The sequence below is a fragment of the Streptomyces sp. NPDC096136 genome (assembly GCF_044763325.1).
Taxonomy (GTDB): Bacteria; Actinomycetota; Actinomycetes; order Streptomycetales; family Streptomycetaceae; genus Streptomyces.
This window is the reverse complement of record NZ_JBIWFZ010000003.1, coordinates 558337-614212: the sequence shown is the minus strand read 5'-3', so window position 1 is coordinate 614212 and position 55876 is coordinate 558337. Positions and strand designations below refer to the sequence as shown.

General features: G+C 73.9%; 49 protein-coding genes (2 of these 49 running past the window's edge). 21 read left to right on the top strand and 28 right to left on the bottom strand.

Annotated features, from left to right (window positions below):
* From lon to ACIRBY_RS09120, 4 genes are all read right to left on the bottom strand, one after another.
* Window positions 1-2381, bottom strand: the 5' portion of a protein-coding gene (gene lon / locus ACIRBY_RS09135; RefSeq protein ID WP_403898166.1) for an endopeptidase La. It extends 16 nt beyond the left edge of the window; 2381 of the gene's 2397 nt are visible here — the first part of the coding sequence; it begins with the start codon at window positions 2379-2381; its stop codon lies off the left edge, out of view.
* A 174-nt stretch (window positions 2382-2555) separates the two neighbouring features.
* Window positions 2556-3302: a DUF4097 family beta strand repeat-containing protein gene (locus ACIRBY_RS09130; RefSeq protein ID WP_403898163.1), complete on the bottom strand. Its 747-nt coding sequence runs from the start codon at window positions 3300-3302 to the stop codon at window positions 2556-2558.
* Between the two features lie 114 nt (window positions 3303-3416).
* On the bottom strand, window positions 3417-4250 hold the full coding sequence (locus ACIRBY_RS09125; RefSeq protein WP_403898160.1) for a sulfurtransferase: 834 nt from the start codon (window positions 4248-4250) through the stop codon (window positions 3417-3419).
* 85 nt (window positions 4251-4335) lie between these two features.
* A complete protein-coding gene (locus tag ACIRBY_RS09120) occupies window positions 4336-5721 on the bottom strand; it encodes a hypothetical protein (RefSeq protein ID WP_403898157.1) in 1386 nt (461 codons plus the stop codon).
* A gap of 90 nt (window positions 5722-5811) precedes the next feature.
* Here ACIRBY_RS09120 and ACIRBY_RS09115 point away from each other — a divergent pair, with 90 nt between their 5' ends.
* From ACIRBY_RS09115 to ACIRBY_RS09100, 4 genes are all read left to right on the top strand, one after another.
* Entirely contained in the window at window positions 5812-6381 is a 570-nt protein-coding gene (locus ACIRBY_RS09115) for a hypothetical protein (protein ID WP_403898154.1), read from the top strand.
* A gap of 123 nt (window positions 6382-6504) precedes the next feature.
* Window positions 6505-7242 (top strand): response regulator transcription factor, encoded by a 738-nt coding sequence (locus tag ACIRBY_RS09110; protein WP_042820756.1) that lies wholly within the window; start codon window positions 6505-6507, stop codon window positions 7240-7242.
* Window positions 7239-8318 carry an ATP-binding protein gene (locus ACIRBY_RS09105; RefSeq protein ID WP_403898151.1) on the top strand — a complete coding sequence of 360 codons (1080 nt, stop codon included), beginning with the start codon at window positions 7239-7241 and terminating at the stop codon, window positions 8316-8318. Before ACIRBY_RS09110 ends, ACIRBY_RS09105 begins: the two co-directional genes overlap by 4 nt.
* 258 nt (window positions 8319-8576) lie before the next feature.
* Complete coding sequence (locus ACIRBY_RS09100) at window positions 8577-12455, top strand: multifunctional oxoglutarate decarboxylase/oxoglutarate dehydrogenase thiamine pyrophosphate-binding subunit/dihydrolipoyllysine-residue succinyltransferase subunit (RefSeq protein WP_403898148.1); 3879 nt, start codon at window positions 8577-8579, stop codon at window positions 12453-12455.
* A gap of 102 nt (window positions 12456-12557) precedes the next feature.
* Here ACIRBY_RS09100 and fxsT read toward each other — a convergent pair whose 3' ends face one another.
* The 7 genes from fxsT to ACIRBY_RS09065 form a co-directional block, all read right to left on the bottom strand.
* The gene (fxsT, locus tag ACIRBY_RS09095; protein ID WP_403898145.1) at window positions 12558-15560 is read right to left on the bottom strand and encodes an FxSxx-COOH system tetratricopeptide repeat protein; all 3003 of its coding nucleotides are present in this window, start codon (window positions 15558-15560) and stop codon (window positions 12558-12560) included.
* Window positions 15561-15697: 137 nt separating this feature from the next.
* Window positions 15698-17242: an aKG-HExxH-type peptide beta-hydroxylase gene (locus ACIRBY_RS09090; protein ID WP_403898142.1), complete on the bottom strand. Its 1545-nt coding sequence runs from the start codon at window positions 17240-17242 to the stop codon at window positions 15698-15700.
* The gene (locus tag ACIRBY_RS09085) at window positions 17239-18519 is read right to left on the bottom strand and encodes an FxsB family cyclophane-forming radical SAM/SPASM peptide maturase (protein ID WP_403898139.1); all 1281 of its coding nucleotides are present in this window, start codon (window positions 18517-18519) and stop codon (window positions 17239-17241) included. Before ACIRBY_RS09085 ends, ACIRBY_RS09090 begins: the two co-directional genes overlap by 4 nt.
* 147 nt (window positions 18520-18666) lie before the next feature.
* Complete coding sequence (gene fxsA, locus ACIRBY_RS09080) at window positions 18667-18867, bottom strand: FxSxx-COOH cyclophane-containing RiPP peptide (protein ID WP_366452523.1); 201 nt, start codon at window positions 18865-18867, stop codon at window positions 18667-18669.
* Between the two features lie 95 nt (window positions 18868-18962).
* Window positions 18963-23162, bottom strand: a complete 4200-nt coding sequence (locus ACIRBY_RS09075; protein ID WP_403898134.1) for an SAV_2336 N-terminal domain-related protein — start codon at window positions 23160-23162, stop codon at window positions 18963-18965.
* 6 nt (window positions 23163-23168) lie between these two features.
* Window positions 23169-24179, bottom strand: coding sequence for an AAA family ATPase (locus ACIRBY_RS09070; protein WP_403898131.1), 1011 nt, complete (start codon window positions 24177-24179; stop codon window positions 23169-23171).
* 46 nt (window positions 24180-24225) lie between these two features.
* Window positions 24226-26289 carry a trypsin-like peptidase domain-containing protein gene (locus tag ACIRBY_RS09065; RefSeq protein ID WP_403898128.1) on the bottom strand — a complete coding sequence of 688 codons (2064 nt, stop codon included), beginning with the start codon at window positions 26287-26289 and terminating at the stop codon, window positions 24226-24228.
* A gap of 137 nt (window positions 26290-26426) precedes the next feature.
* On the opposite strand from ACIRBY_RS09065, the gene ACIRBY_RS09060 reads away from it, so the two are divergent.
* Window positions 26427-26612 (top strand): DUF6104 family protein, encoded by a 186-nt coding sequence (locus ACIRBY_RS09060; protein WP_018102711.1) that lies wholly within the window; start codon window positions 26427-26429, stop codon window positions 26610-26612.
* Window positions 26613-26732: 120 nt separating this feature from the next.
* On the opposite strand, the gene sodN is transcribed toward ACIRBY_RS09060, so the two are convergent.
* The gene (sodN, locus tag ACIRBY_RS09055) at window positions 26733-27128 is read right to left on the bottom strand and encodes a superoxide dismutase, Ni (protein ID WP_007266490.1); all 396 of its coding nucleotides are present in this window, start codon (window positions 27126-27128) and stop codon (window positions 26733-26735) included.
* 174 nt (window positions 27129-27302) lie between these two features.
* Here sodN and sodX point away from each other — a divergent pair, with 174 nt between their 5' ends.
* Window positions 27303-27722 carry a nickel-type superoxide dismutase maturation protease gene (gene sodX / locus ACIRBY_RS09050; RefSeq protein ID WP_403898123.1) on the top strand — a complete coding sequence of 140 codons (420 nt, stop codon included), beginning with the start codon at window positions 27303-27305 and terminating at the stop codon, window positions 27720-27722.
* Here sodX and ACIRBY_RS09045 read toward each other — a convergent pair.
* Complete coding sequence (locus ACIRBY_RS09045; protein ID WP_403898120.1) at window positions 27626-28255, bottom strand: CGNR zinc finger domain-containing protein; 630 nt, start codon at window positions 28253-28255, stop codon at window positions 27626-27628. The genes sodX and ACIRBY_RS09045 overlap by 97 nt on opposite strands.
* Window positions 28256-28359: 104 nt before the next feature.
* On the opposite strand from ACIRBY_RS09045, the gene ACIRBY_RS09040 reads away from it, so the two are divergent.
* Entirely contained in the window at window positions 28360-29118 is a 759-nt protein-coding gene (locus ACIRBY_RS09040; protein ID WP_403898117.1) for a class I SAM-dependent methyltransferase, read from the top strand.
* 82 nt (window positions 29119-29200) lie between these two features.
* On the opposite strand, the gene ACIRBY_RS09035 is transcribed toward ACIRBY_RS09040, so the two are convergent.
* Genes ACIRBY_RS09035 through ACIRBY_RS09025 form a run of 3 tightly spaced genes read right to left on the bottom strand, consistent with a single transcriptional unit; the run spans window position 29201 to window position 31899 of the window.
* Complete coding sequence (locus ACIRBY_RS09035; protein WP_366452656.1) at window positions 29201-29953, bottom strand: amino acid ABC transporter ATP-binding protein; 753 nt, start codon at window positions 29951-29953, stop codon at window positions 29201-29203.
* Between the two features lie 11 nt (window positions 29954-29964).
* Entirely contained in the window at window positions 29965-30918 is a 954-nt protein-coding gene (locus ACIRBY_RS09030) for an amino acid ABC transporter permease (protein WP_403898114.1), read from the bottom strand.
* A gap of 30 nt (window positions 30919-30948) precedes the next feature.
* Window positions 30949-31899, bottom strand: coding sequence for an ABC transporter substrate-binding protein (locus ACIRBY_RS09025; RefSeq protein WP_366452530.1), 951 nt, complete (start codon window positions 31897-31899; stop codon window positions 30949-30951).
* Between the two features lie 526 nt (window positions 31900-32425).
* Here ACIRBY_RS09025 and ACIRBY_RS09020 point away from each other — a divergent pair.
* The 4 genes from ACIRBY_RS09020 to ACIRBY_RS09005 all read left to right on the top strand — a co-directional run bounded on the left by ACIRBY_RS09020 (window position 32426) and on the right by ACIRBY_RS09005 (window position 35893).
* Entirely contained in the window at window positions 32426-33628 is a 1203-nt protein-coding gene (locus ACIRBY_RS09020) for an NADP-dependent malic enzyme (protein WP_403898110.1), read from the top strand.
* A 466-nt stretch (window positions 33629-34094) separates the two neighbouring features.
* Window positions 34095-35057: a zinc-binding dehydrogenase gene (locus ACIRBY_RS09015; RefSeq protein WP_403898107.1), complete on the top strand. Its 963-nt coding sequence runs from the start codon at window positions 34095-34097 to the stop codon at window positions 35055-35057.
* A gap of 66 nt (window positions 35058-35123) precedes the next feature.
* Window positions 35124-35333 carry a helix-turn-helix domain-containing protein gene (locus ACIRBY_RS09010; RefSeq protein WP_042818984.1) on the top strand — a complete coding sequence of 70 codons (210 nt, stop codon included), beginning with the start codon at window positions 35124-35126 and terminating at the stop codon, window positions 35331-35333.
* The gene (locus tag ACIRBY_RS09005) at window positions 35333-35893 is read left to right on the top strand and encodes a Clp protease N-terminal domain-containing protein (RefSeq protein WP_403898104.1); all 561 of its coding nucleotides are present in this window, start codon (window positions 35333-35335) and stop codon (window positions 35891-35893) included. Before ACIRBY_RS09010 ends, ACIRBY_RS09005 begins: the two co-directional genes overlap by 1 nt.
* 29 nt (window positions 35894-35922) lie before the next feature.
* On the opposite strand, the gene ACIRBY_RS09000 is transcribed toward ACIRBY_RS09005, so the two are convergent.
* From ACIRBY_RS09000 to ACIRBY_RS08990, 3 genes are all read right to left on the bottom strand, one after another.
* Window positions 35923-36810 carry a helix-turn-helix transcriptional regulator gene (locus ACIRBY_RS09000; RefSeq protein WP_403898101.1) on the bottom strand — a complete coding sequence of 296 codons (888 nt, stop codon included), beginning with the start codon at window positions 36808-36810 and terminating at the stop codon, window positions 35923-35925.
* Between the two features lies 1 nt (window position 36811).
* Window positions 36812-37735: a DUF4097 family beta strand repeat-containing protein gene (locus ACIRBY_RS08995; protein WP_403898098.1), complete on the bottom strand. Its 924-nt coding sequence runs from the start codon at window positions 37733-37735 to the stop codon at window positions 36812-36814.
* A gap of 226 nt (window positions 37736-37961) precedes the next feature.
* Complete coding sequence (locus ACIRBY_RS08990) at window positions 37962-38894, bottom strand: LysR family transcriptional regulator (RefSeq protein ID WP_403898095.1); 933 nt, start codon at window positions 38892-38894, stop codon at window positions 37962-37964.
* Between the two features lie 222 nt (window positions 38895-39116).
* Here ACIRBY_RS08990 and snpA point away from each other — a divergent pair, with 222 nt between their 5' ends.
* On the top strand, window positions 39117-39782 hold the full coding sequence (gene snpA / locus ACIRBY_RS08985) for a snapalysin (protein ID WP_403898092.1): 666 nt from the start codon (window positions 39117-39119) through the stop codon (window positions 39780-39782).
* 57 nt (window positions 39783-39839) lie between these two features.
* On the opposite strand, the gene ACIRBY_RS08980 is transcribed toward snpA, so the two are convergent.
* The 5 genes from ACIRBY_RS08980 to ACIRBY_RS08960 all read right to left on the bottom strand — a co-directional run bounded on the left by ACIRBY_RS08980 (window position 39840) and on the right by ACIRBY_RS08960 (window position 43937).
* Window positions 39840-40040 (bottom strand): hypothetical protein, encoded by a 201-nt coding sequence (locus tag ACIRBY_RS08980; protein ID WP_403898089.1) that lies wholly within the window; start codon window positions 40038-40040, stop codon window positions 39840-39842.
* 36 nt (window positions 40041-40076) lie between these two features.
* A complete protein-coding gene (locus ACIRBY_RS08975; protein ID WP_403898086.1) occupies window positions 40077-40661 on the bottom strand; it encodes a dihydrofolate reductase family protein in 585 nt (194 codons plus the stop codon).
* 93 nt (window positions 40662-40754) lie between these two features.
* Entirely contained in the window at window positions 40755-41360 is a 606-nt protein-coding gene (locus tag ACIRBY_RS08970) for a GNAT family N-acetyltransferase (protein WP_403898083.1), read from the bottom strand.
* 121 nt (window positions 41361-41481) lie between these two features.
* Complete coding sequence (locus ACIRBY_RS08965; RefSeq protein ID WP_403898080.1) at window positions 41482-42531, bottom strand: family 2 encapsulin nanocompartment cargo protein polyprenyl transferase; 1050 nt, start codon at window positions 42529-42531, stop codon at window positions 41482-41484.
* Entirely contained in the window at window positions 42531-43937 is a 1407-nt protein-coding gene (locus tag ACIRBY_RS08960) for a family 2B encapsulin nanocompartment shell protein (protein WP_403898077.1), read from the bottom strand. Before ACIRBY_RS08960 ends, ACIRBY_RS08965 begins: the two co-directional genes overlap by 1 nt.
* Before the next feature lie 172 nt (window positions 43938-44109).
* On the opposite strand from ACIRBY_RS08960, the gene ACIRBY_RS08955 reads away from it, so the two are divergent.
* From ACIRBY_RS08955 to ACIRBY_RS08940, 4 genes are all read left to right on the top strand, one after another.
* Window positions 44110-44571: an RrF2 family transcriptional regulator gene (locus ACIRBY_RS08955; RefSeq protein WP_403898074.1), complete on the top strand. Its 462-nt coding sequence runs from the start codon at window positions 44110-44112 to the stop codon at window positions 44569-44571.
* A gap of 98 nt (window positions 44572-44669) precedes the next feature.
* Window positions 44670-45860, top strand: coding sequence for a globin domain-containing protein (locus ACIRBY_RS08950; RefSeq protein WP_403898071.1), 1191 nt, complete (start codon window positions 44670-44672; stop codon window positions 45858-45860).
* A 91-nt stretch (window positions 45861-45951) separates the two neighbouring features.
* Window positions 45952-46542, top strand: a complete 591-nt coding sequence (locus tag ACIRBY_RS08945) for an N-acetylmuramoyl-L-alanine amidase (RefSeq protein WP_366452545.1) — start codon at window positions 45952-45954, stop codon at window positions 46540-46542.
* Between the two features lie 86 nt (window positions 46543-46628).
* Window positions 46629-47540 carry a 1-aminocyclopropane-1-carboxylate deaminase/D-cysteine desulfhydrase gene (locus tag ACIRBY_RS08940; RefSeq protein ID WP_403898067.1) on the top strand — a complete coding sequence of 304 codons (912 nt, stop codon included), beginning with the start codon at window positions 46629-46631 and terminating at the stop codon, window positions 47538-47540.
* Between the two features lie 26 nt (window positions 47541-47566).
* Here the strand turns inward: ACIRBY_RS08940 and ACIRBY_RS08935 are convergent, their stop codons facing one another.
* Window positions 47567-49150 carry a Na+/H+ antiporter gene (locus tag ACIRBY_RS08935; protein WP_403898064.1) on the bottom strand — a complete coding sequence of 528 codons (1584 nt, stop codon included), beginning with the start codon at window positions 49148-49150 and terminating at the stop codon, window positions 47567-47569.
* A 65-nt stretch (window positions 49151-49215) separates the two neighbouring features.
* Between ACIRBY_RS08935 and ACIRBY_RS08930 the strand changes: the two genes are divergently transcribed.
* The 3 genes from ACIRBY_RS08930 to ACIRBY_RS08920 all read left to right on the top strand — a co-directional run bounded on the left by ACIRBY_RS08930 (window position 49216) and on the right by ACIRBY_RS08920 (window position 51093).
* Window positions 49216-49476, top strand: coding sequence for a UBP-type zinc finger domain-containing protein (locus tag ACIRBY_RS08930; protein ID WP_362064399.1), 261 nt, complete (start codon window positions 49216-49218; stop codon window positions 49474-49476).
* Between the two features lie 214 nt (window positions 49477-49690).
* Entirely contained in the window at window positions 49691-50104 is a 414-nt protein-coding gene (locus ACIRBY_RS08925; RefSeq protein ID WP_042816094.1) for an anti-sigma regulatory factor, read from the top strand.
* Window positions 50105-50115: 11 nt separating this feature from the next.
* Entirely contained in the window at window positions 50116-51093 is a 978-nt protein-coding gene (locus ACIRBY_RS08920) for an RNA polymerase sigma factor SigF (protein WP_403898273.1), read from the top strand.
* 31 nt (window positions 51094-51124) lie between these two features.
* On the opposite strand, the gene ACIRBY_RS08915 is transcribed toward ACIRBY_RS08920, so the two are convergent.
* On the bottom strand, window positions 51125-51595 hold the full coding sequence (locus ACIRBY_RS08915; RefSeq protein ID WP_403898060.1) for a hypothetical protein: 471 nt from the start codon (window positions 51593-51595) through the stop codon (window positions 51125-51127).
* A gap of 85 nt (window positions 51596-51680) precedes the next feature.
* Here ACIRBY_RS08915 and ACIRBY_RS08910 point away from each other — a divergent pair, with 85 nt between their 5' ends.
* Window positions 51681-52646: a diacylglycerol/lipid kinase family protein gene (locus ACIRBY_RS08910; protein ID WP_403898057.1), complete on the top strand. Its 966-nt coding sequence runs from the start codon at window positions 51681-51683 to the stop codon at window positions 52644-52646.
* Window positions 52647-52965: 319 nt separating this feature from the next.
* A complete protein-coding gene (locus tag ACIRBY_RS08905) occupies window positions 52966-53223 on the top strand; it encodes a WhiB family transcriptional regulator (protein ID WP_003953983.1) in 258 nt (85 codons plus the stop codon).
* A gap of 140 nt (window positions 53224-53363) precedes the next feature.
* Here the strand turns inward: ACIRBY_RS08905 and ACIRBY_RS08900 are convergent, their stop codons facing one another.
* Complete coding sequence (locus ACIRBY_RS08900; protein WP_403898054.1) at window positions 53364-54833, bottom strand: sensor histidine kinase; 1470 nt, start codon at window positions 54831-54833, stop codon at window positions 53364-53366.
* A 409-nt stretch (window positions 54834-55242) separates the two neighbouring features.
* Window positions 55243-55876 carry the 3' portion of a TetR/AcrR family transcriptional regulator gene (locus ACIRBY_RS08895; RefSeq protein WP_403898051.1) on the bottom strand. 5 nt of this gene lie beyond the right edge of the window, so the window shows 634 of its 639 coding nt (coding positions 6-639); its start codon lies beyond the right edge, outside the window — the gene reads right to left on this strand; it ends in the stop codon at window positions 55243-55245.

The following is a 55876-nucleotide window of genomic DNA, read 5'->3' as shown; positions in this document are numbered from 1 at the left end:
AAGGACACGACGGCCGGGGCGAGGGCGAGCTCCAGCACCTGGCGCACGTCGGTCACCGGGTGTACCTCCAGCCGCTCCAGCACCTCGCTGGGGACGTCGTCGAGGTCGGCCTCGTTGCGCTTCGGGATGATCACGGTGGTCAGCCCGGCCCGGTGCGCGGCGAGCAGCTTCTGCTTGACCCCGCCGATGGGCAGCACCCGCCCGGTCAGCGAGACCTCGCCGGTCATGGCCACGTCCGTGCGGACCTGGCGGCCGGAGAGCAGGGAGGCCAACGCGGTGGTCATGGTGATGCCCGCGCTCGGCCCGTCCTTGGGGACGGCTCCCGCCGGGAAGTGGATGTGCACGCCCCGGTCCTTCAGGTCGGCGACCGGGAGCTCCAGCTCCGCGCCGTGCGAGCGCAGGAAGCTGAGCGCGATCTGCGCCGACTCCTTCATCACGTCGCCCAGCTGCCCGGTCAGGGTCAGCCCGGCGGCCCCCGTCTCGGGGTCGGCCAGGGAGGCCTCGACGAAGAGCACGTCGCCGCCGGCGCCGGTCACGGCGAGGCCGGTGGCCACGCCCGGGACCGCCGTGCGCCGCTCCGCCGGGTCCTGGGCGGACTCCGGCACGTGGTGCGGGCGCCCGATCAGGCCGCGCAGCTCGCCCGCGCCGATGGAGAACGGGAACTCCCGCTCGCCCAGCTCGTGCTGCGAGGCGACCTTGCGCAGCAGCCGCGCGATGGACCGCTCCAGGGTGCGCACGCCCGCCTCGCGGGTGTACTCCCCCGCGAGCTTGCGCAGGGCGTCCTCCTCCAGGACCACCTCGTCCGCGGCGAGGCCGGCGCGCTCCAGCTGGCGGGGCAGCAGGTGGTCGCGGGCGATGACGACCTTCTCGTCCTCGGTGTAGCCGTCGAGGCGCACCAGCTCCATGCGGTCGGCCAGGGCCTCCGGGATGGCCTCCAGCACGTTCGCGGTGGCCAGGAAGACCACGTCGCTCAGATCGAGCTCGACCTCCAGGTAGTGGTCGCGGAAGGTGTGGTTCTGCGCCGGGTCCAGTACCTCCAGCAGGGCCGCGGCGGGGTCGCCGCGGAAGTCGGAGCCGACCTTGTCGATCTCGTCGAGGAGGACGACCGGGTTCATGGACCCGGCCTCCTTGATCGCCCGTACGATCCGGCCCGGCAGGGCTCCGACGTAGGTGCGGCGGTGGCCGCGGATCTCGGCCTCGTCCCGGACGCCGCCGAGGGCGACGCGGACGAACGTGCGGCCCATGGCGTGGGCCACGCTCTCCCCGAGGGAGGTCTTGCCGACTCCGGGGGGCCCGACCAGCGCGAGCACGGCGCCGCCGCGCCGCCCGCCGATGACGCCCATCCCGCGCTCGCCGCGCCGCTTGCGCACGGCGAGGTACTCGGTGATGCGGTCCTTGACGTCGTCCAGCCCGGCGTGCTCGGCGTCGAGCACGGCCCGCGCCCCGCGGATGTCGTAGCCGTCCTCGCTGCGCTCGTTCCAGGGCAGCTCCAGGACGGTGTCCAGCCAGGTGCGGATCCAGGAGCCCTCGGGGCTCTGGTCGCTGGAGCGCTCCAGCTTGTCGACCTCCTTGAGGGCGGCCTCGCGCACCTTCTCGGGCAGGTCGGCGGCCTCGACGCGGGCGCGGTAGTCGTCGGACTCCTCGCCCTCCTTCTCCCCGCCCAGCTCGCGCAGCTCCTTGCGGACGGCCTCCAGCTGGCGGCGCAGCAGGAACTCGCGCTGCTGCTTCTCGACGCCGTCCTGGACGTCCTTGGCGATGGACTCGGCGACGTCCTGCTCGGCGAGGTGGTCGCCGAGCGCCTTGACGGCGAGCCGCAGCCGGGCGACGGGGTCGACGGTCTCCAGCAGTTCGACCTTCTGGGCCACGGTCAGGAACGGCGAGTACCCGGAGTTGTCGGCGAGCGCGGACACCCCCTCGATCTGCTGCACCCGGTCCACGACCTGCCAGGCGCCGCGCTTCTTGAGCCAGCTGGTGGCGAGGGCCTTGTACTCCTTGACGAGCTCGGCGACCGATCCGGGCAGCGGGTCGGGCACCTTCTCCTCGACGGTCTCCCCCTCGACCCAGAGCGCCGCTCCGGGCCCGGTGGTCCCGGCGCCGATCCGGACGCGTCCGCGCCCGCGGATCAGCGCCCCTGGATCGCCGTCGGAGAGCCGCCCGACCTGCTCGACGGTCCCCAGCACGCCGATCCCGGCGTACTTCCCGTCGACCCGTGGCACGAGCAGCACCCGGGGCTTCCCGCTGCCCCGCGCGGCCTGCGCGGCCTCGACGGCCGCGCGCACCTCGGCATCGGACAGGTCCAGCGGGACGACCATCCCGGGCAGCACGACCTCGTCGTCGAGCGGCAGCACGGGCAGGGTGAGCGTTGCGGACGTCGAAGCCATGATCTTCCCTCCGGCAGTGAAGTTGAGCTATGCCGACTCAATGCTTCTGCGCCCGGCAATGTTCCCCAACTGGCGTTCGCCGGGGGCGAACAGCTGCGCCGGCCCCGTCGACGAGCCCGCCCGCCGATCGGGGTGGGGACGTCGACGCCGTCCGCGACGAGGAGGGGGCGCCGGTCAGGAGGCGCCGACGCGGATGTCGCCCGAGCTGGTGCGCACCTTGATGCCCGACGGCGCGCCGGGGGTGTCGGCCAGGGAGAGGTGGCGGGTCCCGGAGGACGTGTCGGTGGACAGCGCGTAGGGGCCCTGCGGGGCCGTCACGCCGACGTCGCCGGAGCTGGTGGTGACGGACACCGAGGCGGGGGGCTTGGCGAAGGCGGCCTCGACGTCCCCGGAGCTGGCCCGGAACTCGGCCTCGGCCCCTTGCAGGCCGGCGGCGGTGATCCGCCCGGAGGAGGTGCGGACCTTCACCGGGCCGGTGATCCCCTCGGCGCGGACGTCTCCGGAGGAGGAGGTCAGGTCGGCCCGGGCGACGCCCTTGACCGTGATGTCGCCGCTGCTGCTCTCGACCCGTACGCGGGCCGCCGCCGGCACCTCCAGGCGGTAGTCGATCCAGCAGTCGTCCCCGCAGCCGTCGCTGAAGGTCAGCACCCCGCCCGAGACCCGCTGCCCGGGCGCGGGCGCCTCGGCGCCCCGGTAGTGGACGACCCGGTGGACGGCGACCCCGGGGCCGGAGCCCGGGGCCACCTCGACGTCACCGCTGCGGACGCCCGTCAGCTCCACCGCCGTGACCGCCTCGGTGACGGTGGCGTCGGCGTCGGCGGTCTTCGCCGGGCCCACCCCCGTCAGGGCGCAGCCGGACAGCAGGAGGGCGGCCCCGAGGGCCGTGACGACGAGGCGGGTTGACGTGGTGTGAGGTGCCATGCCCAGGAGTCTGCCCAGCGGACGGCCCGGTTTCGCGGGTGCAGGCATCCGAACCGGGGTGGAGTTAACCCCACCCCCGCCTCGCCCCGCACCGCCCCCGCGGCGACGCGCCGCTCAGCCCCCGCTCGCCACCGGCCGGTCCGAGGGCGTGCCCCACTCGCTCCAGGAGCCGTCGTACACCGCGGTCCGCCCGTATCCGGCCAGGGTCGCCCCCAGCGCGAGGACGCAGGCCGTGACGCCGGAGCCGCAGCTGAAGTAGAGCCGTTCCCGTCCCGGCGCCAACGCCTCGAAGGCCGCACGGAGTTCGCCGGGCGGGCGCATCAGGCCCCGCGGCCCCTGGAGTTCGCCGAACGGCAGGTTGAGCGCGCCCGGCATGTGGCCGCCGCGCAGCCCCGGCCGGGGCTCGGGGGCGGTGCCGGCGAAGCGCTCCCGGGTGCGGGCGTCGAGCACGGCGGCGTCCGGGTCGGCGAGCGCCCCGGCGACGGTGTCGGCGTCCACGAGCAGCCCGGGGCGGGGCCGGGCGGTGAAGGAGCCGCGCGGGCCGTCGTACGCCGCCGGGGCGGCCTCGACGGGCAGCCCGGCCGCGGTCCAGGCCGGCAGTCCGCCGTCGAGCACGGCGGCGCGGTCGAAGCCCATGGCGCGCAGCATCCACCAGGCGCGGGCGCTGGAGTAGATCCCTGCGGCGTCGTACACGACCACGGTGTCGGTGTCGTCGACCCCGAGCGCCCGCAGGGCCTCCTCGAACGCGGCGGCCGCCGGCATGGTGTGCGGGGCGGGGGCGGTGTGGTCGGAGAGGCCGCCGTCCAGGTCGAAGGGACGGGCCCCGGGGATCCTCGCGGGCGCGCCCCGGTGCGCCCCGACGGAGGCGTCGAACACCACGACCCGGCCGAGGTGTGCGGCGAGCCGGTCGGCGGTGACCAGGGGTCCGGGTATCGGGGGTACGGGCATGCGGGGCCTCCGGGGCGGCGTCGGGCACGGGTCTGCCGCCCATCCTGGCGCACTCGCGCGGCCGGCGGGGCCCTCTCGCCCCGGCTCAGCCGCACGCGCCGCGCCGGGCGTACACCGCCACCCTCGCTCCTCTGACCTCCGTCACCGAGCAGCGGTCGAACGAGGCGGCCAGGGTGTCGCGCTTGACCGCCTCCGCCGGGTACGGGTCCAGCGGCTGGTCCGCGGGGTCCAGCAGGGCCACCACCCGGGCGGAGTCCAGCAGGGCCCGCCGGATCCGGTCCGGGGGGAGCTCCGTGCCGTGGAGGGTGTGCGAGGCGGCCGGGGCGACGGCCAGGGCCACGTCGCGCAGCCCCGCGTACACCCGCGGCGAGGACAGCAGCCACTCCCGCCGCCGCGAGGGCAGGAACAGCACCGCGTCCCCCGGGCGGCCCTCCTGCCGGACCACCGCCGCGACGGCGAGGACGTCGTCCCTGCGGCTCTCGGGGGTCCGCAGCCACGCCGACCACACCGCCGCCGGCACCAGCAGCAGGGCCGCCGCCGGCCAGGGCGCCCACCCCCGCAGCCGGGCCGCCCGCACCCCCGCCGGCCGCGCCCCCGCGAGCAGGGCGAGCCCGACCAGGGCGTACAGGACGTACCGGTCGACGTACCAGGGGTGCACCAGCGAGACCGCCATCAGCAGCCCCGGCGGCAGCAGGGCCAGCGGCACGGCCACCCGGACGAGTGGCGGCGCGGCGCCCGGGCCGCGGGCCAGCAGGAGCACGGCCGCCGCCAGCACCCCGTACGCCGCCCAGTCCTGCCAGCCGGGCCGCCCCAGCCAGCCCAGCTGCCGGCCCGCCTGCCCCGCGCCCACCACAGCCAGGGGCAGCAGCCCGGCGGCGACCGCCCCGGCCGCCCACCTCCAGCCCCGCGCCCGCCAGGCGCAGCAGCCGTGCGCGAGCAGCGCCAGCGCGGCGAACCCGTGCAGCCAGCAGCCGGCCAGCAGCACCACCGCGTAGGCGGCCCACCACCGCCGCAGCATCAGGTACGTGGCCCAGGCCACGGCCGCCGCGACCAGGGCGTACGAGCGCCCTTCCTGCCCGTACATCTGCACCGGCGGGAGCAGGACGTAGACGGTGCCGGCCGCCAGCGCGGCCCGCGGCCCCGCCAGCCGGTGCGCCGCGGCCGCCACGCCCCCGGCGGCGAGGGCCGTCCCCGCCACGGACGGCAGCCGCAGCGCCCACAGGCCCGGGCCGCCGGCGTCCCCCGGGAGGGGGAACGCCGCGAACACGGCGTGCATCACCCCGTAGTACAGCCCGTGCACCGCGTCGACCTGCCCGAGCAGGTCCGGGAGCTGCCCGGCCGGCCGGTGCGCGACCTGCCAGGTGGTGGATTCGTCGCGCCACATGCTGCCGGGGCCCGGTCCCCGCTCCAGCCCCCACAGGCCGAGGAGGAGGACGGCGAGCAGCGGCGGGAACCAGCGCCAGGGGGCCATGCGGTGGATGACGTCCTCCGGGGTGCTTTCCGTAGCGGTTCGGGGCCTCCATACTCGGGGGCGGTACCGGTGACCCGCTGGAGGTGGCGCGTGCGAGCGATGCGAGCGGCCGGGGCCGCGGCGGCGGTGCTGCTGGCCGCGGTGTCCCTGGCGGGGTGCGGCCACGACGGCTCCCCGGGCGGCCCCGCGCCGGCGGGGGCCACGGCACCCGCCCCGACGGCACCGGCGGCGACCGCCCCGGGGTCCACGCCCACGGCCCCGCCCGCCCCCCGCCCGACGGCGACCGCCCCCGGCACCGCGCGGCCCTCCGCCGACCCGTCCACCGAGAGCCTGCTGCGCGTCACCCGCAGCGGCGGTTTCGCGGGCCGGACCCGCACCCTGCTCGTCAACGGCGACGGCTCCTGGACCCTCCTGGGCGAGCAGGACGAGGACCTGCGCAAGGGCCGTCTCGCCCCGGGGGAACTGGAGGAGCTGCGCACCGCGCTGCGCGAGGCGGACTTCGCGCACCTGCCCCGCACCGCGACCGCAGATCCGCCGGTCTACGACGGGTTCACGTACTCCTTCGTCCACGGCGGATCCGAGGTGGCGGCCGACCAGACGGCACTGCCGCCGGCCCTCTCCCGGGTGCTCGCGGCCCTCCCCGGATTCGACTCCGCCTGAGGAATCCGGGATGAATCTCTGATTCCGCATGCCGTCCGGTCCTGTCCGAACCCTCCATGGCCGCAGCCCGGTGCCTCCTCTACGCTGCACCCCAGCCATCACGCGGATCATCAGGGGCGGGACATGGAACAGACACACACCCACAACGGCGCCGCGGCCACCCCAGGTGCCCAGCGGCGCGTGCTGGTGGTCGAGGACGACCGCACCATCGCCGACGCCATCGCGGCCCGGCTGCGTGCCGAGGGCTTCCAGGTGCAGACGGCCTACGACGGCCCGGCCGCCGTCGCGTCGGCCGAGAGCTGGCTGCCCGAGCTGCTGGTGCTGGACGTCATGCTGCCCGGCTTCGACGGGCTGGAGGTGTGCCGGCGGGTGCAGGCGCAGCGGCCGGTCCCGGTGCTGATGCTGACGGCCCGGGACGACGAGACCGACATGCTGGTCGGCCTGGGGGTCGGGGCGGACGACTACATGACGAAGCCGTTCTCCATGCGCGAGCTGGCCGCGCGGGTGCACGTGCTGCTGCGCCGGGTGGAACGGGCCACCCAGGCCGCTACCGCCCCGCGCGGGGCGACCCTGCGGCTGGGGGACCTGGAGATCGACCACGCCCAGCGCCGGGTGCGGGTGCAGGCGGAGGACGTGCACCTGACGCCGACCGAGTTCGACCTGCTGGTGTGCCTGGCGGGGACCCCGCGGGCGGTGCTGTCGCGGGAGCAGCTGCTGGCGGAGGTGTGGGACTGGGCCGACGCGTCGGGCACCCGGACCGTCGACAGCCACATCAAGGCCCTGCGCCGGAAGATCGGCGCGGAGCGGATCCGCACGGTCCACGGCGTCGGGTACGCCCTGGAGACCCCGGCGCAGGCGTGAGCGGCGGGCGCCCCGACGGGGGGCTCCGGCCGTTCTCGCCGTTCTCGATCAAGACCAAGCTGGGCACGCTCGTCGTGGTCTCGGTGTTCATCACCACCGGGCTGCTGATGGTGGCGCTGCGCACGGACACGGAGCTGCGGTTCATCACGGTCTTCTCGGTGATCGCCTCGATGCTGATCACCCAGTTCGTGGCGCACGGCCTGACGGCGCCGCTGGACGAGATGACGACGGTCGCCCGGGCCATCTCGCACGGGGACTACACCCGCCGGGTGAGCGGGGCGGGGCGCCGGGACGAGCTGGGCGATCTGGCCTCGACGATCAACCGGATGGCCGGCGATCTGGAGGCCGAGGACAGGCACCGTCGAGAGCTGGTCGCGAACGTCTCGCACGAGCTCCGCACTCCGATCGCGGGGCTGCGGGCCGTGCTGGAGAACGTGGTGGACGGGGTCTCGGAGGCCGATCCGGAGACCATGCGGACGATGCTGAAGCAGGCGGAGCGGCTCGGCCGGCTGGTGGAGACGCTGCTGGACCTGTCGCGGGTGGACAACGGGGTGGTGCCGCTGAAGGCGCGCCGCTTCGAGGTGTGGCCGTACCTGTCGGGGGTGCTGAAGGAGTCGGGGCTGGCGGCCGCGGGGCGCCCTGGCCTGTCTTCCGGTTCGGGTGGGCACACCCGCAACGACGTGCACCTCCATCTGGACGTGCATCCTCCGGAGCTGACCGCGTACGCGGACGCGGAGCGGCTGCACCAGGTGGTGGCGAACCTGATCGACAACGCCGTCAAGCACAGTCCGGCGCACGGCCGGGTCACGGTCCGGGCGCGGTCGGGCGACACGCCCGGGAGCCTGGCCCTGGAGGTCGTGGACGAGGGGCCGGGGATTCCGGAGGCGGAGCGGCACCGGGTCTTCGAGCGGTTCAACCGGGGCTCGGCGGGCGGCGGCGACGGGGGCACCGGGCTGGGGCTGGCGATCGCCCGCTGGGCCGTCGGCCTGCACGGAGGGGAGATCCGCGTGGCCGAATCGTCACGTGGTTGCCGAATCCTTGTCACCCTTCCGGGCAGCTCGCCGGTGCTGTCTTGACGTAGGGTTCGAGTGGGAAGGACATGATCTCGGCCACACGTGCCCGAGGTCGTCAGGGGTGCGAGGCCATGGGGGTCGCAACCTGGCTGCCGCCTACCCGAACCACGCTTGTTTCCCGCCATTCCACGTGGCGAAACCCGCCGTTCGGTGTGACCTGCGCGACGGAAGTCCCGCCCGGCCTGCATTGCACCGCCGGGGAGGCGTAGCCTTTATTCCCGCTGTCCATACCTTGTGAAGCGGAAGAGGGCGGTTGCCGCCGTGTCGCCACAGTCCCCCAGTAACCCGAGCACCACGACCGACGCAGCAGAGGGCGGGAAGACCCCTGCCTCAGGCTTCGGCGCGAATGAGTGGCTCGTCGACGAGATCTATCAGCAGTACCTCCAGGACCCGAACTCGGTCGACCGGGCCTGGTGGGACTTCTTCGCCGACTACAAGCCGGGGGGCGCTGCCGCTCCGGTGAAGGCGGACGGTCCCGAGAAGTCCGCGACGACGGATGGCGCCTCCGCACAGGCCGCCACCGCCCCCGTCGCGCTCCCGCAGGCCGCCGACGCCGCCACGGGGGCGGCGCCCGCCGCGCCGGCCCCCGCCGCGACCACTCCCGTGTCAGCTCCTTCCCCTGCTCCTGCCACCCCCTCTGGTGCCCCTGCTGTGACTGTCACCTCCCAGGCCCCGGCCGCCGCACCGGCCGCGCCCGCCCCTCAGGCCGCGGCTCCGGCCGCCACCACCCCGGCTCAGAAGGCCGCGCCCGCCACCGAGGCCCCCCAGGGCCCCGAGCTGGTGACGCTCCGCGGTCCCGCGGCCGCCGTGGCCAAGAACATGAACGCCTCGCTGGAGGTGCCGACGGCCACGTCCGTGCGCGCCGTCCCGGTGAAGCTGCTGTTCGACAACCGCATCGTCATCAACAACCACCTCAAGCGCGCCCGCGGTGGGAAGATCTCCTTCACCCACCTCATCGGCTACGCGATGGTGCAGGCCATCAAGGCCATGCCGTCGATGAACTACTCCTTCCAGGAGAAGGACGGCAAGCCGACCCTGGTCAAGCCGGAGCACGTGAACTTCGGCCTCGCGATCGACCTGGTCAAGCCGAACGGCGACCGCCAGCTCGTCGTCGCCGGCATCAAGAAGGCCGAGACCCTGAACTTCTTCGAGTTCTGGCAGGCCTACGAGGACATCGTCCGCCGCGCCCGCGTCGGCAAGCTGACGATGGACGACTTCACCGGCGTCACGGTCTCCCTGACCAACCCCGGCGGCCTGGGCACCGTCCACTCCGTGCCCCGCCTGATGCCCGGACAGTCGGTCATCATGGGCGTCGGCTCCATGGACTACCCCGCCGAGTTCCAGGGCACCTCGCAGGACACCCTGAACAAGCTGGGCATCTCCAAGGTCATGACCCTGACCTCGACCTACGACCACCGGGTCATCCAGGGTGCGGCCTCCGGCGAGTTCCTGCGCGTCGTCGCGAACTTCCTCCTCGGCGAGAACGGCTTCTACGACAGCGTCTTCGAGTCGCTGCGGATCCCGTACGAGCCGGTCCGCTGGATGCGCGACATCGACGCGTCCCACGACGACGACGTCACGAAGGCCGCCCGCGTCTTCGAGCTGATCCACTCCTACCGGGTCCGCGGCCACGTCATGGCCGACACCGACCCGCTGGAGTACAAGCAGCGCAAGCACCCCGACCTCGACATCACCGAGCACGGCCTCACCCTGTGGGACCTGGAGCGCGAGTTCGCGGTCGGCGGCTTCGCCGGCAAGTCGATGATGAAGCTCCGCGACATCCTCGGCGTGCTGCGCGACTCGTACTGCCGCACCACCGGCGTCGAGTTCATGCACATCCAGGACCCGAAGCAGCGCCGCTGGATCCAGGACCGCATCGAGCGCGCGCACTCCAAGCCGGAGCGCGAGGAGCAGCTGCGCATCCTGCGCCGCCTGAACGCGGCGGAGGCCTTCGAGACCTTCCTGCAGACGAAGTACGTCGGCCAGAAGCGCTTCTCGCTGGAGGGCGGCGAGTCCGTCATCCCGCTGCTCGACGCCGTCATCGACTCGGCCGCCGAGGCCCGCCTCGACGAGGTCGTCATCGGCATGGCCCACCGCGGCCGCCTGAACGTCCTGGCGAACATCGTCGGCAAGTCGTACGCGCAGATCTTCCGCGAGTTCGAGGGCAACCTCGACCCGAAGTCCATGCACGGCTCCGGCGACGTCAAGTACCACCTGGGCGCCGAGGGCACCTTCACGGGCCTGGACGGGGAGCAGATCAAGGTCTCGCTCGTCGCCAACCCCTCGCACCTGGAGGCCGTGGACCCGGTCCTGGAGGGTGTCGCCCGCGCCAAGCAGGACGTCATCGGCAAGGCCGGCACGGACTTCACCGTCCTGCCCGTCGCCCTGCACGGCGACGCCGCGTTCGCCGGCCAGGGCGTGGTCGCCGAGACCCTGAACATGTCGCAGCTGCGCGGCTACCGCACCGGCGGCACCGTCCACGTCGTGATCAACAACCAGGTCGGCTTCACCGCCGCCCCGGAGTCCTCGCGTTCGTCGATGTACGCGACCGACGTGGCCCGCATGATCGAGGCGCCGATCTTCCACGTGAACGGCGACGACCCGGAGGCCGTGGTCCGCGTCGCGCGGCTCGCCTTCGAGTTCCGCCAGGCGTTCAACAAGGACGTCGTGATCGACCTCATCTGCTACCGCCGCCGCGGTCACAACGAGTCGGACAACCCGGCGTTCACGCAGCCGCTGATGTACGACCTGATCGACAAGAAGCGCTCGGTGCGCAAGCTGTACACCGAGTCCCTCATCGGTCGCGGCGACATCACGCTGGAAGAGGCGGAGCAGGCGCTCCAGGACTTCCAGGGCCAGCTGGAGAAGGTCTTCGCGGAGGTCCGCGAGGCCGCCACGCAGCCCGCGGGCGCCGCCGTCGCGCCGGCGCAGACCGCGCAGGAGTTCCCGGTCGCGGTGAACACCGCGATCTCGCAGGACGTCGTCAAGCGGATCGCCGAGTCCCAGGTCAACATCCCCGAGGGCCACACGGTCCACCCGCGTCTGCTGCCGCAGCTGCAGCGCCGCGCGGCGATGGTCGAAGACGGCACCATCGACTGGGGCATGGGCGAGACCCTGGCCTTCGGCTCGCTGCTGATGGAGGGCACCCCGGTCCGCCTGTCCGGCCAGGACTCCCGCCGCGGCACCTTCGGCCAGCGCCACGCGGTCCTCATCGACCGGGAGACCGGCAACGACTACACGCCGCTGCAGTACCTGTCGGACGACCAGGCCCGCTACAACGTCTACGACTCGCTGCTCTCCGAGTACGCGGCCATGGGCTTCGAGTACGGCTACTCGCTGGCCCGCCCGGACGCGCTGGTGCTGTGGGAGGCCCAGTTCGGTGACTTCGTCAACGGCGCGCAGACCGTCGTCGACGAGTTCATCTCCTCGGCCGAGCAGAAGTGGGGCCAGACCTCCGGCGTCACGCTGCTGCTGCCGCACGGCTACGAGGGCCAGGGCCCGGACCACTCGTCCGCCCGCCCGGAGCGCTTCCTGCAGATGTGCGCGCAGGACAACATGACGGTCGCGATGCCGACCCTGCCGTCGAACTACTTCCACCTGCTGCGCTGGCAGGTCCACAACCCGCACCACAAGCCGCTCATCGTCTTCACCCCGAAGTCGATGCTGCGCCTGAAGGCCGCGGCGTCGAAGGCGGAGGAGTTCACGAGCGGTTCGTTCCGTCCGGTCATCGGGGACACCACGGTCGACCCGAACGCCGTCCGCAAGGTCGTCTTCTGCGCGGGCAAGGTCTACTACGACCTGGAGGCCGAGCGGGAGAAGCGCGGCATCACCGACACCGCGATCATCCGCATCGAGCGGCTGTACCCGCTGCCGGGCGCGGAACTCCAGGCGGAGATCGCCAAGTTCCCGAACGCGGCGAAGTACATCTGGGCGCAGGAGGAGCCGGCGAACCAGGGTGCGTGGCCGTTCATCGCGCTGAACCTGATCGACCACCTCGACCTGGCGGTCGGCGCGGACATCCCGGCGGGCGAGCGCCTGCGGCGCATCTCGCGTCCGCACGGCTCGTCCCCGGCGGTGGGCTCCGCGAAGCGCCACCAGGCGGAGCAGCAGCTGCTGATGAACGAGGTCTTCGAGGCGTAGTCGCCGACGCGACCTGCACGAAGGAGGAAGGCCCGGCCCCCCAGGAGGGGGGCCGGGCCTTCCGGCGTACCGCGGCACTCCCCGGCCTCGCCGGCGGGCTGGTTACGGCTGCGGTTCGAAGTCCCAGTAGGGCCTGGTCTGCTGGCGGGCCGAGACCGTGTGGACGTGCTGGGGGCCCAGGGTGCGGGTGAGGGCCTTGAGGCCGGCGTCCTCGTGTTTGGCGGCCTCCGCGTCCTCCCGTACCGCGCGCAGGTCGGCGGCCAGGGCGATCTGGGCGCTGAGGGCCATGGGGTGGTCGGGGCCGAGGACCTGTTCGGTGGCGCGCAGGGTCTCGCGGCTGAGGTCCAGGGCCGAGTCCAGGCGGCCGGTGATGTTGCGGTGGCCGGTGGCGTTGAGGGCGCAGCCCAGGGTCCAGGGGTGGCGGTCGCCGAGGGCGCCGCGCATGCCGACCAGGGCCTGTTCGGCGAGGCTCAGGGCCTCGGCGCGTTCGCCCTGGGCGCGCAGGACCAGGCCGAGGTTGCCGACCGTGCCGATGCTGTACGGGTGGGCGAGGCCCAGCTGCGACTGGTAGCCGCGGACGACCTCCTCGGAGATCCGGCGGGCCTCCTCGATGTCCCCGTACTCGCGCAGGTAGGTGGCGTAGTCGGAGGCGACCATCAGGGTCCAGGGGAACTCGGCGCCGAACACGCGGGTGGAGCGTTCCAGGACGCTGCGCAGGCGGGCGCCGGCGCCGGGGATGTCGCCGGTGCGGCGCAGGCACTGGCCGAGGTTGTGTTCGGCGCGCAGGGTCTGCGGGTGGTTGGCCCCGAGGACCTGGACGTGCAGTTTGAGGCCCTGTTCCTGGCGGGCGAGCGCCTCGCGGTAGCGGCCCATGAGGCGCAGGCCCATGGCGCAGCCGATGCCGGAGGAGAGGGTGGCGATGTGCCGGACGCGCAGCACGCGTTCACGGCGGCGCAGGGTGTCCAGGTCGGTGTCGTAGGCCTCCTGGTAGCGGCCGAGCAGGCGCAGGGCGACGGCGACGTTGTTCTGGGCGTTGAGGGTGGTGGAGTCGTCCTCGCCGAGGAGTTCGCGGTAGCTGGCGAAGGCGTGTTCCAGGAGGGTGCGGGCCTGGTCGAACTTGGCGGTGCTGAGCAGGACGCCCGCGTAGGTGCTGGTGGCGCGGAGGGTCTCCAGGTCGCGTTCGCCGCGTTCGGCGACGAGCCGGTCGGCGACCTGGCGGGCGAGGGCCTCGGCCCGGCGGAAGTGGCCGAGCATGCGCAGGGCGCCGCCGTAGTGGTAGCTGAGTTCGCGGACCTGGTCGTGGTCGTCGCCGAGCATGGCCCGCCAGACGCCGTCGGTCTGTTCGGCCAGGCGCAGGCAGGTGCGGTACTCGCCGGCGAGGATCAGGAAGCGCAGGCAGTGCAGCAGGAAGTTCTGGATGCGGGGGTTGCTGCTGGTGAGCACCCCGGCGGGTTCCAGGTGGGGGATGAGTTCGGCGTAGCGGGGCCACAGCCGGGAGTCGGTGGGGCGGCCGGGGTCGGCGGCGGCGAGGACCTGGCGGACGGCGCGGGAGAGCTGGTCGGCCTCCTCCTCGGCGAGGTTCTCGCGGACGATGTTGTGGACCATGCGGTGCAGCTGGACGGTCTCCAGGCCGCCGCCCTCCTCGACGGACAGGTCGGAGTACTCCAGGCGGACGACGGAGAACTGGACGAGTTTGTTGAGGGCGGCGTTCCAGCGGATCTGGTCGTTGACGATCCCGGCGAGGTGTTCGGGGACGTCCTCGGCGGGGAACTCGCGCAGCAGGCGCAGCGGGACCCGGCCGGGGGCGAAGAACACGAACAGGCGCAGCAGGGCGAGGGCGTCGGGGAAGTTCTCGCGGACGTTGTTGAGGAGTATCGCCAGGGCGGTCGGGAAGGGCAGCGGGTAGTCGTCGGAGAGGGTGACGGCCTCGTGGGAGTCGAGGCGGCGCTGGAGGAGGGCGAGGTACTCGCCGACGCCGAGCGGGGAGTCGGCGAGCCAGCCGGCGGTCTGGTCGAGGGCGAGGGGGTAGTCCTCCAGGGCCTCGGCGAGCTGGTCGGCCTCCTCTCCGGTGAGGCGGCGGGCCCGGCGGCGGATGAAGGTGACGGACTCCGGGCGGGCGTAGAGGGGGACTTCGACGAGGCTGGTGTGCCGGGCGGCCCATTCGCGGTTGCGGGAGGTGATGATGACGTCGCCGGCGCCGGAGGGCAGCAGGTCGGTGAGGTCGTCGGGGTTGTCGCAGCCGTCGAAGACCAGCAGCCAGCGGTGGTACGGGGAGCCGCGCCGCAGTGCCTCCAGGACGGCCCGGATCTGCTCGCCGTAGCTGCCGGCGCCGCGCGGCAGGCCGAGTTCGACGGCCAGGTCGGCGAGGCGTTCGCGAAGGGTGGGGCGGTCCTCGGCGGGGACCCACCAGACGACGTCGTACTCGGAGGCGAAGCGGTAGGCGTACTCGGTGGCGACCTGGGTCTTGCCCACGCCGGACAGTCCCAGGAGGGTGACGGTGGAGGCGCCGGGCGGGGCCTCGGTGAGGGCGGCGCGCAGGCGGCCGATCACGTCGTTGCGGCCGGTGAAGCGGGGATTGCGGCGCGGGACGCGGCCCCAGATCTCGGGCGGGTCGTTGGGGAAGCGGGGGCCGCGGCGGCCGCTCTCGGTGCCGATCCGGTCGGTGGGCAGGTCGAGGCGGCGCAGGACGCGGTACTCGGCCTCGTAGGCGTCCAGGCCCCACAGGTCGGCCTTCTCCAGGGCGGCGACGGCACTGGGCAGCGGGGCGTCGGTCAGGCAGACGGCGGCGAACCGGTCGGGGTGTGCCTCGGTGACGGTGCGCAGGGCCGCGTTCCACTCCTCGTCGGTGTGGGTGCCGACGGAGAAGTAGCGCTCGCTGAGGACGACGAGGACCTTGCCGCCCGCACGGGCGAGGTCGTCGAGGGCCTCGGTGATGCCGGGGCCGGTCTGCGGGTCCCAGCGCTGGAGGGCGACGCGGTGGCCGTGCTCCTCCAGGCGGTGGGCGATCCACACCGCCCAGGGGCGGTTGAAGCCGGCGAAGCTGATGACGAAGCGCTGGGGCTGGGCGGCTCCGTCGCGGTCGTGACGCGTACCGGTACCGGTCATGCGGCCGTCTCCCTGGGGTGTCCGTGCGGCGGTGGACGGGTGCGGGGCGGTGCGGGGGCGCTGCCGCCGGCGGTGGTACCGGGGCGGCAGGGCCGGTGCGAGGGGCGGGCTTGAAAGGTACCGCAGCGGACGGCCCGTCAGGCCCCTGCGAACGGCGCGAGTTCGGGGTGTGCCGCGCACCAGGCGCGGCGCTCGCGTTCGAGGGCGCGGCGGGCGGTGGCGTGCTGGTCGCCGGGCGGCGGCAGCTCGTCCATGGCCCGCTCGGCCTCGGTCATGCCGTCGACGAACTCCCGTCCGGCGGGGGTCAGTCGGGCGTGGGCGCGCAGGACGGGCAGGACGGCGGCCACCTGGGCGCGGATCCGGGCGTGCTGGGCCCAGGCGCCGCGGGCCCCGTAGAGGGCGGCGCGCTGCCAGTAGCCGGCCAGGGCCAGGTGGGCGTACGTGCCGTGGAGCAGCCCGTCGAGGGGGCGCGGGTCGGGGCGCCAGGGGGCCCAGTGGCGGGGGGTGCGGTCGGCGGTGTGGAGGGCGAGGACGTCGGTGAGGGCGGCCAGTTTGCCGTGCTGCACCTCGTGGACGAGGGTCGCGGCCAGCGCGGGCGGGGACTGGACCCGGGCCAGGACCGCCCCGGCGGCGGCGGGGAGGGTGGCACCGCTGGAGCGGGAGCCGCCGCCGAGGGGGACGACGCAGCGCAGCAGGCGGCCCGCCTCGTCGGCTCGGGCGGAGTCGTAGCGCTCCAGGAGGGTGAGCGCGCCGGTCCACTGGGTGTCCCAGCGCTTGTGCCCCTTGGGGGTGAGCCGGCGGGCCGGTCGGACGGGCGCGGGGTGGCCGGCGGCGGGGGCGCGGTAGGGGTCGAGGTCGTCGAGGGAGGTGCGGCCGCCTGGCAGGGGGTGGAGCGGGAGGACGTCGGAGGTGTCCCAGGAGCGCTCGGTCAGGGCGAGCGGGCCGGGCCGCTCGGGGCGCAGCAGGCCGAGGGTGGGCAGGGCGAGGCGGCCGTGGGCGGGCCGCAGGGTGGTCTTGAAGCCGATCCCGGCGCGCAGGGCGGCGGCGGCCGCGAGGGCTCCGAGGTGCCCGAGGTCGGGGGCGGGGCCGTGCGGGGCGTGGAGCCGGCGCAGGGTCTCCTCCGCCCACACCCCGGTGGAGGGGTAGTGCAGGACGTCCCGAACGGCGTCGGGTTCCTGCCGCTCGGCCTCCTCCAGGAGCTCCCACCACTCCCCCGCCTCGCTCCCGGGGGCGGCGTCGAGCACGGCCCGCAGCAGGAGCAGCCGCTTGGACCGGCGGATGTCCCCGACGAGCCGCAGCCCTTCGGGCGAGGGCTCGGTGGAGGCGAGGCCGCGCAGGAGGCGGGACCCGACGGAGAACCGCGCGAGGACGGCGGGCGGCCCCTCGGGGCCGTCGGGGGCGGGTCGTACGAGGGGCCGCGCCGGGCCGGCCGACTGCGCGGGGACGCCCGGGCGGGCCCCGGGCGGGGGCCCGGCTCCGTGCGGGGGCTCGGCGGGCTGCGGCGGGCCGGCGGGCGCCGGTGCCTGCGGCGGGCGCGCCTGCTGGGCGGGAAGCGGCGGGCGCCCCCCGGGCGGGGCCCCGGCGCCGTGCGGGGGTTCGGCGGGGGCCGGGGGGCTCGGCGGGCGGGGTGGGTCGGCAGGGCTGGTGGGGCGGGCGGGGTCGGGCGGTGCGGGGTGGGTCATGAGGCGGCCCGTTGGGTCGTGGCGGCCGTGTGGACCGCGCGGGCGATGTGGCGGATCAGGGTCTGGAGGTCCGCGCAGTACACGGACGGCTGCTGGAAGCCCTCCCCCTCGCGGTAGCGGTGGGGATAGTGGCCGCCGCCGCAGACCTCCACGAGCTCGCAGCCCCGGCAGCCGGCGGCGAGGGCGTCGCGGCCGAGTTGGCGGGCGGCGAAACCGGGGTGGTCGAGGAGGTCGTCGAAGCTGTGGGTGTCGAGGGTCATGCCGGTCGCCGCGGCCCCTTCGTAGGCGGACTTCAGGGAGTCGGCCTGCTCGATGCTGCCGTCGGTCTCCACCACGGCGGTGGTGGCGGGGGCCAGGCCGAGGCTCTCGGTCGCCGCGGGCAGGCCCAGCAGCAGCGCGATGACCTCTTCGAAGATCCGGATGCGGGTGCGCCGCGCCCCGTCGTGCCACCAGCGTTCGAAGACGGCGATCAGCCAGTCGGCGTACGGGGTGCCGGGGGCCGGTCCGGTGCGGCCGGGCGGCGGGGTGCTCCAGTTGGCCAGCGGGAGCAGCAGGCCGATGGCGGGCGGCGCGAACGCGAGCAGGGACTCGTACGTCTCCACCGGGTCCTGCGCGATGTCGGCCACGCACAGCACCCCGGCGTAGCCGGCCGGGTGCCGGGCCAGCAGCCTCAGGCCGCGGGCGGCCGCGCCGAAGCCGGGCCGGCCTGCGTGGTCGACGCGGCGGGCGTTGTGGGCGGGGAGCCCACCGTCGAGGCTGACGCCGATGCGGATCCCGGCGGCGGCCAGGGCGGCGATCCTGCCCCGGGTGAGCAGGGTCGCGTTGGTCTGCACGCTCGCGGTGACCCGGGTGCGGGGCGAGCGGCGGGCCAGCGCGGCCCGTACCGCCTCGACGGGAGCGGCCAGTTCGGCGGGGGCGGCGAGGAGGGGCTCCCCGCCGTGCAGGACGAGGTCCACGCGGGGCAGTTCGTGCGCGGCGGCGTGTTCGGCGATGCGCTCGGCCGCGCGCCGGGCGGTGGCCGGGGCCATGGCGGCGGGGCGGGTGCGCCAGCTCTGGTCGGCCATCTCGTAGACGTAGCAGTAGGTGCAGGCGAGGTTGCAGCGGCTGTGGGTCTTGAGCACGAACTGCGCCACGGGCTGCGGCAGATGGCCGGCGGCGCGCAGGGCGGGGACGTCGAGCCGGGCGTACGGCCAGGGGGCGTGCCGGGCGTGGGCGGCGAGGCCGGCGGGGGTCCGGTGCGCGGGCAGCGCGGGGCCGCTCGTGGTCGCTCGGCTCATCGCCCGTGCCTCCTCCCCCGGACGGCGGTGGGGGGATCCGGCCCCCGGGACGGTCCATCCCTGCCCTCCGGACGGCCCCGGCTAACGGCGGAAAGTGGTCAACTCCGGGCGGTACGGACCCGTGCCGCGGCCCTGCCGGGGGCGGGATCAGGCGACGCCCGAGTCGAAGGCGTTGAGGATCTCGGCCGGATGGGTCACCCGCTCGACGAGGCCCTCGATGACCTCGGCGAGCACCGGATGGGCGATGCCGCGCAGGGCGGCCAGGTCGAGACCGGAGAGGTCGGGGAGCTGCCCGGCGCAGGGCCGGGGGTCGGGGGGCGCGGCCACTTCCTGACGTCCGGTCACCATGGGCTGCCCGTCCCCCTGTCGCACCGTGGAATGTGGAATGTGGTGGAATGCCGTGGTCCACTGCCCTTTCCCGCGGTCCGGCGGGGGGAAACGGCTCATCCGCCGCTCTCCAGGGCGTGGATCCGCGCCCGGAGGGCCTCGGCGCGCTCCCCGTCGGGCAGGCCCTGGCGCTGCCACAGCTCCAGGGCGGCCCGGTACGCGTCCAGGGCCGCGCGGGGTCTGGCCAGGCGTTCCAGGACCCCGCCGCGCAGTTCCTGGACCCGTGCGGCGAGCCGGAGGGCGGCGGCGGTGTCCCCGGGCGCGTCGTCCGGGCCGGTCCCCAGGGCGGCGCGCCAGGCCCGCCGGTAGGAGTCCGCCGCCCGGTCGAGCCGGTCGGCGGTGCGGGTGTGGAAGTGGATCTCCTGCTGCACGTCGCCGTGGTCGCGCCAGGCGCGGGCCCGCTCCAGGGCGCTGCGGCTCTGCCGGACGGCCAGCTCCAGCAGGTACTCGGCCTCGCGGAGGTCGACCAGGTCCCCCTCGTACGTGTGCCGCAGCCGCAGCCCGGAGGCCAGCCGCAGCAGCCGGTACGCGGCCCCCGGGTCGGACTGGGCCACCGCCGCCCGGCTCTCGCGCAGCACCCGTACGGCGGTGGAGGCGAAGCGGCGGCCGTCGGCGGCGCGGGCCCGCTCCAGGAGCACGTCGCCCCACTCGGGCAGCAGTTCGGCGTAGGCGTCCCCGTCGCGGGGGATCAGCCGCCGGGCCCGCCCGTACGCCTCGGCGGCCTCCTCCAGGGCCGCGGGCTCCCCGTCGCGGGCGTACCGGGCGCGGTGCACGCGGGCGAGGCACAGCAGGGCGGCGAGCCGCAGCTCGGGCTCCCCGACCCCCTCGTCGAGCGCCCGCAGCAGCTGGGCCCGCGCCTCCTCGAGCCGCCCGGGCAGGTACCGCAGCGCCCCGGCGAGCTCCACGCGCACCCGGGCGGTCCGCCGCGCCCGCTCGGCTCCCCCGGGGGCGGTCCGGGCCCGTCCGGCCCTGCCGGCGGCGGGGCCGGACGGGCCCCACCCGGCGTCCGTGCCGGCGGCGGGAAGGCCGGCGTCGTCGTCCGTGCCGGGCCCCGTGATCCCGCCCGAGCCGGGCCGGACGGAGGAACCGGCACCGTCCCCGGGCCCGGGACACTCATGGGCCGGGGCGGCCCCGCTCCGCCCGACGGCGCCGGGGCCCGGTCCAGGTTCGGCGCCGGGTCCGGGCCCAAAACCGGTGCCGGTGCCAGGTCCGGGGCCGGGGCCAGGTCCGGGGCCGGGGCCAGGTCCGGAGCCAAGTCCGGGGCCGGGGCCGGGGCCGGAGCCAGGTCCGGGGCCGGAGCCGGGCCCAGGGCCGGAGCCGGATCCGGTGGCGGTGCCAGGTCCGGATCCGGTGGCGGTGCCAGGTCCGGTGCCGGTGCCGGTGCCAGGTCCGGATCCGGTGCTGGTGCCAGACCCAGGCCCAGGCCCAGGGCCGGGGCCGGAGCCAGGGCCGGAGCCAGGGCCGGAGCCGGAGCCAGGGCCGGAGCCGGAGCCAGGGCCGGGGCCAGGGCCGGGGCCAGAGCCAGGGCCGGAGCCAGGGCCGGAGCCGGAGCCAGGGCCGGAGCCGGAGCCAGGGCCGGGGCCAGGGCCGGGGCCAGAGCCAGGGCCGGGGCCAGAGCCATGCCCGGTGCCGGCGCCGGGGCCAGGTCCGGGGCCGGGGCCGGGGCCGGGGGCCGCGTGGTCGTGGGCCCCGCCGGTGCCGGTGGGGGTGGACCCGGTCGCGCCCGCCCCCGCGCCGGTGCCGCCGGGAGCCGGGGGCCCGAGGGTGCCGCCGGCCCGGCCGCCGGCGCTCGCGCTGGCCGGGCCGGCGGCGGGAGGGGCGTGCGGGGCGGGGGCCGCTCCGGGACCGGCGGGGCCCGGGCGGGGGTGCGGGACGGGGGCCGGCGCCACGGGGTCCGCCTCCAGGGCGGCGAGGGCCGTCGCCAGGGCGGTGGCCGCGCGTTCCGCCAGGGCCGTGCGCTCCGCCGGGTCGGGGGTGCGGGCCAGGAGGGCCAGCAGGGCCCCGCCCAGGGCCAGCAGGACGTCCGGGTGCGCGGTGCCCGGGTCGGCGGCCAGGGGCTCCAGGGCGGCCAGGGCCTCGTGGAGCGGGCCGACGTCCGCCCGGAGTTCGCCCAGCCGGACCAGGGTCCGGGCACGGCGCACGGCGCAGTCCACCCGCAGGTCCCCGTCCTGCGCGGCGGCGGCTCCGGCCGCGGCGAACTGCCGGGCGGCGGCGGCCAGCAGCGGCTCCTCGTCGGGGCCCGACGCCAGGGCCCGCTCGTACAGCACCCGGCCCAGCGCCGCCCACCCCACGGCGGTCCGCAGCCCGGTCACGGCCCGCTCGGCCTCGTCGAGCAGCTCCGGGTCCCGCTGGGCGGCCCACAGCCGCAGCAGCACCCCGGCCAGTTCGGCCTCGGCCTCCTCCGGCGGGTCCTCGGGCCCGGGCGGGACCGCCACGGCCCGCCGCAGCAGTGCGGCGGCGTCGTGCAGGTGGCGCGCGTCGCCGTCGGCGTCGCCGAGGGCCAGCCGGTCGCGCGCCGCCCGCACCGACGCGGCGCGGCCGGCCGGCACGGGTGCGGGCACCGGCTCCGGCTCCTCCTCCGGGGGCCCGGGCAGGTAGCGGCGCACGACCTTCGCCGAGACCTGCGCGAAGGCCTGCGGCAGCGGCCCCGCCGGCGCCTGCTCGCCGTCCTCGCCGTCCTGCGCGGGCTCCGCGGCCGGGGCCCCGGTCAGCTGGGAGACCGCGAGCGCGGGGAAGTTGCGCACGCCCCGGCCGAAGTGCGCCAGGACGTACTCCGAGCAGTGCTTGAGCACCAGCGCGGCCTCGTCCCGCCCCAGCGGCCCCAGCAGCACGTCCTGCACCCCGGGTACGAACTCGTACCAGGGCCCGGACGCGGCCCCGCTGCGCCGCAGCAGCCCGCTGAGCAGTACCTCGGCGAGGTCGGACGGCTCCGAGTCGGGCAGCATCGTCCGCTGCACCAGCCGCATCACGGGCAGGGTCAGCGGCGCCGCCGACAGGTACACGGCGAGCTGTACGGCGCCGGGCGCGGCGGAGGAGCGGAAGCGGTGCACCAGCTCGCGCGGGGGCCGGGCGGTCGCGGGCAGCGGCACGGGGGCGGCCGGATGGCGGGCCAGCACCCGGCCCACCTCCGCCGGTACGGGCCCGGAGCCGAGGCCGGCGACGAGCCGGGCCCAGGCGCCCAGCGCGCTCGGGCTCGGCGGCAGCACGGGCACCGTCAGCCCGCCGGTGGGCCGCCCGGGGCGGGCGGGCCGGTCCGGGCGGAACCGCAGCCCCGGCCCGCCGCGCGCCGCGCCGGCCCCGCCGCCCGGGGCCCGCTCCAGCACCCCCCGCTCGGTCGGCAGCCAGCTGCGGCCCCACAGCCGCTGCGGCAGGGGCTGGACCACGACGCAGGGGGCGCACTCGGCCCAGCGGTGCAGCAGCCGCTGCGCCTCGCCCTCCCGCCACACCGGTCCGGCGCAGTCGGAGACCACCATGGTCAGCGCCCGTCCGGTGGGGTCGCGCAGCTGGTCCCCGGAGCGCACCCCGGCGGCCGGCGAGGGGCCTCGGCCGACGGCGGCGGTGCCGTCGGGGAGCCGGTGCAGGTAGTGCACCTGGACGTCCCGGAAGGCGCCCAACCGCTCGCACACCGCCCGCAGTTCGTCGAACATGTCCTGCCACACCGCCATCGACGGGGAGGCGTCCATCACCAGCCGTACGGTCGCCTCGCGCCGGCTCTCGGGCCGGAAGACCGGCAGGACCAGCCCGAGGGCGCGGGCGCTGGTCTCGGCGGTGGCGGGCTCGTCGAGGACGGTGCGGGCGGGCGGGCCGGGCGGCCTGTGGCGCTGGAGGGCGCGCAGGGCCCGCTGGATGTCGAGTATCCGGGGCAGCGCGGCCGCCCCGGGCACCCGTACGGGGACCCCGGCGACCGGGACCTCGGCCTCGGGGGGTTCCAGGGCTCCGGCGGGGTAGAGCCGGACCGGGTCCTCGTCCCCGTCGTCGTCCTCCCGCACCCGGGCGGGCGGCGGCTCCCCGGCGTCCTGCGGGGGGCTTCCGGCGGCGGGCCGCCCGGGCGGGGCCTTCGGCCGGGTCCGGGCCGGCGGCGGCTCCTGGCCGGGGCCGTCGCCGGGCGCCGCCGCGCGGGCGGCCTCCCGGGTCCGCCCGGCCAGCCACAGCGCGTCGGCGAGCTCCTCGGGGGACGGGTCGAGCCCGGCGGCCCGGAGCAGCCCGGCCAGCGTGCGCAGACCCGCGGCCTCGTGGTCCGCGTGCTCTCGGGGCACCGGCCCTCACCTCGGACGGTCGAGGCGCTGGATGAGCAGGTCCGCGAGGTCCTCCCGGCTGGGCGGTGAGGCGTAGTGGGTGAGGTAGATGGCGTTGAGCAGCTGGTCGGCGGCGACCAGCTCGGAGCGCGAGCGGCTGAGGAACTCGCGGATCAGGTCCGCCCCGAGCTGGGCGGCCTCGTCCCCGAGGTGGGCCCGGACCATGGTGGCGAGGCGCTTCTCGCCGGGCTGGGCCAGTTTGAGCTGGATGCAGCGGCGCAGCAGGGCGGCGGGGAAGTCCCGTTCGCCGTTGCTGGTCAGGATGATGAAGGGGAAGGCGCGGCAGCGGACCCGCCCGTCGCGGACGGTCGCCCTGGTCCCGTCGTCGGTGAGGACCTGCACCTCGGGCTCGGAGTCGGCGACGCGTTCGAGCTCGGGGAGGGTGAACTCGCCCTCCTCCAGCACGTTGAGCAGGTCGTTGGGGAGGTCGATGTCGCTCTTGTCGAGCTCGTCGACGAGCAGGACGCGCGGGCGCGCGGTGGGCAGCAGGGCGGTGCCGAGGGGGCCGAGCCGGATGTACTTCCCGATGCCGGGGGCGGGCCCCGCCCCTCCGCCGCCGGCGGCGATCTGCACGTCCTGGAGCCGCGCGAGGGCGTCGTAGCGGTAGAGCCCCTCCTGGAGGACGGTCCGCGACACCACGGGCCAGCGCAGCACGCGGCCGAGCTTCAGCTCGTGCGCGACGGCGTGCGCGAGGGTGGACTTGCCGGTGCCGGGGTAGCCGGTCACCAGCAGCGGCCTGCGCAGGTAGAGCGCGGCGTTGATGGCCTCCAGCTCCTCCGGCTCGGGCCGGTGCAGTTCGGCGGCCTGCCGGTGGGCGCCCAGCCGGCGCGCGACGTTCCCGTCGGGGGCCGCGGCGGCCGCGCCGGGCTCGGCGACGGGCCCGCCGTCGAAGTCCCGCCAGGGCGGCGGGTCGGGCAGCGCGTCGATCCCGTCGTGGGGCTCGCCCACGCCCCGGTAGATGAGCCATTCCTCGTTCACTGCCGCTCCCTCCCGCGCCTCAGCCGCTCATTCCCGGGCCCCCGCCTCACAGATCCCCCTGGAGCGGCTCGTCCTCCGGCAGGGCCCGGTCCGGGTCCTCCCAGACGAGGGCCAGCCCGGCCGCCCAGTACGCGTCGGGGTCCGCTCCGTGGGCCCTGCGGCGCAGGGCCTGGAGGCGCTGCGGGAGCACCGCGCCCCGGCCCGCCTCGGCGAGCTCCTCGCGCAGCCCCCGGTGGAAGGGGGCGCACGAGGCCCCCGGGTCGGCCGGGGGGCGCCGGCACAGCACGGCCCCGTACCCCGCGTCCCGTACGGAGTGCAGCGCGCCCAGCGTCGGTTCGGCGGCCGGGTCCCGGCAGAGCACCGGCACGGTGGTGTCGGCCAGCCCCTCCAGCCAGCCCGGCGACGGGCTGCGGGGGCGGCCGCGCGCGCAGTCGGCGCGCTGGTCCAGCAGGGGTCCCGCCTGCACCCGGGCCCAGCGCGCGTCGGCGGCGGGGCCGCCGGCGCCGTCCGGGTGGCGGAACACCACCGGCCGCTGCACCCCCACCGGGATCCCTCCCGAGACGGCCCACTCGTCGACCGCGAGCCCGAACAGCCCGGGTGCGACCGCCACTTCGAGGAGCGCCGCCGCCTCGTGGGTGTCGCAGCGGCGGAACCCCTCGGCGAGCGGGGCCCGCAGCAGGTCGGGCAGTCGCGCCAGGGTGGCCCGTACGCCGGCGGCGACCGGGGTGACGCGGCCGGGGCGGGCGGGGCCCGCCAGGACCGACACCCGCCAGTCGTAGACGTCCTCCCAGCCGTGCGCCCAGGCCTCCAGCAGCACGGACGGCCCGGACGGCAGGCCAGCCGGCCGGCGGGCGCGGCCCAGCGCCGCCTGCCCGGCCGCCAGACGCCTGCGGCGCTCCCGCTCGTCCAGGCCCCGTTCGTGCCGCTCGGCGAGCTCCCGGCGCAGCGGCCGCCACAGCCGTTCGGCGGTGGTCCGCACCCAGTCCCACAGCTCCTCGTCGGCGCCGGGCGCGGGCGGCTCGCGGTGGTCGGCGACGCTGACGCCGGTGGCGTAGCGGAGCGCCGCCGCGGCCTCGCCGCCGGCGCCGGGCGGATCGTGCAGCAGTCCGAGGCCGTCGCGCCAGCTGAGCGGGGCGGGCAGGGTGGTGTCGGGTTCCTCGCCGCGCGCCTGCTCGGCGAGCTCCCGTACGGCCTCCGAGGAGCCGGGCGGCGGAAGTTCGGCGAGCAGCCCGCACAGGGTGGTCCGCTCCCCGGGGGTGAGCCGCCCGCGCCCGCCGTAGGGGTCCGCCTCCCCGAGGAGCAGGACGTCGTGCACGTCGGTCCAGGTGCGGCGGTTGTCGAGGTCGCTGAGGTGGCGGTCGTAGTGGTAGAGGTCGTGGGCCTGCATGACCCGGCGGTAGAGCCCGGTCCGGCCGGTCGCGGGCATCGGCAGGGTGCGCAGCTGTGCCACGGACACGGCGAGCCCGCCGCCGCCCGTGTGCCGGCGGGCCTTGACCACGCCGACGACCTCGCCGCGGGCCAGGTCGACCACGGGGCCGCCGGACATCCCGGCCTCGATCTCGTCGTCGTCGCCGAGGCGGATGGCTGCCCCGTTGCCGGCGAGGCCGCGCAGCCGGGTGGTGCGGCCGGTGATCTCGCGGATGCCGAGCTCCTCGGTGCAGCCGAAGTAGGCGGCCTCGTCGAGCCGGGGCCGGGCCCGGTCGGTGAGCCAGACGCAGGTGTGGGTGACGGGGGCGAGGACGCGGACCAGCGCGAGGTCCGGTAGGTCCCACAGGGCCCTCCGCCCGGGCCGGCGCTCCTCCAGGCGCTCGGGCAGGACGCACTCCACCCGCCCGGTGACCGTCCCGGTGGTGGTGGTGTCTCCCCCGGGGAAGAAGCTGATGCCGACCTCACGCCCCGCCAGACGCACCCCGGCACCCCCTTCACCGACGACGTGCGCGCACGTGAGGACCCAGCCGGGGGCGATGAAGAAGCCGCTTCCCCAGGTGGGTCCGGTTCCAGCGCTGTCATACCCGCCCGGGGCCGCGTGGACGCGTACCGTCGCGGCCCGGACCAGGGGCTCCAGGAGCTCGAAGGCGCGCGCGGATCCGGCCGTGCGCCCGTCCGGCATCCCGTGACCCCCTTCTCCCGCACGTCCCAGCGGGTGCGTCCACGCTAGCGCCGGGGGCGGGACATCGGGAGGTGTCGCCGGGGACCCGGCTTATCCTGGCGGGAAACACCCCATCCCGACACGGCACGGAGCCCGACTTGTACTTCACCGATCGCGGCATCGAGGAGCTGGAGAAGCGGCGCGGCGAGGAGGAGGTCACCTTCGAGTGGCTCGCCGAGCAGCTGCGCACCTTCGTGGACCTCAACCCCGACTTCGAGGTTCCGGTCGAACGCCTGGCCACCTGGCTGGCGCGGCTGGACGACGACGAGGACGAGGACGAGTAGTCCGGACGGCGGCCCCGGGGCGCGCGGCGACCAGCGCGTGCGCCGTCCGGAGCGGACGACCGAGGGGCCCGACCGCGTGCGGTCGGGCCCCTCGGTGGTTCTGCCGGGGGAAGGCCTGGATCAGGCGGCCTTGGTCTCCCAGAAGATGCGGTCGATCTCGGCGATGAGCTCGAGGGCCTTGGCGCCGGTCGCCGGGTCGTTCGACGCCTTGGCGGCCGAGAGGGCCTTCAGGGTGTCGTTGACCAGCGTGTGCAGCTGGGGGTACTTCTCGAAGTGCGGGGGCTTGAAGTAGTCGCTCCACAGCACCGAGACGTGGTGCTTCGCGAGCTCGGCGCGCTGCTCCTTGATGGTGATGGCGCGCGCGCGGAAGTCCGCGTCCTCGTTGGCCTGGTACTTCTCCTGGACGGCCTTGACGGACTCGGCCTCGATGCGGGCCTGGGCCGGGTCGTACACGCCGCAGGGCAGGTCGCAGTGGGCGGAGACCTTCACCTTGGGGGCGAAGAAGCGGGAAAGCATGGAGTGGGTCCTCCTCGTGATCGTCTTCTCAAGGGTGGAGATTACTCGCTGAGAAGACGGAATTCGCGGGCGCCCCCATGGGCTTAGGACAAAAGTCCAGCCTCCGCCGAGGAGCGGTGAGCGAACCTACGGGGCCGTGCGGCAGCATGCGGGGCAGGGACGAGGAGGCCGGAGATGGCGGAGAGCGGGCGGGCGCGGGTGCGCATCGGGATCACGGAGGTGTCGGGACCGTCGATGGTGCCGACGCTGCTGCACGGGGACCGGATGGTGGTCCGGTACGGGGCGCTGGTCCGGCCGGGTGACGTGGTGGTGTTCCGGCATCCGCTCCAGCAGGACCTGCTGGTGGTGAAGCGGGCCGCCGAGCGCCGGCCGGGCGGCTGGTGGATGCTCGGCGACAACCCGTTCAACGAGACGGGGGACAGCACCGACTACGGGGCCGTCCCCGACGAGCTCGTGCTGGCGACGGCCCTGCTGCGGCTGCGGCCCCGCGGGGCCCGTCAGAGCTCGCTGAGGGCCCGGCTGTCCTGGGCGCTCTCGGCGGTCCGGCCGCTGCGCGCGGACTCCTCGGCCTCCAGGCGCTTGCGGGCGCGGTAGGCGGCGACGTTGGCGCGGGTGGCGCAGCGGTCGGAGCAGTAGCGCCGGGAGCGGTTGGTGGAGGTGTCGAGGTAGGCGTTGCGGCAGGGCGGGGCCTGGCAGAGGCCGAGCCGGTCGGGGCCGTGCTCGGTGAGGTGGAAGGCCAGCCCGAAGGAGGCGATCGCGGCGTAGCCGGCGGAGGCGTTGGAAGGGTGGTCGGCGAGGTGGATGTGCCAGTCGGGGCGGCCGTCGGGGCCGACGAGCTCGTGGCCGGAGACCTGGGGGCTGACGGGGAACTCCATGAGCAGGGAGTTGAGGAGGTCCACCGCGAGGACGTGGTCGCCGCTGTCGGCGGCCTCGAAGACGGCGCGCAGCCTGCCGCGGACGTTGCGGAAGCGGGTGACGTCGGTGTCGGTGACCCGGCGGGCCATCTGCACGCTGGGGCCGAAGAGGGCACGGACGTCGTCCGCCGAGGTGAGGGCGTCCTTGTTGCGGGCCGGCTCCTCGGTGTTGACCAGGCGCACGGCATAGTCCGAGTAATGGGCCAGTTCCACTTGTAGTCCTTACGGCTGCGGGTTAGGGTCGGGCGCGGGCGCCGGTAACGGCTGCTCTCGCTTCGAGGGTATTACGTACGGAGGGGTTCGGGGTGACGGATGCGGTGACTGGCTCGTTCGGTACGGACTGGCAGGCCTGGCAGGACAGCTGGGACCGCCAGCAGGAGTGGTACATGCCCGACCGCGAGGAGCGGTTCCGGGTGATGCTGGACATGGTCGAGGCGCTGACCGGCCCCGCGCCCCGGGTGCTGGACCTCGCGTGCGGTACGGGAAGTATCACGGACCGCCTCCTCAAACGGTTCCCGGAGGCGGTCGCCACGGGGCTGGATCTCGACCCCGCGCTGCTGGCCATCGCCCGCGGCCACTTCGCGGGCGACGACCGGGTCGCCTTCGTCACGGCCGACCTCAAGGACCCCGGCTGGCCCGCCGCGCTGCCGTACGACTCCTACGACGCCGTCCTGACCGCGACCGCCCTGCACTGGCTGCACGGCGACGACCTGGCGGCCCTCTACCGCCGGATCGCCCCGCTGGTCCGCCCCGGCGGGGTCTTCATGAACGCCGACCGCATGCCCGACGCCTCCACCCCGCGCATCGACGCCGCCGAGCACGCCCACCGGCACGCCGGGATGGACCGGGCGCGGGCGGCCGGGGCGCTGGACTGGCGCGAGTGGTGGGCCCTGGCCGCCGCCGACCCTGTCCTGGCCGAGTCCGTGGAGGCCCGCTTCGCGATCTACGGGGAGCACGCCGACGGGGACACCCCCGACGAGGGCTGGCACGCCCGCGCCCTGCGCGGGGCCGGCTTCGCCGAGGCCCGCACGGTGTGGCGCTCCCCCTCGGACGCGCTGGTCCTAGGACTGAAGTAGGAACGTCCCGGCGGCAGCGCGAAGGGGCGGTACGGCAGACCCGTACCGCCCCTTCTCCGCACCCCTGGGGGGGTCCGGAGCGCTAGAGCACCTTGGAGAGGAACGCCTTCGTGCGGTCGTGCTGCGGGTTGCCGAGCACGTCGCGCGGGTGGCCGGACTCGACCACGACGCCGCCGTCCATGAAGACGAGGTTGTCGCCGACCTCGCGGGCGAAGCCCATCTCGTGGGTCACCACGATCATGGTCATGCCCGACTCGGCCAGGTCGCGCATGACGTCGAGGACGTCGCCGACCAGCTCCGGGTCGAGGGCCGAGGTGGGCTCGTCGAAGAGCATCAGCTTCGGCTCCATGGCCAGCGCGCGGGCGATCGCCACGCGCTGCTGCTGGCCGCCGGAGAGCTGGGTCGGGTAGTTCCCGCCCTTGTCCCCGAGGCCCACGCGGTCCAGGAGCTTGACGGCGCGCTCGCGCGCCGTCGCCTTGCTCTCGCCCTTGACCATGACGGGCGCTTCCATGACGTTCTCTATGGCCGTCATGTGCGGGAAGAGGTTGAAGCGCTGGAAGACCATGCCGATGTCGCGGCGCTGGGCGGCGACCTCGCTGTCCTTCAGCTCGTAGAGCTTGTCGCCCTTCTGCTTGTAGCCCACCAGCTGGCCGTCGACCGAGAGCCGGCCGGCGTTGATGCGCTCCAGGTGGTTGATGCACCGCAGGAAGGTGGACTTGCCGGAGCCGGACGGGCCGACCAGGCAGAAGACCTCGCGGGGGGCGACTTCCAGGTCGATGCCCCGCAGGATGTGGGCGGCGCCGTACGACTTGTGGACGCCTTCGGCCTTGACCATCGGCTGGGCGGTCACTTCGCCACCTCCGTACGGCGGAACATGTTCAGGTTGGCCTTGAGCCGCTCGAACGGGGTCGGGGGCAGGGTGCGCAGCGAGCCGCGGGCGTAGCGGCGCTCCAGGTAGTACTGGCCGACGCTGAAGATGCTGGTCAGGGTCAGGTACCAGATGGACGCCACGAAGAGCATCTCCATGATGGCGCCCGCCGTGGTGCCGATGTTGGAGCTGGCCCGCAGGAGTTCGGGGTACTGCACCGCCGAGACCAGGGAGGAGGTCTTCAGCATGTTGATGAACTCGTTGCCGGTCGGCGGGATGATCACGCGCATGGCCTGCGGGAGCACGACGCGGCGCATGGTCTGCAGCTGGGTCATGCCCAGCGCGTGCGAGGCCTCGGTCTGGCCCTCGTCGACGGACTGGATGCCGGAGCGGACGATCTCCGCCATGTAGGCGCCCTCGTTCAGGCCGAGGCCCAGCAGGGCGACCATGAACGGCGTCAGGACGTCGACGGTCTCGTTCTTGTAGATCGGTCCCAGATTGATGTACTGGAAGATCAGCGACAGGTTGAACCACACCAGCAGCTGCACGTAGACCGGGGTGCCGCGGAAGAACCAGATGTAGAGCCAGGACACGAAGCTCGTGACCGGGTTCTTCGACAGCCGCATCACGGCGAACAGGATGCCGAGCACGAGGCCCAGCGCCATGGACGAGATGCTGATGATGACGGTGTTGCCGAGGCCGCTGAGGACCGAGGGGTCGAACAGCTTGTCGCCGACCGTCCCCCACATGATCTTGCCCTGGGAGAAGGCGTAGATGAGCCATCCGAGGAGCACGGCCACGACCACGGCGCTGATCCAGCGGCCGTAGTGCCGTACGGGGATTGCCTTGATGGCCTCGTAGGGGGTGGTGCCCGAGGCCCCGGGCCCGGCCGGCGGAGTCGCGGCCGGACCCTTGTCGATCTTGTCAGTCACAATGACTGCCCTTCAGTGGAGCGCTCGGTATTACTTTCCAGCGTTGACCGTGGCGGACTGCACGGCGCTTTCCTTCACGTTCCACTTCTCCAGGACCTTGGCGTAGGAGCCGTCCTTGATGGTGGCGTCGAGGGCGTCCTTCAGGGCGTCGCGGAGCTGGGTGTTGTCCTTGGAGACCGCGATGCCGAAGAGACCGACGTCGGACTGCTGGCCGCCGACCTCGAAGTCGTTGCCGCCGCCGGAGGTCTTGGCGATGTAGGCGGTGACCGGGTAGTCGTTCAGGTCGGCCACGGCGCCGCCGGCCTTGACGCGGGTCTGGGCCTCGGCGTCGGTGTCGAAGGCCTCGATGGTGAGCTTCTTGTCGGCGCCGCACTTGTCGGCCTGGGCCTTGAAGGTGTCCTCGTAGATGGTGCCGCGCTGGACGGCGACCGTCTTGCCGCAGAGGTCGTCGAGGGACTTGATGTTGTCCGGGTTGCCCTTCTTGACCAGGAGCGAGACGCCGGAGGACATGTAGTCGACGAAGTCGACGCCCTTGCCGATCTTCTGGCCCTTGTCGTCGAGGCCTTCCTGGCGCTTCTTGTTGTCCGTGATCGAGGAGATCGCGACGTCCTGGCGGCCGGTCTCCAGGGAGGTGATCAGGCCGTCGAAGGTGCCGGAGGTGAAGACGAACTTCACGCCGAGCTGCTTGCCGAGCGCCTCGGCGAGGTCCGGGTCCACGCCGACGATCTTGCCGTTGTCGACGTATTCCATCGGGGCGTAGGCGGTGTCCGAGCCGACCTTGATGACACCGGCGTCCTGGATCTTCTTCGGCAGCTTGGAGAACAGCGGGGCGCTGCTGTCCGCCTTGCCGGTGCCGGAGGAGGCCTTGTCGGTCTGGTCGCCACAGCCGGTGAGGATCAGGGCGCCGGCGACCGCGATCGCGCCGACCGCGGCGATCCGGGACCGGGCGGCGGTCGTACGACGGGTGGTGCTTGCGGTCATGAGCTGGTTCCTCCGACAGGGGTGGAAAAGCATCCGAGAACAGGTCGAGCACGCACCATCGAGTGCCGCGTCCCTGTGTGATTACGGCATCTTGCCATTCGGACTGGCGCATTCAGGGTGCTCGTGAGGTCAAAATCAGATAACGGGCGCCCCCGACTACCCAACAGGACTGCGGGCAAGGGCCCTCGGAGCCGCACAAACCGCCGTGACCTGGCGTTTTCACCTCACTATTTGCGGCTTGTCTCAGGTGCTGGACACAGACCTTTGGACTTTTGGCCAAAACCGGGACAAGGACCCTACGATCGGTCCGGAATCGACTCGTCTGGGCGTGTGCTCTTCGGGTAGAACAGATCCTTACACCCCTCATCCGGGGCTCAGGGCGCGCGTGCGGCGCGCCCGCGCGTACGAACCTCCCCTCCGCGCAGACGGGCCAACCGTCGAAGCGGAGTACGAACGCGGTGCCCGCCCACCCCTTAACCAGGAGTGGCCACCCTCAATGATCAAAGGACTTAAGGGGTCACACGAAGTGGCAGCGGAGATCGTCAACCCTCGCAGTGACAGTGCGACGGACAACAACCCCGATGCGGTGTTCGCGCTGCACCGGGGCGGCAAGATGGCCATCCAGGCCACCGTGCCCGTCAAGGACAAGGATGACCTGTCCCTGGCCTACACGCCCGGCGTGGCGAAGGTGTGCACCGCCATCGCCGAGCAGCCCGAGCTCGTGAACGAGTACACCTGGAAGTCCAACGTGGTCGCCGTCGTCACCGACGGTACGGCCGTGCTCGGACTCGGTGACATCGGTCCCGAGGCCTCCCTCCCCGTCATGGAGGGCAAGGCGATCCTGTTCAAGCAGTTCGGCGGCGTGGACGCGGTGCCGATCGCGCTCGCGACCAAGGACACGGACGAGATCGTCGAGACGGTCATCCGTCTGGCGCCGTCCTTCGGCGGGGTGAACCTGGAGGACATCTCCGCCCCCCGCTGCTTCGAGATCGAGCGGCGCCTCCAGGAGGCCCTGGACATCCCGATCTTCCACGACGACCAGCACGGCACGGCCATCGTGACGCTGGCCGCCCTGCGCAACGCGGCCAAGCTGACCGGCCGCACCCTCGGCGACCTGCGCGCCGTGATCGCGGGCGCCGGCGCGGCGGGCATCGCCATCGCCAAGATCCTCGTGGACGCGGGCATCGGCGACGTCTGCGTCACCGACCGCAAGGGCGTCGTCTCGGCGGACCGCACCGACCTGACGGACGTCAAGGCGGAGATCGCGGGCCTGACCAACAGGACCGGCCTGAACGGCACGCTGGAGGAGGCCCTCGCGGGCGCCGACGTCTTCATCGGCGTCTCCGGCGGCACGGTGGGCGAGGAGGCCGTGGCCTCGATGGCCCGGAACTCCTTCGTCTTCGCCATGGCCAACCCTAACCCGGAGGTCCACCCCGACATCGCGCACAAGTACGCGGCGGTCGTGGCCACGGGCCGTTCGGACTTCCCGAACCAGATCAACAACGTGCTGGCCTTCCCGGGCATCTTCGCGGGCGCCCTGAAGGTCCGCGCGACCCGGATCACCGAGGGCATGAAGATCGCCGCCGCCGACGCCATCGCCGGTGTCGTGGGTGACGAGCTCGCCGCCGACTACGTGATCCCCTCGCCGTTCGACGAGCGCGTCGCCGAGGCCGTCACGGCCGCGGTCGCCGCTGCGGCGAAGGCCGACGGGGTGGCCCGCCTCGTCTGAGCACGGGGCGCAGCCCCACGGGGCGGAACACGAAGAGGCCCGGCCGGAGCGATCCGGCCGGGCCTCTTCGTGTCACGGAGGGCCGCCGCGCAGGGGAACGCACCCTCCCCGCCCCCGAACGGGGAGGGGACGTCCCGGGTCCTTCGCCGCGGCCTGCCGTGGGCCTCCTCACCGGCTCGACCAGGCACGACCAGGCACGACCGGGCGCGCGGAAAGAGCGCGCCAAGGGCGCCCCGGGAACGCAGCAGGAGTGTGCGGGGCGCTCGACACGATCATGACGAGCCACCGCATGGCCTGAATATTACCCCCATCCGGGGGTAGTCGATCTCTTCCGTTTAGCCCTATGGGGCCTGCAAACCGCGTGGCACGGACGGTAGTTGAGAGAATCCCCTCCGCTTCCGCTCTTGCCCGCTCCGACCCGGTCGCCCCTGGTCAGGAGCCCTACCGACCGGTAGCCTCTGGCGCCATGTTCGCTGCCTACGCCGCCCGAATCGACCGAGACCAGCCCCTGAACGGCCTCGTGCTGGGCGAACGCCCGGCCCCCGAGGCCCGACCCGGCTGGGTGACCGTCAACGTCAAAGCCGCCTCGCTGAACCACCACGACCTGTGGTCCCTGCGCGGGGTGGGGCTCGACGCCGACAAACTGCCCATGATCCTCGGCTGCGACGCGGCCGGCACCGACCAGGACGGCAACGAGGTCGTCCTGCACTCCGTGATCGGCCAGAGCGGCCACGGCGTCGGCCCGGACGAGCCCCGCTCGGTCCTGACCGAGCTCTACCAGGGGACCTTCGCCGAGCAGGTCAGCGTCCCGGCCTGGAACGTGCTGCGCAAGCCCGCCGAGCTCTCCTTCGCGGAGGCCGCCTGCATGCCGACGGCCTGGCTGACGGCGTACCGGATGCTCTTCACCAACGCCGGCGTCCGCCCCGGGGACTCGGTCCTCGTCCAGGGCGCCGGCGGCGGGGTCGCCACCGCCGCGATCGTCCTGGGCCGAGCGGCGGGCCTGCGGGTCTACGCCACCAGCCGCGACGAGGCCAAGCGCAAGCGCGCGGTGGAGCTCGGGGCCCTGGAGGCCTTCCCCCCGGGCGCCCGGCTCCCGCAGCGCGTGGACGCGGTGATCGAGACCGTGGGCGCGGCCACCTGGTCCCACTCGGTCAAGTGCCTGCGCCCCGGCGGCACCCTGGTCATCTCGGGCGCCACCAGCGGGGACACCCCGCCGCACGGGGAGCTGCGCAGGATCTTCTTCCTGGAGCTGAAGGTGGTCGGCTCGACGATGGGCACGAAGGACGAGCTGGAGGACCTCCTTTCCTTCTGCGCCACCACCGGGGTCCGCCCGGTCATCGACGAGGTGCTCCCCCTGGACCGGGCCCGCGAAGGATTCGAACGCCTGGAGTCCGGCGACCTCTTCGGGAAGATCGTCCTCACGGTCTGAGCCGCCGTAACACCGGCTTGTCAATCAGGGTTGACACCCCTCCCGTGTCAACCTAGATTGACACGCATGACCGAAGCCACCGATCTCGCCGAACGGGCCGGAGACCGGGACCCCCGCGTGGGCCTGCGCGCCGTGGCCGCCCTCCGCAGGCTGCTGGAGCAGCTGGAGGCCGTCCAGGTGCGCAGCGCCCGCGCCCAGGGCTGGTCCTGGCAGGAGATCGCGGCCGAACTCGGCGTCAGCCGGCAGGCCGTGCACAAGAAGCATGGGAGGCTCTGATGTTCGAACGCTTCACCGCGGACGCGCGCGACGCGGTGACCGGGGCGGTGTCCCGGGCCCGCGGGGCCGACGCCTCCACCGTCACCGAGGAACACCTGCTGCTGTCCCTGCTGGACCTGGGCGCACTGGACGCCCTGGAGGTGGACGGCCCCGCGATCACCGCCGGCCTCGCGGCGGCCGGCCGCCGGGGCGGGATGTCCCGGGCGGACGAGGAGGCCCTCGCGGGCCTGGGCATCGACCTCTCGGAGATCGTCTCCCGGATCGAGGAGACCCACGGCGAGGGCGCCCTCGCGGCCCCCGCACCCCGCAGGCGCGGCCCGGTCGCCTCGCTCCGCACGGCCCTGGGCCGCCCCCAGCCGGCCCGCCGCCACGTACCCCTCGCCCAGGGGGCCAAGAAGACCCTGGAGCAGTCCCTGCGCATCGCGCTGGGCCGCAGGGACCGCCACATCGGCACCCCCCACCTGCTCCTGGCCCTGGTCTCCCGACCGGGCACGGTCTCCGAGGTCCTGGCGGACCACGGAGTCACGTACGCGCGGGTCGAAACCGCCCTCGCGGCCTGACCCGGGCCGGGCCGCCCGCGCCGCCCGGCCTAGGCCGGGCGCAGGCCCGCCTCGATGCGGGCCGCGGCGGCCGCCAGGTGGGCCCGGGCCTCCGACAGCTGGGCCGGGGTCACCCCGTGGTCGCGGGCCGCGTCGCGGACGTCGTCGCGGAAGCGGTCCAGCAGCCGGTCCAGGTCGCGGGCCGGGTCGGCGGTGGGCTCCAGGTCCTCGGCCCAGGACCAGCCGGCCGGGCCGGGGGCGGCGGGCGCCTGCGGGGCGGTGGAACCGCCGTTGCCCAGCCAGGCCCCGGCGAGGCTGCCGATCATCCCGCCCGTCCTGCTGAACTGCTCCTGGAGCTGCGCGGCGATCCGCTGGACCTCCTCGCGGGCCCGCTCCTGGGCCTCCTTGGCCTGGCGGCGGGCCTGCTGCGCCTCCTCGCGGGCCCGGCGGCTCTCGTCCTTCGCCCGGCGGGCCTGCTCCTTCCACTCCTGCTTCGCCTTGCGGAGCTCCTCCTTGGCGGCCTTCCAGGACTCGTCCTCGACCGGGGTCGCCGAGGCGCTGGCGGCGGCGGCCCGCATCTCGCGCCGCAGGTCGCCGGCGGCGCCCCGGACGTCGTCGCGGATCTCGGCGGCCAGTTCGGAGACCGAGTCGCGGATCTCCAGTTCCAGGTCGGCCAGCTCCCCGCCCCGGTCGGCGAGTTCGGCGCGGCCCGCCTCGGTGATCGAGTACACCTTGCGCCCGCCCTCGGTGGCGTACGTGACGAGCCCCTCGGCCTCCAGCTTCGCCAGCCGCGGGTACACGGTGCCGGCGGAGGGCGCGTACAGCCCCTGGAAGCGCTCCTCCAGCAGGCGGATCACCTCGTACCCGTGGCGGGGCGCCTCGTCCAGCAGCTTGAGGAGGTAGAGCCGGAGACGGCCGTGGGCGAAGACGGGCGGCATGTCAGAGCACCTTCTTGTCGAGCTGGAGGGGGGCGGCGGCGTCGCCGTCGGCCTGCGGGCGGCGCAGCACGGCGATGGAGCCCGAGACGGTGGTGGCCCGCAGGGTGCCCGAGCCCGTGCCGAGGGTGCCGGTGATCCGCTTGGCGCCCAGCTGCCCGGTGACCCGCAGGTCCTCGAAGGCGTTGGAGACGCTGCCGGTGGCCGTGTTGGCCTCGACCTTGGCGTCGGCGGGGTGCGGGAGGCGGATCGCGACCTGGCCGGAGACGGAGTTCAGGGAGATGTCCACCGGCTTGGGGCCCGCGCCGTGCGGGGCGAGGTCGATGAGCATGTCGCCGCTGACGGAGTCGGCCCGCACGCTGCCGCCCGCGCCGTCGACGACCGTCAGACCGCCGGAGACCGAGTGGAAGCCGAGCTCACCGGTGACGGACTGCGCCTCGACGCTGCCGGACACGGTGTGCGCCTTGACCCGCCCGGAGAGGCCGACCAGGGTGGCGTCGCCCGAGACTCCGTTGACCTCGGTGGCGGCGGAGATGCCGGAGACGAAGGCGGTGGCGCTGACGGTGGCCAGCTGGACGGTGGTGCCGGCGGGCACGGTCAGGGTGACGGTGACGCTGCGCTCCCAGGCCTTGCGCCCGTCGGAGGAGGAGCCGGACCAGGCCTTCCAGGGCTTGTTCTCGATCCACTTCTTGAAGCCCTGGGAACCGTTCCAGGGGAGGTCCTCGTAGGACACCGTCAGCGTGCCGCCCTCCTGCACCACGTGCAGCGGGGGCCCGTCGACCTCGGCGACCTCCAGACGGGCGGGACCGTCCTCGGCGGCGACGACGTTGACGGTGCCGGCGACGACGCGGACGCGCAGGTCCGTGACCGGCTGCTCGAAGGCGAGCCGCTGGGGGGCGGGGACGGACCAGGTCATCTGCTCAGGCATGGTGCTGCTCCTCCTCGTGGGCTGACGCACGCAACATATCGCGTCTTCTGTGGAACACGATATATCGCGGTTCGGGGAAGTCAAGCACGCGCCAACGGCCCGCGCGCCGTGCGGGGCGGGCGGGGCGGGCGGGGCGGAGGCGGCGGGGCGATGCCCCGAAACGGGCGGAGGCGGCCGGGAAGGAAGGGGGCGCGCGGCGACCCGATGCGGGGACCGGTGGCGGACCCTAGGCCACCAGCAGGGAACTCCCCTGCCGCGAGAGCCACGCGCGGTACGGCGGGGCGCCCAGGGCCGCGTCGCGGTAGGCGGCGCGGAGGTCGTCGTAGGCCTCCGTGTGCTCCCCGGGGCGGGTGGCCAGCAGCAGGCGCACCGCCAGGGGGTCGCCCAGCAGCGGGCGGATCGCCATGTCGTCCCGCGGGCCCGACGTCGGCTGGCAGGGGGCCACCGCCTCGCCGGAGACGATCAGCGACGCCGCCGTGTGGTAGTCGGCGTGCAGGACCTGCGGGGTGAGGCCGGCCCGTGCGAACACCCGCCGCAGGCCGTCCCATTCGCCGTCGACCGAGGGGTCCACCGTCCAGCGGTCCCCGGCCAGGTCCTCTAACTCCACCACCGCCGACCGGGCGGCGGGGTGGTCCAGGGACATGGACACGAACTGCGGCTCGCGCTCCATCAGCACCCGCAGTTCCAGCCCGTCCGGCACCCGCAGCGGGCTGCCCTCCACCTCGTGCACGAAGGCCACGTCCAGCTGCCCGGCCGCGGTCATCCGCAGCAGGGCGTTCGCCGAGAGGTCGACCAGGAGCGTGGTCTCCGTGTCCGGTGCGCGCCGGTGGAGCCGGCGCAGCCACCCCGGCAGGGCCCGGCTCGCGGTCGAGCCGATCCGCAGCCGCGGGCCGTGCGCGGCGGCCCGCGCCTCGGCGACCAGTGCGGCCATGTCGGCGAGGAGCGGTCTCGCCCGGCCGAGGACCGTGCGCCCGAAGGGAGTCGGCCGGCAGCCGGTGCGCTCGCGGAGGAACAGCTCGCCTTCCAGGGCCCGTTCGATCCGGCGCAGCTGCGTCGTCAGGGAGGGCTGGCTCACGCCGAGCTGCCGGGCGGCCTTGTGCAGGCTGCCGGCGTCGGCGATGGCGCACAGCGCGCGCAGGTGCCTCACCTCGAGCTCCATGACCCGAGGGTAGGCGGGCCCAGGGGACCGCACCAGTCGCCTATAGCCCCCCGAATCCCGCCATTCTCACGCTAGTTGACCAAGGTAAATCTCGCCGAAACCCTCCGATAGGGCGGTGTTATCGGCCTCTGACATCATCCGCCGCCCCCATCGGCTCCCGCAGACTCCGGTACCGGACGTCCTCTCCACCCCCCACCGCACCAACGAGTAGGAGCCCCCCACATGCGCCACTCCCGCAGGACCATGCTGTCCGCCGCGTCGGTCGGCCTCGGCGTCGTCGCCGTCCTCGCCGGCGTCGTCCCCACGGCCACGGCCGCGACCCCGGCGGCCGGCAGCCCGGCGAGCTACGCCGCGTACGAGCGCTCGCCGGAGAACCAGGCCGCGAACAAGGCGTTCTTCGAGGCCGTCCAGCGCGCGGTCGCCGAGCAGCGTGCCGCGAACCCGAGCGCCGCGGCCGTCGTCACGGTCACCTACAACACCCGCAACGCGCCCAGCTTCCGCACCCAGATAGCCAACTCGACCCGCATCTGGAACGGTTCGGTCGCCAACGTGAAGCTGCAGGAGGTGTCCTCGGGCGGGAACTTCTCGTACTACGAGGGCAACGACTCGCGCGGCTCGTACGCGAGCACGGACGGGCACGGCCGGGGTTACATCTTCCTCGACTACGCCCAGAACCAGCAGTACAACTCCACCCGCGTGACGGCCCACGAGACCGGGCACGTGCTGGGCCTGCCGGACCACTACTCGGGTCCGTGCAGCGAGCTGATGTCGGGTGGCGGCCCGGGCACCTCGTGCACCAACGCCTACCCGAACAGCACCGAGCGCTCGCGCGTCAACCAGCTGTGGGCCAACGGCCTGGTCGGCTCGGGTCTGGGCACCAAGGGCTGAGCCCCCGCACGGGTCCGGGGGCCCTCGGGCCCGTGAACGGGCAGCGCCCGCGGAGGGTCATCCCTGCGCGGGCGCGCTCCGGGGGCAGTCCGCGTTCCGACAGGGGCCCGGGCCCCATTCGGGAATGAAGATCCCCAGGCACTTGCGGCGGCGGACCACCGTCTCCACGGGGTTCCCGCAGGCCGGGCAGGTCCTCTGCTCGTGCCCGGCCTGCGGGGCGACCGTCGCGTGTTCGTACTGCTGCTGTTCACCGGCCATACCTCCACGGTAGGCCGGTTCCGTGCGTCCGGCCGGTCAGCGCCTGACGGCGTACGAGGTGACGACCTGGCCGCCGCCGAAGGCGGTGCAGCCGGTCAGCTCCAGCAGGCGCACCCCGAAGCCGGCGCGGGACATCGGCATGCCGGTGCCCGCCACGACGGGGTAGGTCTTGACGACGTACTCGTCGATCTCGTCGACCAGCTGGGCCGCGAGGTCGGCGCCGCCGCACAGCCAGATGCCCAGGCCGTCCCGCGCCTTGAGCTCGCGGACCCGGGCGGCGACGTCCCCGCTGATCAGCCGCACCTCGGGGTCGGGGGCCTCGGCGAGGGAGCGGGAGACGACGTACTGCTCGCGGAAGTGGCCGTACGGGCTGGTCATGCCGGCCTTGAGGCCCGGCTCGTAGGTGCCCCGGCCCATGACCACCGCGTCGAAGCGCTTCGGGGCCGCGTCGGCGAGGCCGAGGTGGGCGCGGCCGGCGGCGGAGATCGTCTCCGGGTACTCGGCGATCAGGTGGCCGAGGAACTCCTGGTCGACGTGGGCGTACATGAAATCGGCATCACCGTCCGGGGCTCCGATGAAGCCGTCGACCGTGGTGGCGATGAAGTACGTGAGCTTGCGCAAGCGAGATCTCTTCCGTCGGGGAGCGCCACCGCATCGGGGCACGACAGTTAAAGTACTTCAGCTGTAGTGGTTAGGCAAGGGGGCGAGCTCGGCTCACCGCCCGCGGGGCTTGCGCCACATGGGCCACATGAGCGGGCCCTCCGGCAGTCGCACCGCCTCGCCGGTGAACTCCCAGCCCAGCCGCTCGTACAGGCGCATGCTCCGCTCACTGCTCGCCTCCAGGTAGGCCGGGACCCCGTCCCGGTCGCAGCGCTCCAGCACCGGCCGGATCAGCTCCGTGCCCAGCCCCTCGCCCTGCCGGTTGGGGGCGACCGCGATCATCAGCAGGTACTCGTGCTCCTCGGCGGTGGGGTGGACGGCCCCGGTGAGCCGACCGACGAGCTCGCACCGCTCGTTGTCGGGGTCGGCGACCGCGCGCATCCTCGCCGGGACGTCGTCCTCGGCCGCCCCGCCCTCCGGATCGCCGGCCGGGATCCGCAGCCACAGCGCCGCCGCCGAGCCGTCCGCGGCGTAGTCGATCCGCCCCTCCGCCAGGGCGACGTCCACGAAGACCCCGAGGAACCTGCCGTGGACGGCGGCCCGGTGGCCGGGGTCGGGGAAGACCCAGGAGCTGACCGGGTCGCTGCGGAAGGCCCCGTCCAGCAGGCGCGCGACGGCGTCCCGGTCCGACTGATCCGCCTGGCGTATCTCCAGCACCACAGGTCACACCCCTCACTCGCATGTCAACTACCGCGAGTGATCCTAGAGTTGACCCGGACGCGCGAAAAGGCCTGTTCCGGCACCCCCGCGGTGCCGGAACAGGCCTCCCCCGCCCCCTCCGCTACCTCGACCGGCGCGTCACGAACTCCGCGAGCGACAGCAGGCCGCCCGCAGCCGCCACGTCCGGCACCGCGCGGGACAGCTCCTGCACCGCCCGGCCCATCCGGTCGCCGGCGTGCGCCTGCGCCCAGTCGCGGCCGCCGGCCCGCTCCACGGCCCGGGCGGCCCGTCGTACGTCGTCCTCCGCGGCCATGGAGCCGGCGTACAGGGCGGCGAGCTCCTCCCCCGACTCCGTGCCCGAGGTGAGGGCGGCCACGACCGGGAGGGACTTCTTGCGGGCGAGCAGGTCGGCCCCGGCGGGCTTGCCGGTGTGCCCCGGGTCCCCCCAGATGCCGATCAGGTCGTCGATCAGCTGGAAGGCCAGGCCGGCCTCCCGGCCGAAGGCGTCCATCGCCTCGACCTCCTCCGGCCCGGCGCCCGCGTACAGCGCGCCGACCGCGCAGGCGCAGCCCAGCAGGGCGCCGGTCTTGGCCGTGGCCATGGCCAGGCACTCCTCCAGCGAGACGGACGCTCGCCGTTCGAAGGCGCAGTCCGCCTGCTGCCCCGCGCACAGCTCGACGATGCAGGCCGCGAGGCGGGCCGAGGCGCGCGCCGAGGCCGGGTGCGGGTCGTCGGCGAGCATCCGCAGGGCGAGGGCCATCATGGCGTCGCCCGCGAGAAGGGCGTCCGGGATCCCGAAGACGGTCCAGGCGGTGGGCCGTCCGCGCCGCCGGGAGTCGTTGTCGATGACGTCGTCGTGGAGCAGCGTGAAGTTGTGCGCGAGCTCCACGGCGGCCGCCGCCGTGACCAGGGACTCCGGGTTGCCGCGGGGGCCGCCGAGGGCCCGCGCCGAGGCGAGGACGAGGGCCGGCCGGATGGCCTTGCCCGCGCCGACGGCGGCCGGGCTGCCGTCCTCGTGCTCCCAGCCGAAGTGGTACATGGCCACCCGGCGCGTGGGGCCGGGCAGGCTCTCGACTGCCCGGCGCAGCTCCGGGTCGACCGTCTCCCTCGTGCTCTCCAGCAGGGCCGCCGCCTCCTGCCCCTCGCCCGCGGCGATGGTCCGCGCGGCCATCAGCGCCAGCGGCCGATCTCGACGTTCTCCAGTACGCCGAGCGCGTCGGGGACGAGCACGGCGGCGGAGAAGTAGGCGGTGACCAGGTAGGACATGATCGCCTGCTCGCTGATGCCCATGAAGCGCACCGACATGCTCGGCTCGATCTCGTCGGGGATGCCGGGCTGGTGGAGCCCGATCACGCCCTGGTTCTCCTCGCCGGTGCGCATGCACAGGATGGAGGTCGTACGGGCGTCGCTGACCGGGATCTTGTCGCACGGGAAGAGGGGGACGCCCCGCCAGGCCGGCACCCGGGTCCCGGCGACGTCGACGGTCTCGGGGTAGAGGCCGCGCTTGTTGCACTCGCGGCCGAAGGCGGCGATGGCCTTGGGGTGGGCGAGGAAGAGGTCGGAGTCGCGGCGCATGCTGAGCAGCGCGTCGAAGTCGTCGGGGGTGGGCGCGCCGTCGTGGGGCTGGATGCGCTGGTCGTAGTCGGCGTTGTGGAGCAGGCCGAAGTCGGGGTTGTTGAGCATCTCGTGCTCCTGGCGCTCCCGCAGCGCCTCGACCGTGAGCCGCAGCTGCTGCTCGGTCTGGTTCATCGGGTGGTTGTAGAGGTCGGCGACGCGGGTGTGGACGCGCAGGACCGTTTGCGCGATGGAGAGTTCGTACTCGCGGGGGCGGGCCTCGTAGTCGACGAAGGTGCCGGGGAGCAGGGCCTCGCCGTGGTGGCCGGCGGAGAGGTCGATGGCGGCCTCGCCGTACGGGTTGGCGTTCCGCTCGGGCCGGGTCCGTCCGCGGTCGAGGTGGGCGCGGAGGGAGTCGGCGCGGTCGGCGAGGAGGCGGAAGTCCTGGCGGGTCAGGACGAGGGCGGTGCCGGGGGTGGCGGCGCGGGCGGTGTACTCCCAGATGGCCTCGTCGTCGGTGAGGGCGTCCTCGCCGAAGTAGGCGCCGTCGGCGACGGTGCGCAGGACCGCGTCGTCGCCGTAGGGGCCGGGGCCGATCTGGTCGATGCGGCCGTGGGCGAGGAGGAAGACCTGGTCGGCGGGGCTGCCGAAGGAGGTGAGCTCCTGGCCGGCCTCGAAGTCGACCTGCCGGCAGCGCGCGGCGAGTTCGGTGAGGACCTCCTCGTCGGCGTAGTCGCGCAGCAGGGGCAGCTCGCCGAGTTCGGCGGGGATGACCTGGACCCGGCTGCCCGTCTTGACGAACTCCACGATGCCGTTGCCGACGGAGTAGCTGAGGCGGCGGTTGAGGCGGTAGGTGCCGCCCTGCACGGAGACCCACGGGAGCATCCGCAGCAGCCACCGCGAGGTGATCTCCTGCATCTGCGGGGCGGACTTGGTGGTACTGGCCAAGTTCCGCGCGGCCGCGGTGCCGAGACTGCGCTGCGGTGTCTGGGCTTCGGTTTCGGAGCCCGCCTGGACCGACATGTCTTCGCCTTTCGATCACTCCATGGTCTGCGGTGGAGAAGCCTTTCAGCACGCAATGCGGTCAGACCATTACACAAAAGGGTGGGACTACTCCGGGCCCGGCTGGGCATCCTCCACGGTTCGGGTCTTCCTTAACTTGCATCTTCGATGCCAGTTTTTCTACGCTACCGCCATGCGGCTGACCCGATTCACCGACCTGGCGCTGCGCGTCCTGATGCGCCTGGCGGTCGAGGACGCGGAACTCCCCACCACCCGCGAGGTGGCGGCGACCATGGAGGTTCCGTACACCCACACCGCCAAGGTGGTCGCCCGGCTCCAGCACCTCGGCCTGGTCGAGGCGCGGCGCGGCCGCGGCGGCGGGCTGGCCCTCACCGCGGCCGGACGCGCCGCCTCGGTGGGCGGCGTGGTGCGGGAGCTGGAGGGCACGGGGGACGTGGTGGAGTGCGAAGGCGCCACCCCCTGCCCGCTGCGCGGGGCGTGCGTCCTGCGCGGGGCGCTGCGCCGGGCGCAGGAGGCGTTCTTCGCCGCACTGGACCCGCTCACGGTGGACGAGCTGGTGGCCGCCCCCACGGGCCCCCTCCTGCTCGGCATCGCGGGCGCCGCGCGCGGCCCGGCCGGGAAGCCGGCCCCCTAGACCCACCCCGGACGGACCTCCGCACCCGGCGGAGGACTCCGCCGCACCCTTAAATAAGAACCTCAGATACCAATTAACGACCCACGCGAGGAGCCCCCATGCTGTCCGAGAAGTCGGCCGCGACCGTACGCGCCACCCTGCCCGCCGTCGGGGCGGCCATCGGCGACATCACGGAGCTGTTCTACGAGAAGCTGTTCGCGGCCCACCCGGCGCTCCTGCGCGACCTGTTCAACCGGGGCAACCAGAACGCCGGACTCCAGAAGCAGGCGCTCGCCGGCTCCATCGCGGCCTTCGCCACCCACCTCCTGGAGCACCCGGACACCCGCCCGGACGTGATGCTCGGCCGCATCGCCCACAAGCACGCGTCCCTCGGCGTCACCCGCGAGCAGTACCCGGTCGTCCGCCTGCACCTCTTCGAGGCCATCGCCGAGGTCCTCGGCGAGGCCGTCACCCCGGAGGTCGCCGAGGCCTGGGACGAGGTCTACTGGCTGATGGCGAACGCCCTCATCGCCATCGAGGAGCGCCTCTACGCCGAACAGCGGGTCCTGGCCGGGGACGTCTGGCGGGAGTGGACCGTGGCCGCGCGGATCGAGGAGACCGCCGACTGCACCACCTTCCACCTCACCCCCGCCGACGGCGCCCCCGCCCCCGGCTTCAAGCCCGGCCAGTACGTCTCCGTCCAGACCGAACTGCCCGACGGCGCCCGCCAGATCCGCCAGTACAGCCTCTCCGGCTCCCCCGGCTCCGCCGTCCGCGCCATCACGGTCAAGCGGGTCCACGGCACCGGCGGCCCCGACGGGGAGGTCTCCCACCACCTCCACGCCCACCTGCGCACCGGAGACACCCTGCGGGTCTCGGCCCCGTACGGCGACCTGGTCCTGCGGGACTCCGCCGCACCGGTGCTGCTCGCCTCCGCCGGCATCGGCTGCACCCCGATGCTCTCGATGCTGGAGCACCTGGCCGAAACCGGCCACCCCGCCCCCGTCACCGTCCTGCACGCCGACCGCGCGCCCGCCGACCACGCCCTGCGCTCCGACCACCGCGCCCTGGCGCAGAAGCTCCCCGACGCCTCGGTCCGCTTCTGGTACGAGTCCGACGCCGAGCCGGGCGACGGGACCGGCCTCCTCGACCTGGCCGGCACCCCGGTCGCCCCCGGCACCCAGGCCTACCTCTGCGGCCCGCTCCCCTTCATGCGGTCGGTCCGCGAGCAGCTGATCGCCAAGGGGGTCCCCGCGTCCGACATCCACTACGAGGTCTTCGGCCCGGACCTCTGGCTGGCCTCGGCGTGACGACTGGCCGAAAGACGCCCTAGTCGCGGAAGGGCCGCTTCCACTACACCGGTACGTAACGAACCGAGCACGCACCGTAAGGGAGGCGGCCATGTCCGCACCCATGTCCGCGGACCGCTTCATCAACGCCCTGCGCGCCGAAGGCCTGACCGTCGTCGAGGTCGGGAACTGGCGCGTGCACAACCGCAACCACCGCGGGCCCTGGGGGCCGGTGCACGGGGTGATGATCCACCACACCGTCACCAGCGGCGCCTCCTACACCGTGGAACTCTGCCGCGACGGGGACCGGGCCCTGCCCGGTCCCCTCTGCCACGGGGTCATCACCAAGGACGGCCGCGTCCACCTCGTCGGCTACGGCCGCGCCAACCACGCCGGCGCCGGCGACTCCGACGTCCTGGCGGCGGTCATCGCCGAGCGGCGCCTCCCCCCGGACCACCACGCCGACACCGACGGCAACCGCTACTTCTACGGCTTCGAGTGCGAGAACCTCGGCGACGGCGAGGACCCCTGGCCGGCCGTCCAGCTGGACGCCATCGCCCGCGCGGCGGCGGCCGTCTGCCGGTTCCACGGGTGGACGTCCCGGTCGGTCATCGGCCACCTCGAATGGCAGCCGGGCAAGATCGACCCCAAGGGGTTCACGATGCAGTCCCTGCGCGACCGCGTCGCGGAGCGCCTGAAGTAGCCCCCCCACCCCGCGCCCGCCCTCCCACGGGTGCGGGCGCGGCTCCCGCGTGCGGCGGCGGGGCCGCCCCCGCCCACAATGGGAGGGTGGACCACTGCGCCGGCCGCGACGCCCTCCTGCACCCCCGCCCGCCCTCCCCCGTACAGGAGGTCCGCGACGAGCGGTTCGAACGGCACGGCGTACGGCTGCTGCTCAAGCGGGACGACCTCGTGCACCCGGAACTCCCGGGCAACAAGTGGCGCAAACTCGCGCCGAACCTCCGGGCGGCGCTGGCCGCCGGCCACGGCCGGCTCGCCACCTTCGGCGGCGCCTACTCCAACCACCTCCGGGCCACGGCGGCCGCCGGACGGCTCCTCGGCCTGGAGACGGTCGGCCTCGTCCGGGGCGACGAGCTCGCGGACCGCCCCCTGAACGACTCCCTCGCCCGCTGCGCGGCCGACGGGATGCGGCTGCGCTTCGTCACTCGCGCGGAGTACCGGCGCAAGGCGGAGCCGCAGGTCCTGGCCCGGCTCCTGGCCGCCGCCGGGGCCGCCGACGCGTACGTCGTCCCGGAGGGCGGCAGCAACGCGCTCGCCCTCACCGGGTGCGCGGAGCTGGGGCGCGAACTGCGGGGCGTCTGCGACGTGGCGGCGGTGGCCTGCGGTACGGGCGGCACCCTGGCCGGCCTCGCGGCGGGACTGGCCCCCGGCCAGTCGGCCGTGGGCGTCCCCGTCCTGGCGGGGGGCTTCCTCGGGGCGGAGATACGTTCCCTCCAGGCGGCGGCCTTCGGCGGCCCGGCCGGCTCCTGGACCCTGGCCGAGGGCTACGACCACGGCGGCTACGCCCGCGTCCCGCGGCCCCTGGAGGTCTTCGCGGCGGACTTCGAGGCCCGCCACGGCCTCCCGGTGGAGCGCGTCTACGTGGCGAAGCTCCTGTGGGCCCTGGAGGCCCTGACCGCGTCCGGAGCCTTCTCCCCCGGCACGACCGTCACCGCCGTCGTCACGGGCCGGCCGTACTGAGGGGCCGCCCCGCTCGGGGCCGCCCCTCAGCCCGCCTCCTCCCGGTACGCCGCCGCCTCCTCCAGGTCCAGCCTGCGCAGCAGGCCCCGCAGCATCTCGTCGTCGATGCGGCGGCGGTCGCGGAGGGCCACGAAGACCTCCCGCTCCGCCTCGATCATCTCCCGGGCCAGCCTGCGGTAGACGTCGTCCGCCGACTCCCCCGTCACCGGGTTGACCTCCCCCAGCCGCTCCCACACCGCGTTGCGGCGCCGCTCCAGGACCGTCCGCAGCCGCTCCGCCAGGGGCGGCGGCAGGGTGCTGTTCTCCGGGGCCTCCAGCAGCTCCGCCAGGCGCTCCTCCGCCGCCCGCGAGGCCTCGCTCTGCGCCTGGGCCTCCGCCAGGGTCTCCGCCCGGGCGTCGCGCGGCGGCAGCTTCAGCGCCCGGATCAGCGGCGGGAGGGTCAGGCCCTGCACGACCAGGGTGCCGATCACGGTGGTGAAGGTCAGGAAGAGGATCAGGTTGCGGTGCGGCACGCCCATCGGCACGGAGAACGCGATCGCCAGCGAGACCACCCCGCGCATGCCGGCCCACCCCACGATCACCGGGGACTTCCAGTCCGTGTCCGGCTCCCGCCTGCGGATCCGCTCCGACACCCACCGGGGCACGAAGGTCGCCGGGAACACCCAGACGAACCGCGCCAGCACCACCGCCAGGAACACCGCCACCGCGTACCAGGCCGCGGCCAGCCCCTCGTACTCGCTGAGCCCCCGCAGGACCACCGGCAGCTGGAGCCCGATGAGGGCGAACACCACCGACTCCAGCACGAAGGCGACGACCTTCCACACCGCCTCCTCCTGGAGCCGGGTCGCGAAGTCGACCTGCCAGTTCCGGTGCCCCAGGTACAGCGCGACCACCACCACCGCCAGCACGCCCGACGCGTGCACCCGCTCCGCCGCGGCGTACGCCACGAAGGGGATCAGCAGCGACAGCGTGTTCTGCAGCAGGGGTTCCCGCAGCCGCTTCCTCAGCTGGTGGATCGGGACCATCAGCAGCAGGCCCACCCCGACCCCGCCCACCGAGGCCAGCAGGAACTCGGCGACCCCGCCCGCCCAGCCGGCGCTGACGCCGACCGCCGCGGCCAGGGCCACGTTGTAGGCGGTGATGGCGGTGGCGTCGTTCACCAGGGACTCGCCCTGGAGGATGGTCGTCACCCGGTGCGGCAGCCCCAGCCGCCGGGCGATCGCGGTCGCCGCGACCGCGTCCGGCGGGGCCACGACCGCGCCCAGCACCAGCGCCACCGGCAGCGGGACCCCGGGCACGACCAGGTACGTGAACCAGCCCACCGCCAGCGTCGCGAACAGCACGTACCCCACGGACAGCAGGGCGATCGGCCGCAGGTTGGCCCGCAGGTCCAGGTACGAGCTGTCCACCGCGGCCGTGTGCAGCAGCGGCGGGAGCAGCAGGGGCAGCACGATGTGCGGGTCGAGGACGTACGCGGGCACCCCCGGCGCGTACGCGGCGACGAGCCCCACGGCGACCAGCAGCAGCGGCGCCGGCACGGGCGTGCGCCGGGCCGCCCCCGCCACGGCGGTGCTCACCGCCACCAGTGCCACCAGCGGCAATACCTCCATCGAAGATCCATCCCCATCCGTCGTCGCCGATGTCGCACCCGCACCCTGGCCGTAACCTGGCCATCATGAGCGAGTGCACCCACGTTGCCGAACTGCCGCGCCCCGAGCCGGTCCCGCATGCGCTGACCTGCCCGGAATGTGAGGTGCTCGGCAGCCATCCCGTCCAGCTGCGCATGTGCCTCGGGTGCGGGTACGTGGGCTGCTGCGACAGCTCTCCCCACCGGCACGCCACCGCGCACCACCGGGAGACCGGCCATCCGGTGATGCGCAGCTTCGAACCGGGCGAGACGTGGCGTTGGTGTTTTGTCGACGGTTCGATCGTCTGAAGCGGGGTAGTTCAACCCTCCGCCGGTTCCCCCGAATTGGGCCCGCAGACCCCTAGCCACTGTGCGTACTCATGGGCTTACCATCAGTCACTGCACGGAGGCGGGGTCGGCCCGGTCGCTCCACAGCGGGCGCCGAGAGGGGTGCCGCGACACGATCACCCGGATCGCGATAGCGTCACCGGCGAACAGAGCTCGTACCACCTTGGAGGTGAGGGTGTCCCAGATCGCAGGCGAGCCCGGGACCCAGGACTTCGTGGAAGTCCGGCTGCCGGCTGCGGGTGCCTACCTGTCGGTGCTGCGAACGGCCACGGCCGGACTCGCGGCACGGTTGGACTTCACCCTCGACGAGATCGAGGACCTCCGCATCGCGGTGGACGAGGCCTGCGCGATCCTGCTCCAGCAGGCCGTGCCGGGCTCCGTCCTCAGCTGCGTCTTCCGGTTGATCGACGATTCACTGGAAGTGACCGTCTCCGCGCCCACCACCGACGGGCGCGCGCCGGAGCGGGACACGTTCGCGTGGACCGTGCTGTCGGCGCTGGCCGGCAAGGTCGAGGCGACGGTCGAGGACAACCGGACGGTGAGCATCAGCCTCTACAAACAGCGCGGCGCGGGGCCAGGCCCGGCGTGAACGGCGGGGAGATCCCGGTGCGGGGCGGGGATCGGCCCCGGGTACGGCACGAGGTCGACGGCGGCATCCCGGAACAGCACCACGCCCGGCCGCACCCGGCTGACGCGGATGCGGAAGACGGCTTTTTGGACTCGGCGGAGCGACGGGCGGGCCCTATGAGCGAGAACGAGCACGACCAACCACGGCCATCGCAGGCCCCGGCGGCGGACGAGGCGCACGCGGCGCTGCCGGATCCGCGGGACCGCAGCGGTGCGCGGGCCCTCTTCTTCGAGCTGCGCGAGCTGCCCGAGGGGTCACCGGAGCGGGCGGAGCTGCGCAACCGGCTGGTGCGGATGCACCTGCCGCTGGTCGAGCACCTGGCGCGGCGGTTCCGCAACCGCGGCGAGCCGCTGGACGACCTGACGCAGGTCGCGACCATCGGCCTGATCAAGTCGGTGGACCGGTTCGACCCGGACCGGGGGGTGGAGTTCTCGACGTACGCCACCCCCACCGTGGTCGGGGAGATCAAGCGGCACTTCCGCGACAAGGGCTGGGCGGTGCGGGTGCCCCGGCGCCTCCAGGAGCTGCGGCTCTCGCTGACCACGGCCACGGCGGAGCTGTCCCAGCAGCACGGCCGCTCCCCCACGGTGCACGAGCTGGCCGAGCGGCTGGGGATCTCCGAGGAGGAGGTGCTGGAGGGGCTGGAATCGGCCAATGCCTACAGCACGCTCTCGCTGGACGTGCCGGACACCGACGACGAGTCGCCGGCGGTGGCGGACACCCTGGGCTCGGAGGACGAGGCGCTGGAGGGCGTCGAGTACCGCGAGTCGCTCAAGCCGCTGCTGGAGGGGCTGCCGCCGCGGGAGAAGCGGATCCTGCTGCTGCGCTTCTTCGGGAACATGACCCAGTCGCAGATCGCCCAGGAGGTCGGCATCTCCCAGATGCACGTCTCCCGGCTGCTGGCCCGCACGCTGGCCCAGCTCCGCGACAAGCTCCTCGTCGAGGAGTGAGCGCAGGAGCGGTGGAGCGGTAACGGAGGGTTCATCGGGTCCCGTCGGCGGGTCCGATGCCCAGCGCCTCGGTCGCCGTCGGGTTCACCAGGAGCCCGACGACGGCCACCGCCGCCAGGGCCAGGGCCACGGCGGCGACGGTCATCGCACCGCCGGTGGTCCACAGCGTCCAGGCGACCGGGAGGGCCATCAGCTGGGTGATCAGCGCGGGGCCGCGGCTCCAGCGGCGGCCCCGGCTCAGCCCGCGCGCCGCGATCAGCGGGAGCGCGGCGAGGGCGAGCAGGGTCACTCCCCCGGTTTCGGCCTGCTGCGGGGAGTCGGGGTGGCCGGCGATGCCGACGAACAGCATGTAGACGCCGAGTCCGGCGAGGGCGAGGCCCTCCAGCGCGGTCAGCACGGCGGCCGCGGTCAGCCGGCCGGGCGGCGCCGTGGGCTCCGCGGTCGCGGCGGCGGGGCCTTCGGGGGACGCGGCGGGGGTGCGGGGGCTCGGCTTCTTGCTCACCCCAGCAGGGTAGCCGCGGCGGGCCCGGCCCGGACGGGGACGGTCGGTAGGGGACGCGTGCGCGGGGGTGGGTAGTCTGGCGACCATGCGTGCACTTCTCGTGGCCAATCCAGCAGCGACGACCACCAGTGCGCGCACGCGCGACGTCCTGATCCATGCCCTGGCCAGCGAGATGAAGCTGGAGGCGGTGACCACCGAGTACCGGGGGCACGCCCGCGACCTGGGGCGCAAGGCCGCGCACGAGGGGCTCGACCTCGTGGTGGCGCTGGGCGGCGACGGCACCGTCAACGAGGTGGTCAACGGGCTCCTGCACGACGGGCCGGATCCGGAGGGCCTGCCGCGGCTGGCTGTGGTCCCGGGCGGTTCCACGAACGTCTTCGCCCGTGCGCTCGGGCTGCCGAACGATGCGGTCGAGGCGACCGGTGCGCTGCTGGACGCGCTGCGCGAGCGCCGCGAGCGGACGGTGGGCCTGGGGCTGGCCGCGGGGGTGCCGGGCACGGAGGACGAGGGGGTCCCCTCGCGCTGGTTCACGTTCTGCGCGGGCTTCGGTTTCGACGCGGGCGTGGTGGGGCGGGTCGAGCAGCAGCGGGAGCGCGGCAAGCGTTCGACGCACGCCCTTTATGTACGACAGCTGATGCGGCAGTTCTGGGAGGAGCCCAACCGGCGGCACGGAACGATCACGCTGGAGCAGCCCGGCGCGGATCCGGTGACGGATCTGGTGCTGTCGATAGTCTGCAACACCTCTCCGTGGACGTACCTGGGAAATCGGCCGCTGTACGCCTCTCCGGAGGCCTCGTTCGACACCGCGCTTGACGTATTGGCGCTGGACCGTTTGTCAACTCCGGCCGTCGCGCGCTACGCGACACAGCTCCTGACCTCGACTCCTGAGCGCGGTCCGCACGGCAAGCACGCGGTGTCTCTGCACGATCTGACCGACTTCACCTTGCATTCGAAGGTTCCCCTCCCTTTCCAGATGGACGGCGATCATCTCGGAGTGCGCACCAGCGTTCGGTTCACAGGCGTTCGCCGTGCACTGCGTGTGATTGTGTGAGTAGAAGAGCCCAAAGTCCTTTCAGTCGAACGTTTACACGCCGGTCCACCCCCAGGAACTAGGGCTGTGACCTAGTCGACACCGACGAATCCAAAAAAACTTTCCGGAAGGGGTTGTATCCCCGTCCGAGGTTTGCGAATCTCTACATGGCGATCGGGACAGCCCGCAGAACCCGGCACCCACACAGACCGCCAGAACCCCACCACGAATCTTGGACCGCACCAGGCAACTGGGCGTCGGCCCTTCCCTCACGGGGGGATTCGTGAAAGCGTTCACATTCACAAGCAACCTGCCCGCAATACAAGGAGATGGAGCAGCCATGGACTGGCGTCACAACGCCGTTTGCCGCGAGGAAGACCCCGAGCTCTTCTTCCCCATCGGCAACACCGGTCCTGCGCTGCTGCAGATCGAGGAAGCCAAGGCCGTCTGCCGCCGTTGCCCCGTCATGGAGCAGTGCCTGCAGTGGGCGCTCGAGTCCGGCCAGGACTCCGGTGTCTGGGGCGGCCTGAGCGAGGACGAGCGCCGCGCCATGAAGCGCCGCGCCGCTCGCAACCGGGCGCGCAACGCCAGCGCCTGATATCGACTTTCGAGCCTCGACGCGCAGCGCGTAGTACCCGTATAGCGCTCAGCAACGTGCTCTTGAGCCCCGGACCGATCACCATTCGGCCCGGGGCTCAGTGCTTTTCCCGTCACGTTGGGTGACGGGCGGGCAGGCTGCTACTTCTGCGAGCTGACCGGGACGTCGAGGACCACCTTGGTGCCGCGCGGCTCCGCGCGGACCATGTCGAAGGTCCCGCCGAGCTCCCCCTCCACGAGGGTCCGGACGATCTGGAGCCCGAGGTTGCCGGCCTTCTGCGGGTCGAAGCCCTCGGGCAGCCCGGAGCCGTCGTCGAGGATCGTGATCAGCAGCCGGCCGTCGGCGCGGCCCGATCCGCTGCGGGCGGCGGTCACCTCCACGGTGCCGCCCTCCCCCTGGGTGAAGGCGTGCTCCAGGGCGTTCTGCAGGATCTCGGTCAGCACCATCGACAGCGGCGTGGCCACCTCGGCGTCCAGGATCCCGAACCGCCCGATGCGCCGGCACCGCACCTTCCCGGGCGAGATCTCGGCGACCATCGCGATCACGCGGTCGGCGATCTCGTCGAACTCGACGCGCTCGTCGAGGTTCTGGGAGAGGGTCTCGTGCACGATCGCGATCGAACCGACGCGCCGCACCGCCTCGTTGAGCGCCTCCCGCCCGCTCTCCGAATCCATCCGGCGGGCCTGGAGCCGCAGGAGCGCGGCCACCGTCTGGAGGTTGTTCTTCACCCGGTGGTGGATCTCCCGGATGGTGGCGTCCTTGGTGATCAGTTCACGTTCGCGACGGCGCAGTTCGGTGACGTCGCGGCAGAGGACCAGGGAGCCGATCCGGGTGCCCTTGGGCTTGAGCGGGATCGCGCGGAGCTGGATGACCCCGCCGTTGCCCTCGACCTCGGTCTCGCGCGGGGCCCAGCCGCTGGCGAGCTTGGCGAGCGCCTCGTCCACCGGCCCCCGGGACGGGGCGAGTTCGGCGGTGGTGGTGCCCAGGTGCTGGCCGACCAGATCGGCGGCGAGGCCCAGCCGGTGGTAGGCGGAGAGGGCGTTGGGGGACGCGTACGTCACCACGCCGTCGGCGTCGAGGCGCATCAGGCCGTCGCCGACGCGCGGGGAGGCGTCCATGTCGACCTGCTGGCCGGGGAAGGGGAAGGAGCCCGCGGCGATCATCTGCGCGAGGTCCGAGGCGGACTGGAGGTAGGTCAGCTCCAGCCGGCTCGGTGTACGCACAGTGAGCAGGTTGGTGTTGCGCGCGATCACGCCCAGGACCCGGCCCTCGCGGCGGACGGGGATCGACTCGACGCGGACCGGCACCTCCTCGCGCCACTCCGGGTCGCCCTCGCGCACGATCCGGCCCTCGTCGAGGGCGGCGTCGAGCAGGGGGCGGCGGCCGCGCGGCACGAGGTGGCCGACCATGTCGTCCTGGTAGGAGGTCGGGCCGGTGTTCGGCCGCATCTGCGCGACGGAGACGTAGCGGGTGCCGTCCAGGGTGGGGACCCAGAGCACGAGGTCCGCGAAGGAGAGGTCGGAGAGCAGCTGCCACTCCGAGACCAGCAGGTGCAGCCACTCCAGGTCGGTTTCACCGAGAGCGGTGTGCTGGCGTACGAGATCGTTCATGGAGGGCACCTTGCGAGCGTACCCCGGGTACGAGGATGACTTTCCCCACGACGGGTACTCGGGAGTATCCAGGAAGGGCACACTCCGCGTACTGTTGGAGGAAGTGACGGGCCAGTAGGTCCGCGCTTTGGATGGACAGGACAGATTGGTCTAGTCCACAATTGCCTCACGCTTCCGCCCTCCCCGCACAGGAGGACGGATCGAGGTGGCCGCGCGTTCTGCCCTGACCGCGCAGGCACCTCCAACCGGCCGCCGGGAACCGCACACCTGACGGCCGTAAGTACTCCGGGCTACGGTGCAAGACGGGTTGAGGGTCCCGTCCTGCACCGTGGCCCAGAGGAAATCCCCGGCGCGGTGCGCGGGGAATCGCGGTGCGGACCCCGCCCGGTGGCCACACCCCGGGCCTTTTCTATTCCGGCCGGGATCCGGGCCGGAATTCCGGGTCCGCCTCCGGCCGCCCGGGCCAGGCCAGCAGCGCCCGCTCCGCCACGGCCTCCAGCTCCTCCCGCGTCGCCCCGTCGCACGACTGCTGGCTCATCCCCTGGAGCACCGCGCCGGCGTAGCGGGCCAGCGTCCGCGCGTCCGTGCCGGCGGGCAGCTCCCCGCTCGCGACATCGGCCCTGATCCGGCTCTCGAACATCGCCAGACCGACGTTGCGGCGCTCGCGCAGGGCCTCGGCCACCTCCTTCGAGGTGGTGTTGGCGGCCGCGCTGATCACCATGCAGCCCGGCGGGTGGGCCGGGTCGGTGTAGATCTCCGCCGCCTCGTACAGGATCCGGGCCACGGCGGCGCGGGCGGTGGGCTCCTCGCGCAGCGCCACGCCCGCGAAGTCCCCGTAGCGGCTGCCGTAGACCGCCACCGCCTCGTCGAAGAGCCTGCGCTTGTCGCCGAAGGCCGCATAGAGGCTGGGCGCGCCGATGCCCAGGGTGCGCGTCAGGTCGGAGATGGACGTGGCTTCGTAGCCGTGCTCCCAGAAGGTCAGCATCGCCTTGTCGAGGGCGGCGTCCCGGTCGAAGGAGCGGGGCCTGCCGCGCTGTCCTGTC

Excerpts from the sequence above, each read along its gene's own strand:
- fxsT (WP_403898145.1), bottom strand. The coding sequence starts at position 15,560 with ATGACCGGTACCGGTACGCGTCACGACCGCGACGGAGCCGCCCAGCCC.
- ACIRBY_RS09005 (WP_403898104.1), top strand. The coding sequence starts at position 35,333 with ATGTTCGAACGCTTCACCGCGGACGCGCGCGACGCGGTGACCGGGGCG.
- ACIRBY_RS08955 (WP_403898074.1), top strand. The coding sequence starts at position 44,110 with ATGCGGCTGACCCGATTCACCGACCTGGCGCTGCGCGTCCTGATGCGC.
- sodX (WP_403898123.1), top strand. The coding sequence starts at position 27,303 with ATGGCGGAGAGCGGGCGGGCGCGGGTGCGCATCGGGATCACGGAGGTG.
- ACIRBY_RS08900 (WP_403898054.1), bottom strand. The coding sequence starts at position 54,833 with ATGAACGATCTCGTACGCCAGCACACCGCTCTCGGTGAAACCGACCTG.
- ACIRBY_RS08995 (WP_403898098.1), bottom strand. The coding sequence starts at position 37,735 with ATGCCTGAGCAGATGACCTGGTCCGTCCCCGCCCCCCAGCGGCTCGCC.
- ACIRBY_RS08930 (WP_362064399.1), top strand. The coding sequence starts at position 49,216 with ATGAGCGAGTGCACCCACGTTGCCGAACTGCCGCGCCCCGAGCCGGTC.
- ACIRBY_RS08910 (WP_403898057.1), top strand. The coding sequence starts at position 51,681 with ATGCGTGCACTTCTCGTGGCCAATCCAGCAGCGACGACCACCAGTGCG.
- ACIRBY_RS09130 (WP_403898163.1), bottom strand. The coding sequence starts at position 3,302 with ATGGCACCTCACACCACGTCAACCCGCCTCGTCGTCACGGCCCTCGGG.
- ACIRBY_RS09010 (WP_042818984.1), top strand. The coding sequence starts at position 35,124 with ATGACCGAAGCCACCGATCTCGCCGAACGGGCCGGAGACCGGGACCCC.
- ACIRBY_RS09120 (WP_403898157.1), bottom strand. The coding sequence starts at position 5,721 with ATGGCCCCCTGGCGCTGGTTCCCGCCGCTGCTCGCCGTCCTCCTCCTC.
- ACIRBY_RS08960 (WP_403898077.1), bottom strand. The coding sequence starts at position 43,937 with ATGTCGGTCCAGGCGGGCTCCGAAACCGAAGCCCAGACACCGCAGCGC.
- ACIRBY_RS09085 (WP_403898139.1), bottom strand. The coding sequence starts at position 18,519 with ATGAGCCGAGCGACCACGAGCGGCCCCGCGCTGCCCGCGCACCGGACC.
- ACIRBY_RS09065 (WP_403898128.1), bottom strand. The coding sequence starts at position 26,289 with ATGCCGGACGGGCGCACGGCCGGATCCGCGCGCGCCTTCGAGCTCCTG.
- ACIRBY_RS09015 (WP_403898107.1), top strand. The coding sequence starts at position 34,095 with ATGTTCGCTGCCTACGCCGCCCGAATCGACCGAGACCAGCCCCTGAAC.
- ACIRBY_RS09035 (WP_366452656.1), bottom strand. The coding sequence starts at position 29,953 with ATGGTCAAGGCCGAAGGCGTCCACAAGTCGTACGGCGCCGCCCACATC.
- ACIRBY_RS09125 (WP_403898160.1), bottom strand. The coding sequence starts at position 4,250 with ATGCCCGTACCCCCGATACCCGGACCCCTGGTCACCGCCGACCGGCTC.
- ACIRBY_RS08905 (WP_003953983.1), top strand. The coding sequence starts at position 52,966 with ATGGACTGGCGTCACAACGCCGTTTGCCGCGAGGAAGACCCCGAGCTC.
- ACIRBY_RS09025 (WP_366452530.1), bottom strand. The coding sequence starts at position 31,899 with ATGACCGCAAGCACCACCCGTCGTACGACCGCCGCCCGGTCCCGGATC.
- snpA (WP_403898092.1), top strand. The coding sequence starts at position 39,117 with ATGCGCCACTCCCGCAGGACCATGCTGTCCGCCGCGTCGGTCGGCCTC.
- ACIRBY_RS08945 (WP_366452545.1), top strand. The coding sequence starts at position 45,952 with ATGTCCGCACCCATGTCCGCGGACCGCTTCATCAACGCCCTGCGCGCC.
- ACIRBY_RS09090 (WP_403898142.1), bottom strand. The coding sequence starts at position 17,242 with ATGACCCACCCCGCACCGCCCGACCCCGCCCGCCCCACCAGCCCTGCC.
- ACIRBY_RS08950 (WP_403898071.1), top strand. The coding sequence starts at position 44,670 with ATGCTGTCCGAGAAGTCGGCCGCGACCGTACGCGCCACCCTGCCCGCC.
- ACIRBY_RS08990 (WP_403898095.1), bottom strand. The coding sequence starts at position 38,894 with ATGGAGCTCGAGGTGAGGCACCTGCGCGCGCTGTGCGCCATCGCCGAC.
- ACIRBY_RS08965 (WP_403898080.1), bottom strand. The coding sequence starts at position 42,531 with ATGGCCGCGCGGACCATCGCCGCGGGCGAGGGGCAGGAGGCGGCGGCC.
- ACIRBY_RS08980 (WP_403898089.1), bottom strand. The coding sequence starts at position 40,040 with ATGGCCGGTGAACAGCAGCAGTACGAACACGCGACGGTCGCCCCGCAG.
- ACIRBY_RS09000 (WP_403898101.1), bottom strand. The coding sequence starts at position 36,810 with ATGCCGCCCGTCTTCGCCCACGGCCGTCTCCGGCTCTACCTCCTCAAG.
- fxsA (WP_366452523.1), bottom strand. The coding sequence starts at position 18,867 with ATGGTGACCGGACGTCAGGAAGTGGCCGCGCCCCCCGACCCCCGGCCC.
- sodN (WP_007266490.1), bottom strand. The coding sequence starts at position 27,128 with ATGCTTTCCCGCTTCTTCGCCCCCAAGGTGAAGGTCTCCGCCCACTGC.
- ACIRBY_RS09110 (WP_042820756.1), top strand. The coding sequence starts at position 6,505 with ATGGAACAGACACACACCCACAACGGCGCCGCGGCCACCCCAGGTGCC.
- ACIRBY_RS08935 (WP_403898064.1), bottom strand. The coding sequence starts at position 49,150 with ATGGAGGTATTGCCGCTGGTGGCACTGGTGGCGGTGAGCACCGCCGTG.